The sequence below is a fragment of the Nonomuraea sp. NPDC049486 genome (genome assembly GCF_040676925.1).
Taxonomy (GTDB): Bacteria; Actinomycetota; Actinomycetes; order Streptosporangiales; family Streptosporangiaceae; genus Nonomuraea; species Nonomuraea ferruginea.
The window spans coordinates 284,156-340,562 of record NZ_JBFAPV010000009.1 but is presented as its reverse complement, the minus strand read 5'-3'; the positions used below and the strand labels follow the sequence as shown (position 1 = coordinate 340,562).

51 protein-coding genes (2 of these 51 cut by a window edge) are annotated in these 56,407 nt (G+C 71.8%); 25 read left to right on the top strand and 26 right to left on the bottom strand.

Annotated features, from left to right (window positions below; genetic code table 11):
* Both AB0K05_RS26720 and AB0K05_RS26715 read right to left on the bottom strand, forming a co-directional pair.
* On the bottom strand, positions 1-168 hold the beginning of the coding sequence (locus AB0K05_RS26720; protein WP_364232566.1) for a helix-turn-helix domain-containing protein. The gene continues 1,053 nt to the left of window position 1, outside the view; the window shows 168 of its 1,221 coding nt (coding positions 1-168); its start codon is at positions 166-168; its stop codon lies off the left edge, out of view.
* Positions 165-1,364 carry a hypothetical protein gene (locus tag AB0K05_RS26715; RefSeq protein ID WP_364232564.1) on the bottom strand — a complete coding sequence of 400 codons (1,200 nt, stop codon included), beginning with the start codon at positions 1,362-1,364 and terminating at the stop codon, positions 165-167. The genes AB0K05_RS26720 and AB0K05_RS26715 overlap by 4 nt, the downstream gene beginning before the upstream one ends.
* An 88-nt stretch (positions 1,365-1,452) precedes the next feature.
* Between AB0K05_RS26715 and AB0K05_RS26710 the strand changes: the two genes are divergently transcribed.
* Both AB0K05_RS26710 and AB0K05_RS26705 read left to right on the top strand, forming a co-directional pair.
* Complete coding sequence (locus tag AB0K05_RS26710) at positions 1,453-2,175, top strand: hypothetical protein (RefSeq protein WP_364232561.1); 723 nt, start codon at positions 1,453-1,455, stop codon at positions 2,173-2,175.
* Between the two features lie 222 nt (positions 2,176-2,397).
* Complete coding sequence (locus AB0K05_RS26705; RefSeq protein WP_364232559.1) at positions 2,398-2,829, top strand: PPOX class F420-dependent oxidoreductase; 432 nt, start codon at positions 2,398-2,400, stop codon at positions 2,827-2,829.
* A gap of 9 nt (positions 2,830-2,838) precedes the next feature.
* Here the strand turns inward: AB0K05_RS26705 and AB0K05_RS26700 are convergent, their stop codons facing one another.
* Positions 2,839-3,540: a M50 family metallopeptidase gene (locus AB0K05_RS26700; protein ID WP_364232557.1), complete on the bottom strand. Its 702-nt coding sequence runs from the start codon at positions 3,538-3,540 to the stop codon at positions 2,839-2,841.
* Positions 3,541-3,574: 34 nt separating this feature from the next.
* Between AB0K05_RS26700 and AB0K05_RS26695 the strand changes: the two genes are divergently transcribed.
* From AB0K05_RS26695 to AB0K05_RS26685, 3 genes are read left to right on the top strand one after another with little or no spacing between them, the layout of a single operon-like run.
* A complete protein-coding gene (locus AB0K05_RS26695; RefSeq protein WP_364232554.1) occupies positions 3,575-4,462 on the top strand; it encodes an amidohydrolase family protein in 888 nt (295 codons plus the stop codon).
* 19 nt (positions 4,463-4,481) lie between these two features.
* Entirely contained in the window at positions 4,482-4,937 is a 456-nt protein-coding gene (locus tag AB0K05_RS26690) for a nuclear transport factor 2 family protein (RefSeq protein ID WP_261808437.1), read from the top strand.
* A 45-nt stretch (positions 4,938-4,982) separates the two neighbouring features.
* Entirely contained in the window at positions 4,983-6,101 is a 1,119-nt protein-coding gene (locus tag AB0K05_RS26685; protein WP_364232551.1) for a magnesium and cobalt transport protein CorA, read from the top strand.
* A gap of 12 nt (positions 6,102-6,113) precedes the next feature.
* Here AB0K05_RS26685 and AB0K05_RS26680 read toward each other — a convergent pair whose 3' ends face one another.
* Positions 6,114-8,321: an alpha-ketoacid dehydrogenase subunit alpha/beta gene (locus AB0K05_RS26680; RefSeq protein WP_271279047.1), complete on the bottom strand. Its 2,208-nt coding sequence runs from the start codon at positions 8,319-8,321 to the stop codon at positions 6,114-6,116.
* Positions 8,322-8,531: 210 nt separating this feature from the next.
* Between AB0K05_RS26680 and AB0K05_RS26675 the strand changes: the two genes are divergently transcribed.
* Complete coding sequence (locus AB0K05_RS26675) at positions 8,532-9,866, top strand: hypothetical protein (RefSeq protein WP_271279048.1); 1,335 nt, start codon at positions 8,532-8,534, stop codon at positions 9,864-9,866.
* 51 nt (positions 9,867-9,917) lie between these two features.
* Here the strand turns inward: AB0K05_RS26675 and AB0K05_RS26670 are convergent, their stop codons facing one another.
* The 5 genes from AB0K05_RS26670 to AB0K05_RS26650 form a co-directional block, all read right to left on the bottom strand.
* Positions 9,918-10,307 carry a hypothetical protein gene (locus AB0K05_RS26670; protein WP_364232549.1) on the bottom strand — a complete coding sequence of 130 codons (390 nt, stop codon included), beginning with the start codon at positions 10,305-10,307 and terminating at the stop codon, positions 9,918-9,920.
* Positions 10,308-10,404: 97 nt separating this feature from the next.
* Positions 10,405-11,259 (bottom strand): ABC transporter permease, encoded by an 855-nt coding sequence (locus AB0K05_RS26665; protein ID WP_148030553.1) that lies wholly within the window; start codon positions 11,257-11,259, stop codon positions 10,405-10,407.
* A gap of 3 nt (positions 11,260-11,262) precedes the next feature.
* Positions 11,263-12,240 carry an ATP-binding cassette domain-containing protein gene (locus tag AB0K05_RS26660; RefSeq protein WP_364232545.1) on the bottom strand — a complete coding sequence of 326 codons (978 nt, stop codon included), beginning with the start codon at positions 12,238-12,240 and terminating at the stop codon, positions 11,263-11,265.
* Positions 12,240-12,767 (bottom strand): helix-turn-helix transcriptional regulator, encoded by a 528-nt coding sequence (locus tag AB0K05_RS26655; RefSeq protein ID WP_148030555.1) that lies wholly within the window; start codon positions 12,765-12,767, stop codon positions 12,240-12,242. The genes AB0K05_RS26660 and AB0K05_RS26655 overlap by 1 nt, the downstream gene beginning before the upstream one ends.
* 85 nt (positions 12,768-12,852) lie before the next feature.
* Positions 12,853-13,449 carry a TetR/AcrR family transcriptional regulator gene (locus AB0K05_RS26650; protein ID WP_364232542.1) on the bottom strand — a complete coding sequence of 199 codons (597 nt, stop codon included), beginning with the start codon at positions 13,447-13,449 and terminating at the stop codon, positions 12,853-12,855.
* 66 nt (positions 13,450-13,515) lie between these two features.
* Between AB0K05_RS26650 and AB0K05_RS26645 the strand changes: the two genes are divergently transcribed.
* The 7 genes from AB0K05_RS26645 to AB0K05_RS26615 all read left to right on the top strand — a co-directional run bounded on the left by AB0K05_RS26645 (position 13,516) and on the right by AB0K05_RS26615 (position 23,805).
* Positions 13,516-15,096, top strand: a complete 1,581-nt coding sequence (locus AB0K05_RS26645; protein ID WP_148030557.1) for a carboxyl transferase domain-containing protein — start codon at positions 13,516-13,518, stop codon at positions 15,094-15,096.
* 2 nt (positions 15,097-15,098) lie between these two features.
* Complete coding sequence (locus AB0K05_RS26640) at positions 15,099-17,288, top strand: biotin carboxylase N-terminal domain-containing protein (RefSeq protein WP_364232539.1); 2,190 nt, start codon at positions 15,099-15,101, stop codon at positions 17,286-17,288.
* A complete protein-coding gene (locus AB0K05_RS26635) occupies positions 17,285-18,199 on the top strand; it encodes a hydroxymethylglutaryl-CoA lyase (protein WP_364232536.1) in 915 nt (304 codons plus the stop codon). The genes AB0K05_RS26640 and AB0K05_RS26635 overlap by 4 nt, the downstream gene beginning before the upstream one ends.
* Before the next feature lie 3 nt (positions 18,200-18,202).
* Positions 18,203-19,339 (top strand): acyl-CoA dehydrogenase family protein, encoded by a 1,137-nt coding sequence (locus AB0K05_RS26630; RefSeq protein WP_271279053.1) that lies wholly within the window; start codon positions 18,203-18,205, stop codon positions 19,337-19,339.
* A 232-nt stretch (positions 19,340-19,571) separates the two neighbouring features.
* Positions 19,572-19,718, top strand: coding sequence for a hypothetical protein (locus AB0K05_RS26625; RefSeq protein WP_364232534.1), 147 nt, complete (start codon positions 19,572-19,574; stop codon positions 19,716-19,718).
* 777 nt (positions 19,719-20,495) lie between these two features.
* Positions 20,496-20,900 (top strand): GNAT family N-acetyltransferase, encoded by a 405-nt coding sequence (locus tag AB0K05_RS26620; protein WP_261808438.1) that lies wholly within the window; start codon positions 20,496-20,498, stop codon positions 20,898-20,900.
* A 31-nt stretch (positions 20,901-20,931) separates the two neighbouring features.
* Positions 20,932-23,805 (top strand): AAA family ATPase, encoded by a 2,874-nt coding sequence (locus AB0K05_RS26615; RefSeq protein ID WP_364232530.1) that lies wholly within the window; start codon positions 20,932-20,934, stop codon positions 23,803-23,805.
* A gap of 6 nt (positions 23,806-23,811) precedes the next feature.
* On the opposite strand, the gene AB0K05_RS26610 is transcribed toward AB0K05_RS26615, so the two are convergent.
* The 4 genes from AB0K05_RS26610 to AB0K05_RS26595 form a co-directional block, all read right to left on the bottom strand.
* Positions 23,812-25,983: a hypothetical protein gene (locus AB0K05_RS26610; protein ID WP_364232527.1), complete on the bottom strand. Its 2,172-nt coding sequence runs from the start codon at positions 25,981-25,983 to the stop codon at positions 23,812-23,814.
* A 72-nt stretch (positions 25,984-26,055) separates the two neighbouring features.
* Positions 26,056-26,997 carry a PfkB family carbohydrate kinase gene (locus tag AB0K05_RS26605; RefSeq protein ID WP_364232525.1) on the bottom strand — a complete coding sequence of 314 codons (942 nt, stop codon included), beginning with the start codon at positions 26,995-26,997 and terminating at the stop codon, positions 26,056-26,058.
* The gene (locus tag AB0K05_RS26600) at positions 26,994-27,920 is read right to left on the bottom strand and encodes a pseudouridine-5'-phosphate glycosidase (protein WP_271280260.1); all 927 of its coding nucleotides are present in this window, start codon (positions 27,918-27,920) and stop codon (positions 26,994-26,996) included. Before AB0K05_RS26600 ends, AB0K05_RS26605 begins: the two co-directional genes overlap by 4 nt.
* A 159-nt stretch (positions 27,921-28,079) precedes the next feature.
* Positions 28,080-29,144, bottom strand: a complete 1,065-nt coding sequence (locus AB0K05_RS26595; RefSeq protein ID WP_271280261.1) for a putative sulfate exporter family transporter — start codon at positions 29,142-29,144, stop codon at positions 28,080-28,082.
* Positions 29,145-29,215: 71 nt separating this feature from the next.
* Here AB0K05_RS26595 and AB0K05_RS26590 point away from each other — a divergent pair, with 71 nt between their 5' ends.
* Genes AB0K05_RS26590 through AB0K05_RS26575 form a run of 4 tightly spaced genes read left to right on the top strand, consistent with a single transcriptional unit; the run spans position 29,216 to position 33,791 of the window.
* The gene (locus AB0K05_RS26590; protein WP_219545403.1) at positions 29,216-30,109 is read left to right on the top strand and encodes a LysR family transcriptional regulator; all 894 of its coding nucleotides are present in this window, start codon (positions 29,216-29,218) and stop codon (positions 30,107-30,109) included.
* 59 nt (positions 30,110-30,168) lie between these two features.
* Positions 30,169-31,686 (top strand): NAD(P)/FAD-dependent oxidoreductase, encoded by a 1,518-nt coding sequence (locus AB0K05_RS26585; RefSeq protein WP_364232521.1) that lies wholly within the window; start codon positions 30,169-30,171, stop codon positions 31,684-31,686.
* A 45-nt stretch (positions 31,687-31,731) separates the two neighbouring features.
* Positions 31,732-32,430: a response regulator transcription factor gene (locus AB0K05_RS26580; RefSeq protein WP_364232519.1), complete on the top strand. Its 699-nt coding sequence runs from the start codon at positions 31,732-31,734 to the stop codon at positions 32,428-32,430.
* Entirely contained in the window at positions 32,427-33,791 is a 1,365-nt protein-coding gene (locus AB0K05_RS26575) for a HAMP domain-containing sensor histidine kinase (protein WP_271278315.1), read from the top strand. Before AB0K05_RS26580 ends, AB0K05_RS26575 begins: the two co-directional genes overlap by 4 nt.
* Positions 33,792-33,793: 2 nt before the next feature.
* Here AB0K05_RS26575 and AB0K05_RS26570 read toward each other — a convergent pair whose 3' ends face one another.
* From AB0K05_RS26570 to AB0K05_RS26515, 12 genes are all read right to left on the bottom strand, one after another.
* Positions 33,794-34,060 (bottom strand): hypothetical protein, encoded by a 267-nt coding sequence (locus tag AB0K05_RS26570; RefSeq protein ID WP_148030571.1) that lies wholly within the window; start codon positions 34,058-34,060, stop codon positions 33,794-33,796.
* A 69-nt stretch (positions 34,061-34,129) separates the two neighbouring features.
* Positions 34,130-34,981, bottom strand: coding sequence for a helix-turn-helix transcriptional regulator (locus AB0K05_RS26565; protein ID WP_271278314.1), 852 nt, complete (start codon positions 34,979-34,981; stop codon positions 34,130-34,132).
* Positions 34,982-35,040: 59 nt separating this feature from the next.
* Positions 35,041-35,301, bottom strand: a complete 261-nt coding sequence (locus AB0K05_RS26560) for a hypothetical protein (RefSeq protein ID WP_364232515.1) — start codon at positions 35,299-35,301, stop codon at positions 35,041-35,043.
* A 96-nt stretch (positions 35,302-35,397) separates the two neighbouring features.
* A complete protein-coding gene (locus tag AB0K05_RS26555) occupies positions 35,398-36,420 on the bottom strand; it encodes a phosphotransferase family protein (RefSeq protein ID WP_271278312.1) in 1,023 nt (340 codons plus the stop codon).
* A gap of 55 nt (positions 36,421-36,475) precedes the next feature.
* Positions 36,476-37,282 (bottom strand): GNAT family N-acetyltransferase, encoded by an 807-nt coding sequence (locus tag AB0K05_RS26550; protein WP_271278311.1) that lies wholly within the window; start codon positions 37,280-37,282, stop codon positions 36,476-36,478.
* 42 nt (positions 37,283-37,324) lie between these two features.
* Positions 37,325-39,031 carry an acyclic terpene utilization AtuA family protein gene (locus AB0K05_RS26545; protein ID WP_271278310.1) on the bottom strand — a complete coding sequence of 569 codons (1,707 nt, stop codon included), beginning with the start codon at positions 39,029-39,031 and terminating at the stop codon, positions 37,325-37,327.
* Positions 39,028-39,789 (bottom strand): enoyl-CoA hydratase-related protein, encoded by a 762-nt coding sequence (locus AB0K05_RS26540; protein ID WP_271278309.1) that lies wholly within the window; start codon positions 39,787-39,789, stop codon positions 39,028-39,030. The genes AB0K05_RS26545 and AB0K05_RS26540 overlap by 4 nt, the downstream gene beginning before the upstream one ends.
* Positions 39,761-41,683 (bottom strand): biotin carboxylase N-terminal domain-containing protein, encoded by a 1,923-nt coding sequence (locus AB0K05_RS26535; protein WP_364232511.1) that lies wholly within the window; start codon positions 41,681-41,683, stop codon positions 39,761-39,763. The genes AB0K05_RS26540 and AB0K05_RS26535 overlap by 29 nt, the downstream gene beginning before the upstream one ends.
* Complete coding sequence (locus AB0K05_RS26530; protein WP_364232647.1) at positions 41,680-43,212, bottom strand: carboxyl transferase domain-containing protein; 1,533 nt, start codon at positions 43,210-43,212, stop codon at positions 41,680-41,682. Before AB0K05_RS26530 ends, AB0K05_RS26535 begins: the two co-directional genes overlap by 4 nt.
* Positions 43,213-43,265: 53 nt before the next feature.
* A complete protein-coding gene (locus AB0K05_RS26525) occupies positions 43,266-43,892 on the bottom strand; it encodes a TetR/AcrR family transcriptional regulator (protein WP_187281064.1) in 627 nt (208 codons plus the stop codon).
* A 79-nt stretch (positions 43,893-43,971) separates the two neighbouring features.
* Positions 43,972-46,314, bottom strand: coding sequence for a serine/threonine-protein kinase (locus tag AB0K05_RS26520; RefSeq protein WP_364232508.1), 2,343 nt, complete (start codon positions 46,312-46,314; stop codon positions 43,972-43,974).
* A 173-nt stretch (positions 46,315-46,487) separates the two neighbouring features.
* Positions 46,488-47,846 (bottom strand): FAD-linked oxidase C-terminal domain-containing protein, encoded by a 1,359-nt coding sequence (locus tag AB0K05_RS26515; protein ID WP_364232506.1) that lies wholly within the window; start codon positions 47,844-47,846, stop codon positions 46,488-46,490.
* A 54-nt stretch (positions 47,847-47,900) separates the two neighbouring features.
* On the opposite strand from AB0K05_RS26515, the gene AB0K05_RS26510 reads away from it, so the two are divergent.
* A complete protein-coding gene (locus tag AB0K05_RS26510) occupies positions 47,901-48,479 on the top strand; it encodes a hypothetical protein (RefSeq protein WP_148030579.1) in 579 nt (192 codons plus the stop codon).
* On the opposite strand, the gene AB0K05_RS26505 is transcribed toward AB0K05_RS26510, so the two are convergent.
* Positions 48,480-49,685, bottom strand: coding sequence for an aminotransferase class I/II-fold pyridoxal phosphate-dependent enzyme (locus tag AB0K05_RS26505; RefSeq protein WP_271278305.1), 1,206 nt, complete (start codon positions 49,683-49,685; stop codon positions 48,480-48,482).
* Positions 49,686-49,860: 175 nt separating this feature from the next.
* On the opposite strand from AB0K05_RS26505, the gene ctaD reads away from it, so the two are divergent.
* The 7 genes from ctaD to AB0K05_RS26470 all read left to right on the top strand — a co-directional run.
* Complete coding sequence (ctaD, locus tag AB0K05_RS26500) at positions 49,861-51,549, top strand: cytochrome c oxidase subunit I (RefSeq protein WP_364232502.1); 1,689 nt, start codon at positions 49,861-49,863, stop codon at positions 51,547-51,549.
* Between the two features lie 80 nt (positions 51,550-51,629).
* Entirely contained in the window at positions 51,630-51,863 is a 234-nt protein-coding gene (locus AB0K05_RS26495) for a hypothetical protein (RefSeq protein ID WP_271278303.1), read from the top strand.
* Positions 51,864-51,867: 4 nt separating this feature from the next.
* On the top strand, positions 51,868-53,601 hold the full coding sequence (gene frdA, locus AB0K05_RS26490) for a fumarate reductase (quinol) flavoprotein subunit (protein WP_364232499.1): 1,734 nt from the start codon (positions 51,868-51,870) through the stop codon (positions 53,599-53,601).
* Positions 53,594-54,319, top strand: a complete 726-nt coding sequence (sdhB, locus tag AB0K05_RS26485; RefSeq protein ID WP_148030584.1) for a succinate dehydrogenase iron-sulfur subunit — start codon at positions 53,594-53,596, stop codon at positions 54,317-54,319. The genes frdA and sdhB overlap by 8 nt, the downstream gene beginning before the upstream one ends.
* Complete coding sequence (locus AB0K05_RS26480) at positions 54,316-54,699, top strand: hypothetical protein (protein WP_364232496.1); 384 nt, start codon at positions 54,316-54,318, stop codon at positions 54,697-54,699. Before sdhB ends, AB0K05_RS26480 begins: the two co-directional genes overlap by 4 nt.
* Positions 54,696-55,037, top strand: coding sequence for a hypothetical protein (locus AB0K05_RS26475; protein ID WP_219545417.1), 342 nt, complete (start codon positions 54,696-54,698; stop codon positions 55,035-55,037). The genes AB0K05_RS26480 and AB0K05_RS26475 overlap by 4 nt, the downstream gene beginning before the upstream one ends.
* A gap of 120 nt (positions 55,038-55,157) precedes the next feature.
* Positions 55,158-56,407, top strand: partial view of an immune inhibitor A domain-containing protein gene (locus tag AB0K05_RS26470; protein ID WP_364232494.1) — the beginning only. It continues 1,498 nt past the right edge of the window; only the first 1,250 of its 2,748 coding nucleotides appear in the window; the start codon lies at positions 55,158-55,160; the stop codon falls past the right edge of the window.

Genomic DNA, 56,407 nt, shown 5'->3' with positions numbered 1-56,407 from the left:
CTCCTCCAGCAGCGACGGCGTCACCCCGTCGGGCCACACGGGCAGCGCCACCCCCGAGGAGTCCGGGCCGCTCAGCCTGGTCATGCCCGCGGGGGCCGGCGCGCCGGGCCCGAGCCGCAGCGGGCCCTGCGCGCGCGCCCGCGCGTGCGCGGCCTGATCGGCGGTCACGGCGTACGCTCCAGGTGGCCGTGGGAGAGCCAGGACGGCTCGCGGGACGGGTCGATCGTCAGCCCGTCCGACCAGGTCAGCCGGTAGGGCAGCTCCGGCCGCAGGTCGACGGTCGTCAGGTCGGCGAGCACCCGCCGGGCCGTGGCCCAGTCGGGGCCGAGCACGTCGGCCAGCGCCACCCGCGACTCCCCGCCCAGCAGGGACTCGGCCAGCTCGCGCAGCCGCTCGACGGCCGCCTCCCGCGCGGCGCCGAGCGAGCCGTCGGGGCCCGGGTCGGGCAGCGTGGAGCGCGGCGGCGTGGGCTGGGCGGGCGCCGGCCGCGGCGCCTCGTCGACGGCGCGGGCGATCGCCGCCGGATCGTGCCACGGCGCCGGGGCGTCGAACACGAACCCGTCGAGCACCGCGGCCAGCCGCTCCTTGGTCGCCGTCTGGGCGAACGTGCGCCATGTCTCCGTCGGCAGCAGCGTCAGGTTGCGGGTGGTGCCGGCCGAGTCGGCCAGCCGCCCGGCCGCGCGGCGGGAGGCGTCGCTGTAGGCGTAGATCGCCGCCCGCAGGTCGGTGCAGACCCGGTCGAGCTCGGGCCAGCGGGTCAGGATCGTGCCGTGGACGCTCTGCGCGCGGCGGGCGATCTCCTCGGTGCCCCACAGCTTGGGGGCCTGCTCGCGCAGCTCCTCGATGGTGCCGGTGGTGAGCGTGATCAGCTCCAGCGCCCACAGCCGGAACGCCCGCGCCAGACCGGCCGCGCTCTGCCGGGCCTCCTCCATCGTGGTGCGCGGGTCGGCGACGTTGAGATCTTCGAGGGCGAGCAGCCGGTGCATCTCCGACTGGCCGCCGTCGTCCATCATCCGCCGGATGAACATCAGGCCGACCACGCTGGTGAACGACGCGCGGTAACGGAGCTGGTTGGGCTTGGGGAACACCTCGCGGATCGCGCCCAGCCCCTTGAGCACCCGCAGCCGGTTGTCGAACTGGTCGGCCGGATAGGCCCCGCAGGCCAGGCGCATCTGCTCGTGCGTCAGCCACTCCTCGCCCGCGTCGGCGAACGCGGCGAACAGCGTCTCGGCGATGTCGACCAGCACGGGGTCGTCGACCACCGCGCCGCTGTCGCGGGCCAGCGCCGCGAACATCCGGCGGTAGGTCGACAGCACCGCCTCATCGCTGAGCGCGGCGTCGAGGGTCAAGGGCTGCTCGGGCACGCGCACTAAGGTACGGCCTCCGGCCGACATTCTCCGCCGCGACCGGTCCGCCGCGCGCCGGGGGAGCGGGATGAGAGGGTGTGAGGTCGTGGGGGAACGGAAGAGCTGGGGCGTCGACCAGGTGCGGGCGCTGCTCGACATCGCCGAGGGCAAGGGATCCGACCGCGAGGAGGCCGAGAGCGCGGCCGCGCTGGCGGCCAAGATCCTTTACCGGATGGGGCTGGACGCGGACACCGTGCGCCGCGACGCCGCGAGCCCCGTCGGCACGTGGCGGCTGCCGATCGACACCAGCGGCGGTCACCACGTCGAGCGGGCCGAGGCCGTCTGGCTGGTGATCAGCGCGCTCGGCTGCATGGGCTGCCACGAGGGCGGACGCCGGCGCGACCGGGTGTCGCACGTGCGGCTCGTCGGCCCCGTGGAGGTGCTGAAGTCGCTGAAGATCCTGCTGCCCTCGGTGCTGATCCAGATGGAGCTGCGATTCGGTCTCGCCTGGCGGGCCGAGCGGGCCAGGCACCCCGGCCTGCCCGCGCAGCAGCTGCGCCGCAAGCGGACGCTGTACCAGCGGGGGTTCTACCGCGGCTTCGGCAAGGGACTGGCCGACAAGATGCGGGCCCGGGTGCGGGAGGTCGCCGACGAGGTCTCCGGCGGCGCGGGGGAGCTGGTGCTGGCCGGGCGCGAGGCGGCGGTGCGCGCGGAGTTCGAGCGCTGGGACACCAAGCCAGGCGGGTCCTCCTTCTACGACGAGACCGGGTTCGAGCGCGGCCGGGAGGCGGCCATGACGGCCGACCTCGGCGACAGGTCGATCAGCTGAGCAGGCTGGGCGGGTGCGCGGCGTTGAGGGTCAGCTCCCCCCGGGCTGAGCGCCGGCGACGTCGTGCGGCGTCTCCTGAACCGGTGGTACGGCTCGCGCCCGCGTTCGACGAGCACGCCGGCGCAGTCCTGCTTCATGACCTGAGGGACACGAGGGTGGCCCTGACAGGGCCAGTCCTGACGTGGTCTCCCTCCCCATGAGCGCAGGGCCGAGACTCGGGGCATGAGCATGACGACCAACGAGATCGCCTACCTGAACGGCCAGCTGCTGGGCCGCCTCGCCACCGTGGGCCCCGGCGGGCGGCCGCACCTGGTCACCGTGGGCGTCTTCTACGACCCGGAGTCCGGCTGCGTCGTGATCGGGGGGCACGCCGGCACCGGCATGTCCGAGAGCAAGAAGTTCCGCGACGCGCGGCGGCATCCCGACGTGGCGTTCCTCGTGGACGACCTGGCCTCCGTCGACCCGTGGACGCCGCGCGGCATCGAGATCCGAGGGCTGGCGGAGACGCACACCACCGGCGGCGCCGAGCTGGGCGAGCGCATCGGCGCGAACATGCCGTTCGACCCGGCCTGGATCCGTATCCGTGCGCGCCGCGTCCGCAGCTGGGGGATCGACACCGGGCCGTTCGAGCTGTCCACCCGGGACGTGGTCTGACCGGCTTACTTACGCGAGCGGGTTCATCAGGTAGGCGCCCCCGACCACGGACACCCCCGCCACCAGCAGGAAGAAGAACACGTAGAACCCGCCGGGCAGGAGGGTCAGCCGGGCCAGCTGGTCGGCGTCGGAGTCGCGCGCCTGGCGCCTGCGCCGCTTGCGCTGCAGCTCCAGGATCGGCCGGACGCCGCCGAACAGCAGGAACCACACCACCAGGAAAGCCACGATCTGCTGCACCTCGCCGGGCGCGTACATCGACAGCGCGAACACCGCCCCGCCCGACGCCAGCAGGATGAGCGCGCCGTACAGGTTGCGGATCAGCAGGAGCATGCACACCAGGAAGAGCAGCATCCCCCAGATCAGCAGCGTGATGTGACCCTGGTCGGTCAGCCAGGCGGCGGCCAGCCCGAGCAGCGACGGCGCCAGGTAGCCCGCCAGCGCGGTCAGCACCATGCCGGGCCCGGTGGGCCTGCCCCTGGTCAGCGTCACGCCCGAGGTGTCGGAGTGCAGCCGGATGCCCTCCAGCTTGCGCCGGGTGAGCAACGCCATGACGGCGTGGCCGCCCTCGTGGGCGATCGTGATCAGCCCTCTGGTGAGCTGCCAGGGCACGGTGAAGGTGACGATCGCCAGCGCGACCAGCGCGGAGACGACCACGACCCAGGGGTCGGGGTCAGGTTGCGCCTCGATCAGCTGAGCCCAGAGCTTGTCCATCGATTAGGAACCCTATCCGGGTAAAGTCACGGTCGTGGCCACAGAACTTGATTCTGATGAAGGGGTGCGCGCCTGGTGGGCGGCGCTCGGACTGCCCGGCCTGGTGGACCTGCACGTGCATTTCCTGCCCGAGCGGATGGAGCGCCGGGTCTGGCACCATTTCCACCACGGCGGCCCCCTCATGGGCAGCGGCTGGAAGATCGAGTACGAGTGGCCGGTCGCCGATCGCGTGACCCGGCTGCGGGAGCTGGGGGTGACGGCCTTCCCCGCGCTCGCGTACGCGCACAAGCCCGGCATGGCGGCCGACCTCAACGCCTGGACACTCGGCTTCGCCGGCCGCACGCCCGGCTGCCTGCCCTCGGCCACCTTCTATCCCGAGCCCGCCGCCCCCGCCTACGTCCGGCAGGCCCTCGACCAGGGGGCCAAGATCTTCAAGGTGCACCTCCAGGTGGGCGACTTCGACCCGCGCCTGCCCGAGCTGGACGGCATCTGGGGGCTGCTGGCCGAGGCCGGCGTCCCCGTGGTGGTGCACGCCAGCTCGGTGCCCGTGCCCGGCGGGTACGTCGGCGCCGAGCCGATCGGCGAGGTGCTGCGCGCACATCCCCGGCTGCGCGTGATCATCGCCCATCTCGGCATGCCGGAGTACGATCCGTTCTTCGCGCTGGCCGAGCGCTACGAGCGGGTGGCGCTGGACACCACGATGGCTTTCACCGACTTCGCCGAGCTCGGCATGCCCTTTCCCGCCCGGCTCCGTCCCGCCCTGCGTGAACTCGGGCTGGCGGGGAAGGTGGTCCTCGGCAGTGACTTCCCGACGATCCCCCACCCGTACGCACACCAGCTGCACGCCCTCGACCGGCTCGGCCTCGGCGACGACTGGCTCAGGGCCGTGTGCTGGGACAACGGCCTGACCATGATTCGATAGCAGAGTGAACGATCGGCACGTGGCGCTGATAAGCGCCTTCTACGAGGCACTCGGCCGTGCTGATGCGGCGGCCATGGAGAGCTGTTACCACCCCGAGGTCAGCTTCGGCGATCCCGTCTTCCAGGAGCTGGAGGGCCGCGACAGGGTGATGGCGATGTGGCGGCTCCAGCTCAGCCGGGGCGTCGGCATGAAGGCCGAGTTCCACGGGGCGACGGCCGACGACTTCTCCGGCACCGCCCGCTGGACGGCCCGCTACCGCATGCCCAGCACGGGCCGGCAGGTGGTCAACGAGATAGAGGCGATGTTCCGGTTCGAGGACGACCTGATCATCAGGCACCACGAGGAGTTCGACTTCAAACGCTGGTCCAAGATGGCGCTGGGCCGCCCGCACGGGTTGTTGTTCGGGTGGACGCCGAGATGGCGGCAGATGATCCGCGAGCGCGCCATGGCACAGCTCGACGACTTCGCGACCTAGGAGCGACACGGGGGGCGACACGGGGAGCGACACACAGGAGGTGGCATGACCAGGGCGAGAGGGCGCCGGCGCGGCAGGCTGACACGCGAGCCGGCTCCCGAGAAGTCGATGGACCCCCGGCCCAGCGAGGATCAGCCCTACCGTCCGACGGTCATCAACAACACGATCTACCAGGACGGCCGCGCCGTCGACAACCCCGGTTCGCTGGCCGACGCCTTCCAGTGCCTGAAGGACAAACCTGGCGCGCTCGCCTGGATCGGCCTGTACCGGCCGAAGGAGTGGGAGCTGGTCAAGCTCGCGGAGGAGTTCCAGCTGCACGAGCTGGCCGTCGAGGACGCCATCGTCGGCTCCCAGCGGCCCAAGGCCGACCGCTACGGCGAGACCCTGTTCGTGGTGCTGCGCGCGGCCACCTACCGGGACGAGGTGGAGGAGGTGGCCTTCGGCGAGCTGAACGTGTTCGTCGGCCCCGACTTCGTGCTGACCGTCCGCCACTCCGAGGCGCCCGACCTTCAGGTGGTGCGCAGGCGTATGGAGTCAGAGCCCGACCTGCTGCGCAAGGGCCCGCAGGCGGTGCTGTACGCGATCCTGGACGCGGTGGTCGACGACTACGCGCCGGTCGTGAAAGGGCTGCAGGAGGACATCGAGGAGATCGAGGTCCAGGTGTTCGGCGGCGACCCGGCCGTGTCCCGCCGCGTCTACGAGCTGTCGCGCGAGGTGATCGAGTTCCAGCGGGCCACCGCGCCGCTGGTGCGGCTGATCGACGGGTTCATCGCCGGCGCCGACAAGTACGGCGTCGACGAGGAGCTGCAGAGCTACCTGCGCGACGTGGCCGACCACGCCATCACGGTCAACGAGCGGGTGGCCTCCTTCCGCCAGCAGCTCCAGGACATCCTGGTGGTCAACTCCACCCTGGTCACCCAGGCGCAGAACGCCGAGATGGCCAGGATGACCGAGGTCAGCATCCAGCAGGGCGAGGAGGTCAAGAAGATCTCCGCCTGGGCGGCCATCCTCTTCGCGCCGACCGTGGTGGGCGGCATCTACGGGATGAACTTCGACCACATGCCCGAGTATCACTGGGCCCTGGGCTACCCGTTCGCGATCTCCCTCATGGCGGGGGTGTGCGTCATCCTGTACGTGATCTTCAAACGGCGCGGCTGGCTGTAGCGCAGGGCCAGGTCAGGAGAGCAGCTTGCGGGCGGCCTGCTCGATCTCCTCCTCCGACAGCAGCACGTGGTCGGCCGCCCCGCCCAGCGGGACGAAGCTGTCGGCCGAGGTCACCCGGGCCACCTGACCCTGGTAGCCGGCGTCGAGCAGCTCGGCCATGACGCCCTCGGACACGCCGCCCGAGTGGCGCGTCTCGTCCGCGATCAGCACCTTGCCCGTCAGCTCCGCCGCGCGCAGCAGGTCGGCCACCGGCAGCGGCGCCAGCCAGCGCAGGTCCAGCACCCGGCAGCTGAAGCCCTCCTGGGTGAGCCGCACCGCCGCCCGCAGGCTCATCCGCACCCCGTTGCCGAACGTCACGATCGTCAGGTCGCGCCCGTCGCCGTAGGAGCGGGCGCCGCCGATCGGCACGTGCGTCTCCGCCCAGCGCGACGGCGGGGCGTACGGGGCCAGCCAGCCGCCGTCGCCCTCCTCGAACAGGTCTCTGGTGTGGTAGAGCGCGATCGGCTCCAGGAACACGCACACCGACCCCTGCGTGCGCGCGGCCGCCAGGCACGTGCGGAGCATGGCGGAGGCGTCGTCGGGCCGGGACGGCGAGGCGATGATCAGGCCGGGGATGTCGCGCAGCGCCGCGATCGCGTTGTCGTTGTGGAAGTGCCCGCCGAACCCCTTCTGGTAGGCGTAGCCCGCGATCCGCACCACCATCGGGTTCGGGTAGGCGCCCTGCGAGAAGAACGACAGCGTGGCGGCCTCGCCCCTGATCTGGTCGATCGCGTTGTGCAGGTAGGCCAGATACTGGATCTCCGGCACCGGCAGCAGCCTGGACACCCCCGCGCCCAGGGCCAGCCCGAGGATGGCCTGCTCGTCCAGATGGGTGTCGAACACCCGGGCGGGGCCGAACCTCTTCTGCAGCCCGCGGGTCACCCCGTAGACGCCGCCCTTCTTGGCGACGTCCTCGCCGAAGACCATCATCTCCGGGTAGACCGCGAGCGCGTCGGCGAGCGTGCGGTTGATCGACTGGGAGAGCGTCAGCGGCTTCTCCGACTCCGGCAGCGTCCCGGCGAACGTCCGCTCCCGCACCGCGCTCTCCGCCGCCACGGGGCTGATCTTGGCGACCAGGTCGGCGTCGTGCGGCGCGATCGGCTCCATGACCTCCTTCGCCGAGCGGAGCCGGGGCAGCCGGGTGGTCTCCAGCGCGATGCGCAGCACGTGCTCGCGGGCGAGCTCGTACCGTCTGAGCAGCTCCTCCGGCGTGGTCAGGCCCGCCTCGACGAGCAGCCGCGCGGTGCGCAGCAGCGGGTCGCGCGCCAGGTCGGCGCGGAGCTCGCGCTGGGTGCGGTACGCGGACTCGACGTCGGAGCCGGCGTGCCCCATCAGCCGCACCGTCGACAGGTGCAGGAACGCGGGGGTGCGGTGGGAGCGCACGTGCTCCACCGCCCGCACCGCCGTGTCGTACGCGGAAGCCAGGTCACAGCCGTCGGCCGCGAAGTACTCGATGCCGGGCCGCCTGGCGGACGCCTCCACCCAGCCTCTGGGGGTCCTGACGCTGATGCCGATGCCGTTGTCCTCGCACACGAACAGGATCGGCACCCGCTGCCCCTGGTAGGTGGCGTAGGCGGCGGTGTTGAAGCCCGACAGGGCCGTGGCGTGGTTGACCGAGGCGTCGCCGAAACTGCACACGGCGATCGCGTCGTCGGGCCACAGGCCCGCCGTGTCGAGCGCGCGGGCCCGCTCGATGGCGAACGCCACGCCCACCGCCCTCGGCAGGTGGCTGGCGATCGTGGACGTCTGGGGGATGACGGCCAGCTCGGGATGGCCGAACACCTTGTGCCTGCCGCCCGCGATCGGCTCCTCGGCGGCCGCCGTCAGGCCCATCAGGACGTCCCTGATGCCCTGTTCGGGCAGCCGTCCGGCCTGCTCGGACCTGGTCAGGTAGAACGCGCCGGAGCGGTAGTGGAGCAGCGCGGGGTCGTCCGGGCGCAGCGCGGCGGCCACGGCCGCGTTGCCCTCGTGGCCGGCCGAGCCGATCGTGTAGAAGCCCTCGTCCTGCTCGCGCAGCCAGCGGGCGGCGATGTCGAGCAGCCGGCTGTCGAGCTGGCGCTGGTAGAGCGTCCGGCACTGCTCTCCGGTGAGCGTGGCGCCCTCCCGTACCGGATCGCCGGGACCGCGGGCCGGGCCCGTCTGGAGGGTCTCCACTGCCTGGACGAAATGAGTCTCAACCATGTCGCGCGCCACATGCCGATTATGGCCGCTGAGCACCGTGTTCGTCTGCCAGTCACGGGCGACATGTGTTGGACCGGTCCTTTTGACATAGATCTATAACAGCTTGTCAGAATGGTGAACTTCGCCATTCGCCACCACGTCTACTGGTTTGACACGTGGCGCCCTCAAAGCCGCGTTGAAACCAACTGGGTATCCAGGAAAGGAACCCGAATGTCGTTACAACGCATCCGTACGATCGCCGTCGCGATGGCGGTGGGGGCCGGTGCGCTGGTCCTTACGCCACCCGCGTCAGCGCAGGTCAGCACTGCAGCAGCGCCGGCCGTCACCAAGGTGACGCTCAACCCGGCATCCCCGGTCGTGCTCTTCGAAAGCACCGCCAAGGTGACCTTCACGATCCAGGCGAAGGACGCCGAAAAGGCCACCATGGTCTTCACTCCGCCGGGTGTCAGCACCCAGCCGATCATCGAGGCCAAGAAAGTCGGGACGGACACCTTCCAGGTCGAGCACTCCGTCGGCACGGTGGGCACGTGGAACTACACCGCCACCGCCGTCAAGGGGGACGAGACGGGCCAGCTGAAGGGCACGTTCGACGTCAAGAAGGCGCTCGAGACCAAGATCGTCAGGTTCGACGCCAACCCCGACAGGGTCACGAAGGGCGACCGGGTCCGGCTCTCCGGCCAGCTCAGGGCCGGCGACCAGGGCTACGGCGGCCAGGAGGTCGCGATCAGCTTCCGCTCCCGCGGCTCCGACGACTTCCGCAAGGTCACCACGGACAAGACCAGCCGCAACGGCTGGTTCTCCGCGAGCGTGAAGCCGTGGCGCAGCGGCGAGTGGCGGGCCGAGTTCGCCGGCAACGCCGAGGCCAAGGCGTCGGTCAGCGACAGCGACGGCGTCCGCGTCCGCTCCCGGACCATCGACACCAGGATCGTCGGCTTCGACGCCTACTCGGAGCCCGTCGTCAAGGGCGACAAGCTGCGCTTCAAGGGCACCCTGCAGGCCGACGACCGGCGGGCGCTGCGCGGTGAGCGCGTGACCATCCAGTTCAGGGCCGTGACCTCCCGCCAGTGGACGGACGTCACCGGCGACCGCACCAGCCGGCACGGCCGCTTCCACGCCTCCACCACCGCCGAGCAGAGCGGCTGGTGGCGCGCGGTGTACGCGGGCGACCGCCGGGTCGACGGCTCGGTCAGCGGCCCCGACTTCGTGCGGGTCACCGAGCCGGTCGAGAAGGCCGACACCCGGGTCCTCGGCTTCAACGCCTACCCCGAGCCGGTCAAGCGCGGCCGTGATCTGAAGATCTGGGCCCAGCTCCAGGTCGACGACGACGGCACCTGGAAGGGCTACAAGGGCAAGGTGGACCTGTACTTCAAGTCCAACCGGTCCGACGAGTACAGGCTCGTGAAGTCCGCCTGGTCCAGCGACAGCGGCAGACTGTTCACCGAGGTCCGCGCCTGGACCTCCGGCCGCTGGCGTTTCGTCTACGAGGGCGACGACAGGACGAACGGCGACACCAGCCGCTCCGACTACGTCCGCGTGCGTCGCTGACATCGACGAGGCCCGGGGCGCCGCATCAGCGCCCCGGGCCTCACCATGTCCTCAGTTGACCCGTCGCTCCGGCGCGGTCGCCCCCAGGCTCGCGAGCATGGACATGATGTCGACCATGCCCAGCTTGAGCTCGCCGACGTCCTGCTTGAGCTGGCTCACGTCTTGCTTGAGCAGGTTGACGTCTTGCTGGAGGTCGTCGAGACGCCGCTCGAACCCGTCCATACGTCGCTCGAACCCGTCCATGCGCTGGTCGAACTTGTCCATGCGCTTGTCCAGCTTGTCGATCTTGTTGAGAACGTTGCGCCCGACGTCGTCGACACGGTCGTGCAGGGCGGAGAAGCGCTGTTCGATGCTCAGGTTGGGCACACCGCTCACTGTAGACCGTTCGAGAGCCGAGACCCTGATTTCCAGGTCATCGAATTTCGCCTGCAGATCCAACATGGAGTGATCCTCTCGAGGGGGTGACGTCGCTCCTTGCATCGGAAAGAATACTCTCCGTGAAGGGTGCTTGTGTTCGAACCCGAGAGGGCCGCCCCGGCTAATCGGCCCGCTTGAACTGGGCGATGCCCACCGCCAGCAGCCCCAGCCCCAGCGCCGCCACCAGCCCGAGCTCCACCGGCACGGGCACCTGCCAGCCGAACCACTGCACCCCCGGGTTCAGGGTCGCGTTCACCTCCGGCGGCACGTCCAGGTGGGAGAAGACGGCCTGGCGCATCGGGTCGACCGCGTACGTCATGGGGTTGACCACCGTCAGGGCGTGCAGCCACGACGGCAGGTTGGCCAGCGGGAACATGGCGCCCGACAGGAACATCATCGGCATGATCGCCATCTGCATCAGCCCGAAGAACGACTGCATGTTCTTCATCCGCGCCGCCAGCATCACGCCGAAGGCGGTGATCGTGAAGGCCGCCAGGAACATCTCCGCCAGCAGCGTGAGCATCAGCGTGGGCGAGTACGGCACCCCCACCATCCCCGCCATGGCCAGGATGACGATGCCCTGGCCGGTGGCCACGATCGCGCCGCCGAGACACTTGCCCACCACGATGGCCGTGCGCGACACCGGCGCGACCAGCATCTCGCGCAGGAACCCGAACTCGCGGTCCCACACGATAGACCCCGCCGAGAACATGCCCGTCATGATCACCGTCATGGAGATCATGCCGGGATACATGAAGGTGCGGAAGTCCACGCCCGGGATCGACGCCTGGACCAGCGACCCCAGGCCGGTGCCCATGACGAACAGCCACAGCACCGGCTGCAGCAGCATCGAGAGCATGCGGGTGCGGTCGTTGAGGAAGCGCAGCATCTCACGGTGCAGGACCACCTTGATGGCCCGCAGGTCGTGCGCGGCGCTGCGGGCCGGCACCCGCACGCGGATCGCCTGTGTCGTCATCGTTCACCGCCTCGCCATCGCGCGCATGAAGGCCATCTGGTCGTCTCCGGACTCGGCGTCGCGGATCGTGGAGCCGGTGTAGTTCATGAACACGTCGTCCAGCGACGGCCGTGACACGCTCACCGACGTGATCGGCATGCCGAGCTCGGCGAACAGCCGCGGCACGAACTCCTCGCCCGAGGCCACGGCGAACGTCACCGCCCCCTCGTGCACCGCCGCCTCCAGCCCGAACCGCTCACGCAGCGCCTTGATCGCGGCCTCGTCGTCACGGGTGTGGATCTGCACCCGGTCCTTGCCGACGCTGGCCTTGAGCCGCTCGGGAGAGTCGATCACCACGATCTCGCCGTGGTCGATGATCGCGATCCGGTCGCAGTACTCGGCCTCGTCCATGTAGTGGGTGGTCATGAAGATCGTGATGTCCTCGCTGACCCGCAGCTCGTTGATGTAGCCCCAGATGGCCGACCGGGTCTGCGGGTCGAGCCCGACCGTCGGCTCGTCCAGGAACAGCACCCGCGGCGAGTGGAGCAGGCCGCGGGCGATCTCCAGCCGCCGCTTCATGCCGCCGGAGAACGTCATCACCTTGGCGTCCTTGCGGTCCCAGAGCGCCACCATCTCCATGACGCGCCTGATCCGCTCGTCGACCACGCTCTTGTGCACCCCGTACAGCTCGGCGTGGAAGCGCAGGTTCTGCTCGGCGGTCAGGTAGCCGTCGAGGGTGGGGTCCTGGAAGACCAGGCCGATGTTCCTGCGCACCTCGTCGCGCTCCCTGACCACGTCGTGGCCGGCGACGGAGGCGGTGCCGCCCGTCGGGTTCGCGAGCGTGCAGAGCATGCTGATCGTGGTGGTCTTGCCGGCGCCGTTGGGGCCGAGGAATCCGAAGACCTCGCCCGGTGACACCTCGAAGTCGACGCCCTTGACGGCCTCGACCTTCCCGTACGTCTTGGTCAGCCCTCGTACGACGACGGCCGCGTCCTCGCTCATCAATCCTCCGCCAGAATCTGGAACACGGACTTGCGCGTCTGCCTGAGCAGCTTCTTGGCCTCGGCGACCTGGCGGTCGTTGGCCGTCCTGGTCAGGTGGACGAACGCCTCGCCGAGCTGCCCCCACAGCAGGCGCAGCTCGTGCCGGTCCTCCGGCACGGTGCTCGCCACCTCGTCCCACGGCGCGGGGGCGGCGCTCAGGCGTCCCGCCTCGTCGCGGCCCTCCTCCGTCAGGCGGTAGGTCCGGCTGCCGCCGGCCTCGCCGCCGGTGACCAGGCACTCGTCCTCCAGCTGCTGGAGCGCGGGGTAGACCGAGCCGGGGCTGGGCCGCCACACGCCGCGGCTGCGCGCCTCGATGTCCTGGATCATCTGGTAGCCGTTCTTGGGCTCCTCGCCGAGCAGCAGGAGCAGCGCCGCCCGGACGTCGCCGCGCCGCACCCGCGGCCCCGCCTCCATGCCGGGGGTGCCCGGCGGGGGCGGCGGCATCGGCGGGTGCGGGAATCCGTGTCGTCCATGTGGATCAATCATTACATCTCCCAACTATCGAGATGTTCTGACGATATATCTAGATAGTTGAGGCGGCAATGCCTTTTTCTGGCGACTCTCGCCTGTGTTAGCGCTCGTTAACAGCTGCCCGGAGCGCAGCCCCGGCCATGGCGTGCAGCAGCGGGCGCATCGCCCCGGGCGGGAGCTCGCCCGCGCTGTGCGGCGTCGAGTTCAGCAGGCCGAAGACCGCGTGCGTGGCGGCCCGCAGCCGGGACGCCGGGCACGACGGGTGGAGCTCGGCCAGCACCGCCACCCACTCCTCGACGTAGAGCCGCTGCAGCCGCCGGATCTGGCGCCGCTCCCGCTCCGGGACGTTGCCCAGCTCGCGGTCGTGCACGGTGATCAGCGCCGGCTGCTCGAGCGCGAACGTGATGTGCGCGTCGAGCAGCGCGTCCAGGATCTCGGCCGGGCCGGCGGAGGCCGTGACGACCGCGACCGCCGACTCGCGCAGCCGCGAGCTGATGTCGAGCAGCAGCTCCGCCAGCAGCGCCTCCTTGCCGCTGAAGTGGCGGTAGAGCGCCGGCCCCGAGACGCCCACCGCGCCGCCGATGTCCTCGATCGGCACGCCGTGGAATCCGCGCGCCGCGAACAGCCTCGCGGCGGCGTCGAGGATCTCGGCACGCCTGTTGCCGCGATTGCGGGTAGGTGTCGGGGCAGTCGTCACAGTCACATCATGCTAGACGGTTGAGTTAATGGCCACTAACATCACGACCATGACGAGAGGGCAGAGATGAGCGACTGGCCGATACTCAAGTCGGCCGCCGACCCCGGGAGCGAGGCGTACAGGAGCAACGCCGAGCTCAACGAGCGGCTCGCCGCCGAGCTCCGCGACCGCCTCGCCACCGCCGCGCTCGGCGGGCCAGAACGGTCGCGCAGCCGCCACGTCGAGCGCGGCAAGCTGCTGCCCCGCGAGCGCGTCGACGGCCTGCTCGACCCGGGCTCGCGGTTCCTGGAGCTGTCGCCGCTGGCCGCGAACGGCCTCTACGACGACCAGGCGCCCGCCGCCGGCATCATCACCGGCGTCGGCCGGGTCTCCGGCCGCGAGTGCGTGGTCGTGGCCAACGACGCCACCGTCAAGGGCGGCACCTACTACCCCATGACCGTCAAGAAGCACCTGCGCGCGCAGGAGGTGGCGCTGCACAACCACCTGCCGTGCGTCTACCTCGTCGACTCCGGCGGCGCGTTCCTGCCGAAACAGGACGAGGTGTTCCCGGACCGCGAGCACTTCGGCCGCATCTTCTACAACCAGGCCACGATGTCCGCGCGGGGCATCCCGCAGATCGCCGCCGTGCTCGGCTCCTGCACCGCGGGCGGCGCCTACGTGCCCGCCATGAGCGACGAGGCCGTCATCGTACGGAACCAGGGCACAATCTTCCTGGGCGGCCCGCCGCTGGTGAAGGCGGCCACCGGCGAGGAGGTCACGGCCGAGGAGCTCGGCGGCGGCGACCTGCACGCGCGCGTCAGCGGCGTCACCGACCACCTCGCCGAGGACGACGCGCACGCGCTGGCGATCGTCCGCGACATCGTCTCCACGCTCGCGCCGCGCGCCCCGCGCCCGTGGCCGGTGGCCGCGCCGGAGCCGCCCGCCCACGATCCGCGCGACCTCTACGGGATCGTCCCCGCCGACACGCGCCGGCCGTACGAGGTGCGCGAGGTGATCGCGCGGCTGGTGGACGGGTCGCGGTTCCTGGAGTTCAAGGCCGAGTACGGGCCCACGCTGGTCACCGGGTTCGCCCATGTCCACGGCCACCCGGTGGGCATCCTGGCCAACAACGGCATCCTGTTCGCCGAGTCCGCGCTCAAGGGCGCGCACTTCATCGAGCTGTGCGACCAGCGGCGGATCCCGCTGCTGTTCCTGCAGAACATCAGCGGGTTCATGGTCGGCAAGGCGTACGAGGCGGGCGGCATCGCCAAGCACGGCGCCAAGATGGTCACGGCCGTGTCGTGCGCCCGGGTGCCCAAGTTCACGGTGGTCATCGGCGGCTCGTTCGGAGCGGGCAACTACGCGATGGCCGGGCGGGCGTACGCGCCGCGCTTCCTGTGGATGTGGCCGAACGCCCGCATCTCGGTCATGGGCGGTGAGCAGGCGGCGAACGTGCTCACCACGGTGGGCTCCTCTGCGGGCGGGGCCGACCCCGAGGCGATCCGGGCCCAGTACGAACACCAGGGCAACCCGTACTACTCCACCGCCAGGCTGTGGGACGACGGCGTGATCGACCCCGTCGACACCCGCACCGTGCTCGGCCTGGCCCTGTCCGCGGCGGCCAACGCCCCGCTCGAACCCGCCGGCTACGGCGTCTTCCGGATGTGATCATGACTGATTCCCTGTTCGGCCGGGTGCTGGTCGCCAACCGGGGCGAGATCGCCGTCCGGGTCATCCGCACCCTGCGCGCGCTCGGCATCGGCGCGGTCGCCGTGCACACGGCCGCCGACGCGGGCGCGCGCCACGTGATCGAGGCTGACGAGGCCCACCAGATCCCGAAATATCTGGATATCGAGGCGATCGTGGAGGTGGCCCGGCGCTCCGGCGCGGCGGCCGTCCACCCCGGCTACGGCTTCCTGGCCGAGAACGCCGCCTTCGCCCGCCGCTGCGCGGAGGCCGGGCTGGTGTTCGTCGGGCCGCCGGCGGACGCCATCGAGGCGATGGGCGACAAGATCCGCGCCAAGCGCACCGTGTCGGCCGCCGGCGTGCCGGTGGTGCCGGGCGCGGCCGAACCCGGCGACGAGCTCTCGGCCTGGTCCGCCTTCCCCGCCCTGATCAAGCCGTCGGCGGGCGGCGGCGGCAAGGGCATGGTGCTGGTCAGGTCGGCGGCGGAGCTGCCGGACGCCCTGGAGTCCGCCCGGCGCACGGCCACGGCCGCCTTCGGCGACGGCACCCTCCTGATCGAGCGCTACGTGGAGCGGCCCCGGCACATCGAGATCCAGGTCCTCGCCGACGGCCACGGCACCGTCGTCCACCTGGGCGAACGCGAGTGCAGCCTGCAGCGCAGGCACCAGAAGATCGTCGAGGAGGCCCCGTCGCCCTTCGTCGACGCGGAGACCAGGGCCCGCATGGGCGCCGCCGCCGTGGAGGCCGCCCGCGCGGTCGGCTACGTCGGCGCGGGCACCGTCGAGTTCATCGTCGACGGCGCCACGGGCGCCTACCACTTCATGGAGATGAACACCCGTCTCCAGGTCGAGCACCCCGTCACCGAGCTGGTCACCGGCCTCGACCTGGTGGAGCTGCAGCTCCGGGTGGCGGCCGGCGAGCCTCTCCCGTTCACCCAGGACGAGGTGCGGCTCGACGGCCACGCGGTCGAGGCGCGCGTCTACGCCGAGGATCCGGCGCGCGGCTTCCTGCCCACCGGCGGCCGCGTCCTCGCCCTGCGCGAGCCCTCCGGTCCGGGGGTACGGGTCGACTCCGGGCTGCTGGAGGGCGGAGTGGTCGGCAGCGAGTTCGACCCGATGCTGTCGAAGGTCATCGCCTGGGCCCCGGACCGGGCGGGAGCGCTCCGTGCCCTCGACCGCGCCCTGAGCGAGACCGTGGTGCTCGGGGTCACCACCAACGTGCCGTTCCTGCGGGCCCTGCTCGCCCACGAAACCGTCCGCGCCGGCGACCTGGACACCGGCCTGGTCGAACGAGCCCTCCCAGACCTCCTCACCACCGACCCAACCCGCGCAGAAGCGGCCCGCACGGACCAGACCCGCGAGGACGGGGGTCGTACGGATGCGGCTCGCACGAACGCGGGTGGTGCGGATCAGGCCCGCGAGGACGGGGACCGTACAGATGCGGCCCGCGCGGACCGGGGCCGTACAGATGTGGCTCACGCGGACGTGGCTGGGGCCTCCGTGGCTCGTATGGGGCGCGGGGTGCCCTTGGATGCGCTGGCGGCCGCCGCGCTCGTGTTTCACGATCAGCCGGTGGGGCGTGACCCGTGGGAGGTCATGGACGGCTGGCGGGTCGGGGAGCGGGCCTGGACGACGTGGCGGCTGGAGACGCGTGACGGCGTGCACGCCGTCCACGTGCGCGGCCTGCCCCGGGAAGGCGCCGAGGTCAGAGTGGCGGACGGCCCGCCCGTTCCGGCCGTCCTCCGCACGTACGCGGACGGTCCCGGATCGCCGGGCGGACCTGCCGTCCGGCCGTACGGGGGTGGGGTCGTCGTCACTGTGGACGGTCGTACGACGCACTACGTGTGCGCCCGGGACGGTGAGACGGTCTGGCTCGGCCGGGACGGGCACGCCTGGCCCGTCACCCGCCACCTGATCGGCGACCCGGGCGACCGCGCAGGCGCCGCGGGGAGCGGCGACGGCGTGGTCAGGAGCCCGATGCCCGGCACCGTCCTGGTGGTCAAGGCCCAGGTCGGCGACCAGGTCAAGGAAGGCCAGCCGCTGGTGATCGTGGAGGCGATGAAGATGGAGCACACCGTCACCGCCCCACGGGACGGGCGCGTCGCCGAGCTGCCGGCGCAGGCCGGCCGGCCCGTCGACATGGACGCCGTGCTGGCCGTGGTGGAGGAGGGATGATGGCGCGCGCGTACCCGATGGAGGGCCTGCCGCAGCAGGTCACCGTCTACGAGGTCGGCCCCCGCGACGGGCTGCAGAACGAGGCGGCGATCGTGCCCGTCGAGGTCAAGGCCGAGTTCATCGACCGCCTCGCCGACGCAGGCCACAAGGTCATCGAGGCGACCAGCTTCGTGCACCCGAAGTGGGTGCCCCAGCTCGCGGACGCGGAGCAGCTGCTCGACCGGCTGCACCGCAGGCCCGGCGTCCGCTACCCGGTGCTGGTGCCGAACGAGCGCGGCCTGGACCGGGCGCTGGAGCGGGGCGTCGACGAGATCGCCGTCTTCGCCAGCGCCACCGAGACGTTCGCCGCCAAGAACCTCAACCGGAGCCTGGAGAGCCAGTTCGAGATGTTCGAGCCGGTGGTCGCCCGGGCGCGGGAGAACGGCGTGCGGGTGCGCGCGTACGTGTCGATGTGCTTCGGCGACCCCTGGGAGGGTCCCACGCCCGTCTCCCAGGTGGTCGCGGTCGGTGAGCGGCTGCTCGGGCTGGGCTGCTACGAGCTGTCGCTGGGCGACACGATCGGCGTCGGCACGCCCGGCCACGTCACCGCGCTGATCGAGGCGTTCACCTCGCCGGACAAGCTCGCCGTCCACTTCCACGACACCTACGGGCAGGCGCTCGGCAACACCCTGGCCGCGCTCAGGGCGGGCGTCACCACCGTGGACGCCTCCACCGGAGGCATCGGCGGCTGCCCGTACGCCGAGTCCGCCACCGGCAACCTGGCCACCGAGGACCTCGTCTGGATGCTGCGCGGGCTCGGCATCGAGACCGGCCTCGACCTGGACAAACTCGTGGCCACCAGCACCTGGCTGGCCGCCCGGCTGGGCCGGCCCAGCCCCTCCCGCGTCGTCCAGGCCCTCGCGAAAGGCTGACCCATGCTGACACCCGAACACGAAGAGCTGCGCAAGACCGTCGAGGCCTTCGCCCGCGAGGTGGTCGCCCCCGTCATCGGCGGCTACTACGAGCGCGAGGAGTTCCCGTACGACATCGTCCGCCAGATGGGCGCGATGGGCCTGTTCGGCCTGCCCATCCCCGAGCAGTACGGCGGCATGGGCGGCGACTACTTCGCCCTCTGCCTGGCGCTGGAGGAGCTGGCCAGGGTGGACTCCAGCGTGTCGATCACCCTGGAGGCGGCGGTGTCGCTCGGCGCGATGCCCATCCTCCGGTTCGGCACCGGGGAGCAGCGCGACCACTGGCTGCCGAAGCTGGCCGCGGGGGAGATGCTGGGCGCGTTCGGCCTGACCGAGCCGGGAGGCGGCTCGGACGTGCCCGGCGGCATGCGCACCACCGCCGTGCTCGACGGCGACGAGTGGGTGATCAACGGGACGAAGGCGTTCATCACCAACTCCGGCACCGACATCACCGGCGTCGTCGGCGTCGCCGCGCTGACCGGCGAGCGGGAGATCTCGACCATCCTCGTCCCCGCGGGCACGCCGGGCTTCACCGTGTCGAAGAAGTACTCCAAGGTCGGCTGGAACGCCTCGGACACGCGCGAGCTGTCGTTCTCCGACTGCCGGGTGCCCGCCGCCAACCTGCTCGGCGAGCGCGGCCGCGGCTACGCCCAGTTCCTGCAGACGCTGGACGAGGGCCGCATCGCGATCGCCGCACTCAGCGTCGGCCTGTCGCAGGGCTGCGTGGACGAGTGCCTGAAGTACGTGCGCGAGCGCCGCGCCTTCGGCCACCCGATCGGCCACTACCAGGCCATCCAGTTCAAGATCGCCGACATGGAGGCCCGCGCCCACACCGCCCGCCTGGCCTATTACCACGCGGCCGAGAAGATGCTCGCGGGCGTCCCGTTCAAGAAGGAAGCGGCGATCGCCAAGCTCGTCTCGTCCAACGCGGCCATGGACAACTCCCGCGACGCGACGCAGATCTTCGGCGGGTACGGATTCATGAACGAGTTTCCGGTGGGCCGTTTCTACCGCGACGCGAAGATCCTGGAGATCGGCGAAGGAACGTCCGAGGTGCAGCGCATGCTGATCGCCCGCCAGCTGGGATTGGGTGATCTGTGAATTGGCGGATGTCCTTCGCCGCAGGGCGCTAGGATTCGGCGCATCGCACTCGATCGGCGGAGGGCGGACTCTGGGGTGAGCCCACAAGGAGCACACTGGTCCATCTCCGGCGCGGTGATGACGGACTGCCTCGTTTCCCCTTAACCATGAGGATGAAATGCTGGATCCGTCACAGGATCACCTGCGATGGTGGTTCCTGAAAATCTATATGATCATTCTGTCCGGTTTGATCATGGTCACTGTGCTCGCCGGGGCTTTTCTGGACGAGAAGGCATGGGCCCAGGTCAAGCCGGAGCTCGCGGATATCAGGCTCTGGACCTTCCAGATAGGCATGATCATCGTCGGGAGCTATCTGTTCTCCGACGGTAGGAGGAGTTGAGCGCGCCCCGGTCGCCCGCAATCGGCGGGTGGCCGGGGCGTTCTCGTCGTGCCGGCGGGTTCCACCCGTCACTCTGCTGCTTGTCATAGGGGACATATCACTCGAATGTCGTCAGAGTGGCGACATATGCGAATTTACGGGTAAGTAAGAACAATGCCCGTAGTGTGATTTTATGTACCCGAGTCGTACCTTTTTCTAGCTGACCCCGAAAGTCGCCACTTGTGGTGGCTGGGGCTTTTCTTCTACGCTGGGTTTGACGAAGACGGTCGCCAGGCGCGACTAATGTCGTTCTTGTGAAACCGCCGTCAGCGTCAGGGTATGAGTCCGTACAGCCGTATCCATCGAGTGCAACTGTCTCGGGGTGATCCTCCGAGCCGTACGGTTGTGTGTCTGTTTCAACCCATCCCTCCCGTAGCGAGGGAGGAGGGGCCTCCTGTCGGCCGACGTCGCATTGTGCAGACAGGAGGCCCTTTCTCATGAAAGCTTAGGCGAGGCAGAGGGAATATGAAAGAGTCTAGCTTTTCTTATGTTCTACCTCGGTGGGGCTATGCGTACCGGAGTGGTAAATCCTTGCCACCCCGGCCCGCCCGCGTTCCGTCGAAGGTGTCGCGGCACTTCTTCGTGTATGGTATGAATGTCGTTTTTGTGCCGCGCACCCTGTCGCCACCCCCGGCAGGCCGGGTCCGGGCGATCCGCGACTCATGAGTGTTGGACTCGGGAACGGGGCGCGATCTAGTGTCATACGTCATGACGGCTGACGATCTTCTTATCCGGAGGGTGGAGAAGTCCGACGCGGACGACGTGTTCGCGCTGGCGCGCGAGTTCGGTCTCACCTTCCGGCCCGAGCGCGAGGCCTTCGACGCCGCGCTGCCGCTGCTGCTGAAGGACGAAGACACCCTGCTGCTCGCCGCCGTCGTCGACGGGCGCGTCCACGGCTATCTGCTCGGCTACGTCCATCTGACGCTCTTCGCCAACGGGCCCGTCGCCTGGGTGGAGGAGGCGATGGTGCAGTCGGGGTCGCGCCGGCAGGGCATCGGGCGCGGCCTGCTCGTGGAGTTCGAGAAGTGGGCGCGCGACCGCGGCGCCCGCTATGTGGCGATGGCGACCCGGCGCGCGCCGGAGTTCTACCACGCGCTCGGTTACGAGGCTTCTGCCACTTTCTACCGTAAGGTGCTGCGCTGACCTTGTCGTAGGGGGATGGCATGCTTGGTGCGTGACCATCCACCAGGTGAGCCCCCTGTTCGTCGGCCGTGCCGGCGAGCTCGACCTGCTCCTGGGTGTGCTGGGTGAGACGCGCGGCGGCGCCGCGGCCACCGTGCTGGTCGGCGGCGAGGCCGGGGTGGGCAAGACCCGGCTCATGGGGGAGTTCACCGACCGGGCCGGCGACGCGCTGGTGCTCGTCGGCGGCTGCCTGGAGCTCGGCACCGAGGGCCTGCCGTTCGCCCCGTTCACCGCCGTGCTGCGCTCCCTGGTGCGCACGCTCGGCCGCGACCGGGTCGCGGAGCTGGTGCCCGGCGGCACGACCCGAGGACTGGCGCGGCTGCTGCCCGAGTTCGGCGAGCCCGACCGCGACGGCGCCGAGGCCAGGGCGCGGCTGTTCGAGCAGCTGCTCGGCCTGCTGGAGCGGCTGGCCGAGGACCGGCCGGTCATCCTGGTCGTGGAGGACGCCCACTGGGCCGACCGCTCCACCCGCGACCTGCTCTCCTTCCTGGTGCGCTACCAGCGCGGCACCGGCCGCCTGATGATCGTCGTCACCTACCGTTCCGACGAGCTCCACCGCGCCCACCCGCTGCGCCCGCTCCTCGCCGAGCTGTCCAGGGTCGCGTGGGTGACCCGGGTGGAGCTGAGCCGGCTCAGCCGCCGCGAGGTCGCCGCCCAGGCGGCGGGCATCCTCGCCCGCGAGCCGTCGCCCGCCGACATCGAGCGGGTCTACTCGCGCAGCGAGGGCAACCCGCTGTTCGTCGAGGCGCTGCTGAGCGAGGACGGCTCCGGCGGCCTGCTCCCGGAGTCACTGCGCGACCTGCTGCTCGCGAGCGTGGAGCGGCTGCCCGACGAGACGCAGGAGCTGCTGCGCATGGCCAGCGCCGGCGGCCAGCGCATCGAGCACGACCTCCTGGCCGCCGTCACCGGGTTCGACGAGGCGGCGCTCGCCGCCCGGCTGCGCCCCGCCGTGGCGGGCAACGTGCTCGCCGTCGACGGCGAGGGCTACGCCTTCCGCCACGCGCTGATCCGCGAGGCGCTCCACGACGACCTGCTGCCCGGCGAGCACACCCGGCTCCACACCCGCTTCGCCGAGGCGCTGGAGCGCGACCTGTCGGTCCTGCCCGCGCCGCGCGGCGCGATCGAGCTGGCCCACCACTGGCACGCCGCCCGCGACACCACCTGGGCGCTCACCAGCGCCTGGCACGCCGCCGCAGCGGCCCGTCGCTCCACCGCCTACGACGAGCAGCTGCGCATGCTCTCGCGGGTGCTGGAGCTGTGGGACCACGTGCCCGACGCGGCGGAGCGCACCGGCCGCGGCCACGCCGACGTGCTGCGCCAGACGGCCGTCGTGGCCCACCTCGCGGGCGAGTACGACCGCGCCGCCGCGCTCGCCTCGGCCGCGCTCGGCGAGATCGACCGCGCCGCCGACCCGGTGGCGGCCGCCCGCGTGCTGCGGCTGCGCGGCCTCATCCGCTACGACCTGAGCCGCCCCGGCCACATCGACGACCTGTACGAGGCGGCCGCCCTGGTCCCCGCCGAGCCGCCGAGCAGGCTGCGCGGCCAGGTGCTGGAGTCGCTGGCCCGCATGCTCCACCGGCCCGACCGGCGCGCGGAGCGGATCGCCACGGCGGAGCAGGCCATCGAGATCGGCCGCCGGGCCGGCGACGACACCGTCCAGGCGCAGGCCCTGATCAGCCTCACCTGGACCCGGTGCCTGCGCTTCGCCGAGATCGACGAGCACCGCGGCGGCTACGCCGAGGCGCGCCGGCTGGCGGTCCGCGCCGACGCCTACAACGCGCTCATGCGCGTGGCCATCTCCGAGTCCGACAGCCTGGAGGGCGCCGGACGCCACGAGGAGGCGGCCCAGGTCGCCCGCGACGGCATCGCGCTGGCCGAGCGCTACGGGCTGGCCCGCACGTCCGGCACCTTCCTGTCGATCAACCTGGCCGAGCCGCTGATGTCGCTCGGCCGCTGGGACGAGGCGCTGGAGGTGATCGAGCACGCCCTGGAGCTGGTGCCGCCCCCGCCCCACCAGACCGGGCTGCGCGGCTTCGCCACCGACATCGCGCTGGCCCGCGGCCGGCTCGACCAGGCCGCGGAACTGCTGGCGGCCATCGAGCGCATCGTGGCGCGCGGCTCGTTCCGCGAGCAGACCGTGCTGCCCCACGGCCGCCGCGAGGCGGAGCTCCTGCTGGCCCGCGGCCGGGTCGACGAGGCGCGCGAGGCGGGCCTGCGCCTGCTGCGCTCCCACGACCTGGGGGCCGAGCCGCGCTACTCGTGGGGGCTGCTGGCGTCCCTGGCCGAGCTGGGTGGACCGGTGGTGGCCGAGGTCCGCGCGCTCGCCGAGCGGCTGCCCGCCGACGGCGACCTGCAGCAGGCCCAGCGGCTCACCGTCACCGCCATGACCGTGACGGAGGACGACCCCGAGGCCCGGCTCAAGGCCTGGGACGCGGCCGTGGCCGCCTGGGAGGCGCTGCGCAACCCGTACGCGCGAGCCCGGGTGTGCGAGGGGGCCGCGCACGCCGCGCTGGCGTGCGGCGACCGCGAGCACGCGGCGGCGCGGCTGGCCACGGCGGACGAGCTGGCGCGGCGGCTCGGCGCGCGGCCGCTGCTGGCGCGGGTCGACGCGCTGGCCAGGCGGGCCGGGATCGCCCTGGCGGACCAGTCCGCGCCCGGCGGGCCGCCGCTCGGCCTGACCGCCCGCGAGCTGGAGGTGCTGCGCCACGTCGCCAGGGGCCGGAGCAACCGCGAGATCGCCGCCGAGCTGTTCATCGCCGTCAAGACGGTCAGCGTGCACGTGTCCAACATCCTCGCCAAGCTCGGCGTCGCCTCCCGGGGCGAGGCCGCAGCCAAGGCCCACGCGCTGCGCCTGTTCGGCGAGTGAGCGGCCTCAGCCCGTGAGCTGGGCCTCCAGGCGGTAGCCGTCGACCGTCACGTACACCTGGTCGCCGGGGCGGGCGTTGAGCCTCATCAGCACCGGCTGGAGAGAGTCGAACACCGGCTGCTGACCCTGCCACACCAGCACGATCGCGTTGTCGCCCGGGCCGGTGACCGACAGCAGCGTGCCGGGGCGCATGCCGAGCTGGGCCGCGTAGTTCTGCGGCACCGGCACCGGGCCGCCGCGCAGGTGCTCGGGCTTGACCTCGATGCGCTGCCAGCGGCGCGGATCCGACGACGGGCTCGGAGGCGGCGGCGGGGGAGTGGCCGGGGTGCCGGCCAGGTGGCCCTGGAGCATCGGCGAGCGGCCGTTGGAGAGGGCCGACAGCGTCGCGAGCGCGGCCGACGGGTCGATGGAGTTGGCCGCGGCGGCGGGGATCGGCTGGCCGCCCCTGTGGTGGTGCCCGTTGGCGCCGGGGGTGCGGCGCGGCAGCGGCTGCGGCGGGCCCTCGGACGCGGCGACCGGGTCGTGGACCTGCTCGGGCGGCAGCGCGTCCAGCCACGCCTTGGCCGAGTGGGCGCGGATGCCCAGTTCCGCCATCAGCTCCACCATGTCCGCGTCCGGCTGGGCCGAGGCCAGCAGCCTGCGGGTACGGGCCTGCAGTCCCTGGATGTCGCCGACGACCAGCCAGCCGTCCTGGAGGCGGCGGTCCGGCATCAGCGTGACCAGCACCCGCCACAGCGGGGTGCGCAGGGACGGCACGGTCGCGGGATGGGCGGGGTCCGCGCCGATCAGCTGATCCTCGGTCGCGGCGGCGCCCAGCCACTCGGTGAGCCGGAACATGTGCCCGGTGATCGGGGCCGACTCCGACGAGCGCAGCCAGGTGAGCACCCGCTCCTCGGCGGTGCGCTGCGCCTGGGAGAGGATCTCGCGCTCGACGAGCATCTTGTGCGCGAGCGTGCGCAGGCTGACCGGGTCCTCGGCGAACAGGCGGTGCTCGGCCACGGCCAGCTCCAGCTTGTTCAGGCCGCGGAACAGGCTGTCGACCACTCTGACCATCGCGTGGTCGGTGTCGGACGGCACAGGGGCGGGCTGGGAGCCGTACGAGGCGGACCCGCCGGGGAGGCTCGGCAGGGAGCCGGTGTGCGGGCCGGAGGAGTCGGCCGCGGCGGGGCGCTGCGGCAGCGGGCTCTGGCCCCCGCCCACGGCGGGGAAGGAACCGGTGGACCGCTGGTCCCGGCCGACGGCGGGAAAAGAGCCCGTGGAGCGCTGGTCGCGGCCGACGGCGGGGAAGGATCCGGTGGAGCGCCGGCCCTCGTCCGGGGACGAGCTCTGCGACCGCTGGGGGTCGCCGGGGAACGAGCCGGGAGCGCGCCGGCTGTCGCCGGGGAAGGACCCGGGGGACCGCTGTTCCTCGGGTGGAAAGGAGGCCGCCGGACGCCGGGGTTCGCCGCCCGGCCGCGCGTCGTCGCCCACCCTGGGGAAGGAGCCGGTGTTCCGGCGCTCGTCGGCGGGGGCGGGGAAGGAGCCGGTGTTGCGGCGCTCGTCGGCGGGGGCGGGGAAGGCTCCGGTGTTGCGGCGCTCGTCGGCGCGCTGCGGCAGCGGCTCGCCCTTGGCGGGGCCGCCGTTCGGGCCGGCGAAGGCGCCGGTGCCCTCGAACGCGGCCGCCGGACGCTCGCCCGCGGCGGGGAAGGAACCGGCGCCGGACGCGCCGCGCTGGACCGGCCTGGTGACCTCGGGATGCCCGGCCACGGCTTCCGGCCGGGCCGCCAGCCTGCCGAGCACCTCGCGGAAGACCGTACCCATCACCGTCTCGGGGGTGGACCCCGGCGCCTTCAGGTCGGCCGGCGTCAGGCGGCGCAGGCGGTGCCAGCCGCCCAGGCCCACGATCGCCGTCCGGGCGGGCTCGGGATAGCCCGGCAGCGTCGGATCGATCGGATGCAGCGCCATGGCCGGCAGCACGTCGCCCAGCGGCAGATGATCCCAGCGCGAGGAGGCGAGGAGCGCGAGCCGCTCGCACACCCAGTCGAGACCGGTCGCGGCGAAGGCCCTCTGCAGCGGCATCGACGACCACCACGCGGACGGCAGGCGCGGATCGGACAGCGCCTCCGCGACCTGTTGCGGCCGACTCCAGCGCAGGGCAGGGACCAGGTCGCTCAGGCAGATCGATGACTCGACGTCCATCGGCGGGACCTTATCCTCCCCAGTGTGCCGCGATACGCATGTGACTGATGGTGCAGCCTACGCGGCAAGCTATCAATCGGTGTGAATAGGGTAAAGACGCTTCATGTCCAAACCGTACCGTGGACGACCCCCTACGAGGGCCACACACTCGGCACCCGCACGGCAACCTGACTCCAGAGCCTCCCTCTCGCCCGCCCCCGACAGGGCGGCGGCGAGGTAGCCGGCGGCGAACGCGTCACCGGCTCCCGTGGAGTCCACGGCCTCCGCGGGCACCGCGTCCGCCTTCGCCACGACCTGCCCGCCTACCGCCACGAGACCGCCCTGGGGCCCCAGCTTCACGACCGCTGTCCCGTAATGCTCGCTGAGCGTCTCGGCCGCCCGCTCGGGCGTGGCGGCGCCGCTGAGAAGGAGAGCTTCGTCACGATTGGGAAAGATCAATCCGGCGAGCGCCGTCTCGCCGAGGAACCGCGTCACGCCGAACCCGGCGAGCGGGCCCGTCGAGGCCGGGTCGACGCTGATCGAGGCCCCCGCGCCGGTCGCCTTCGCCATGGCCAGCCTGCTCAGGGCCAGGCCGGGCTCGCTGAACAGGGTGTAACCGGAGACGTGCAGGTGCGTCACGCCGTCGAGGAGCGCGTCGTCCCAGTCGAGGGGGGAGATCAGCTCGCCGGCCCCCCGGTTCGTCAGCATGGAGCGCTCGCCGGTGCTGTCGACCATCGAGATGACCACGGCGGTCGGGTTGGCGGCGTCGATCCGGATGTGCGGGCGCACCCCGGTCTTGGTCAGCTCGGTGATGTGCCACTCGCTGCTGTCGTATCCGCAGCGGGCCAGCAGGCTCGCGTCGGCGCCCAGGAAGGCCGCCCACGCGGCGGTGTTCGCGCCGGAGCCGCCGGGGCGCAGCGCGATGTCGGCGGCGATGTCAGAAGGGATGTCGGGGCCCGACATGACCGGGGCGCCGTGCATGGCCACCACGTCGGTGACCACGTCGCCGATGACCAGCAGGCCCTGGCCGTTCACGATCGTGACCAGGCCAGCGCGACACGGGCCGCGAGCGCGACGTTGCCGCGGACCGCGGCCAGGTTGGCCTCCAGGGAGGCCCCGCCGGTGCCGCGCACCAGGTAGCCCAGCAGGAACGGGGTGATCGCCTGGCCGGTGACGCCCTCGCGCTCGGCGGTGGCCAGGGCCTCGGCGAGCACGCGGTCGTGCAGCGCCGGGTCGAGCTGCTGGTCCTCCGGGATCGGGTTGGCCACGATCAGCGCCGTCTCCTGGCCGCCGAACGCGTCCTGGCCGCGCATGACCGCGGCCGCCTCCTCGGGCGTCTCGATCCGCCACTCCACGGGACGGCCGGAGGAACGCAGGTAGAAGCCGGGGAACTCGTCGGTCCGATAGCCGGCCACGGTCACGCCGCGCGTCTCCAGGCGCTGCAGCGTGGCGGGCACGTCCAGGATGGACTTGACGCCCGCGCACACCACGGTGACGCGGGTCCTGGACAGGGTGTCCAGGTCGGCGGACTCGTCCTGGTCGTCCGTCCAGCCGCGGTGCACGCCGCCCAGGCCGCCGGTGGCGAACAGGCGGATGCCCGCCCGGGCCGCCAGGAACGACGTCGCCGCCACCGTGGTCGCGCCGCTCACCTTCAGCGCGGCGGCGAGCGGGAGGTCGCGCTGGCTCAGCTTGCGCAGCCCCGGCTCCATCGCGACGCGCTCCAGCGAGGCCTCGTCCAGGCCGATCCTGGCCACTCCGTCCAGCACCGCGATCGTGGCGGGGACCGCGCCCTCGCGCCGTACGATCTCCTCCAGCTCGCGCGCGACCTCGAGGTTGCGGGGCCGGGGCAGGCCGTGCGAGATGATCGTGGACTCCAGCGCGACGACCGGTGCGCCCGAGTCGAGAGCCTCGGCGACCTCGTCGGACGGCTGGAGAAGGGAGTCGGTGGTGCGGCGCATGTGTGTTTCGTACTCCTTGAGTGGTCTTGTGGCGCATTGTCGGAACGGAGTGTTTCGAGGAAATTGTTCCGAACCGAGCAGCATACGGGGGGACCGCGTCCGCGTCCACCCGTGCTCACCCGGACGGCGACACCCCCGCGCCGCCGTCCGCCCGGGGGATCACACGAGCAGCAGCACACCCGCGAGCGACACCCCGCCGACGAGCCCGGTGGCGATCCCGCCGAGCAGCACGGTCCGCCCCCCGCGCAGCAGTCTCCGCACGTCGATCCCGGTGCCGAGGCCGAACATCGCGGCAGCCAACAGGATATTCGCCGCCTGCCCCGCCACCGCGACGACCCCGTCCGGCACCATCCCCGTGCCGCGCACGCATGCCATGACGACGAACCCGGCCACGAACAGCGGCACCCCCGCCACCCGCCCCGCCTTCCCGCGCGGTGCCCGTGCGGGACGAACCGGTGGACCCGCGGGCAGGCCCACCCGTCCGGCATGCGCGTCCTGGAGCCGCCTCCCGGGCGTGGCGTGAGACCCCGTGTACGAGACGAGGGCGACCAGGGGAGCCAGGAGGAGGACCCGGCCGAGCTTGACCGTCACGGCCGTCGTCAGGACGCCCGTGGCGGCCCCGATGGCCGCCACCTGAGCCACCTCGTGAACCGCCGCGCCCGTCCAGACGGCGAGCTGCGAGGGGGAGAGACCGAGCCAGGAGGCGGCGAGGGGGATCGCGAGCAGGGCGCCCGTGCCGTACAGGACCACCACCGCCAGCGCGGCGGCCGCCTCGTCGTCCTCGGTGCCCGCGCTGTCGTGCATGGCCGCGATCGCCGCCGCCCCGCAGACGGCCACCCCCGTCGCCACCAGCAGCGAGGCGCCCGGCGGGACGCCGAGCCTGCGGCCGGCCACCGGCGTCACCGCGAACGTCACCCCGGTGGCCACCACCACGACCACCACCGTCTGCCAGCCCAGCCCCAGGATCTGCGGCACCGAGACCTGCAGCCCGAGCAGCACCACCGCCGCCCGCAGCACCGGCCTCGACACGAACCGCAGCCCCGGCAGCAGCCGCCGGCCGGCACCCCCGAAGCCCGCCAGCGCCGCCCCCAGCACCACCGCGACCACCGCCGCGCTCACCGCGGGCACCGCCGCGTTCACCGCCAGCGCGACCCCCAGCGCGGCAGCCGACACGAGCACCCCGGGCAGCAGGGCGGGCAGGGACCGGAGAGCAGGCAGGGGCACGGCATCCAGTCTTCGGCGGGACCGGGAACGCCGGTAGCCGCTCGCCGGATGGCAGGCCATAGCCTGGGGCTATGAGTGAATTGCCCGATCTCGTCTCGCTCAAGCTGCTGGTCGACGTCGGCGAGCTGGGCAGCCTCGGGCAGGCGGCCAGGGCGGCCGGGATCGCGCAGCCGTCGGCCAGCAAGCGCATCGCCCGGCTCGAACGCCGCCTCGGCCTGCCCCTGCTGGAGCGCACCCCGCGCGGGTCGGCGCTCACCGGCGAAGGGAAGATCGTGGCCGGCTGGGCCGCGCAGGTCGTCGGCGCCGCCCAGGAGCTCGTGCGCGCCGCCGAGGCCGTCCGGCGCGGCGGGGCCGGGCACCTCAGGGTCGCGGCGAGCATGACCGTGGCCGAGTACCTGCTGCCGCGCTGGCTGGGCGAGCTGCAGAGCCGGGAGCCGGACGTCGAGGCCGGGCTGGACGTGATGAACTCCGCCGACGTGGCGGCCCGGGTGCTGGCCGGGGAGGTGGAACTCGGGTTCGTGGAAGGGCCGGCCGTGCCTGACGGGCTGGCCGAGCGGGTGGTGGGCGGCGACCGGCTGGTGGTCGTGGTCGCGCCCGGCCATCCGTGGGCGCGCCGCCGCACCCTCCTGCGAGGTCCCGAGCTGGCTGCCACCCCGCTGGTGGTACGGGAGCGCGGGTCGGGCACCAGGGAGACGCTGGACGTGGTGTTCAGCGCGCTGCACCGGGCCAGGCCGAGGCTGGAGCTGGGGTCCAACGCGGCGGTCAAGGGCGCCGCCCAGGCGGGGGTGGCCCCCGCCGTGCTCAGCGCCTACGCGGTGGAGGCGGAGCTGACCACCGGGCGGCTGGTCGAAGTGCCGCTCTACGGGCTGGACCTGGCGCGCACCCTGCGGGCCGTCTGGCGCAGGGGCCGCCCCCTCACCGGCTCCGCCGCCACCCTCCTCTCCATCGCCGCCCGCCCGGCCTGACGGAAGAGAGGCCCGGGTCCGATGGCGGGGCCGGGATCGGAGGTCCTAGAGTGCGGAGAATGGGGACTTTCGACGTGGTCATCGCCGGAGGCGGGCACAACGGGCTGGTCGCCGCCGCCTATCTCGCCCGGGCCGGGCGGCGGGTGCTGGTGCTGGAGCGGCAGGACCACACGGGCGGCCTGGCGATCTCGGCCCGGCCGTTCCCGGGCGTGGACGTGCGGCTGTCACGCTACTCCTACCTGGTCAGCCTGCTGCCGACGAAGATCGTCAAGGATCTGGGCCTGAAGCTGGAGCTGCGCCGCCGCCGCTACTCCTCGTACACGCCCGTCGGCGACACCGGGCTGCTCGTCGACGGCGAGGACGCGGACCGCACCAGGGCCTCGTTCCGGGCCGTCACCGGCGGCGAGGCCGACCACGCCGCCTGGGAGGCGTTCTACGGCATGACCGCGACGGCCGCGCGGGCGCTGGCGCCGACGCTGCTGGAGCCGCTGCGGCCGGCGGCGGAGGTCGAGAAGCTGGTCGGCGCCGAGGCGTGGCGCGACCTGTTCGCCCGCCCCATCGGCGAGGCGGTGGACGAGCGGTTCGCCGACGACGTCGTGCGCGGCGTGGTGCTCACCGACGCGCTGATCGGCACGTTCGCCGACCCGGCCACCGACCTGCGGGCCAACCGCTGCTTCCTCTACCACGTGATCGGCGACGGCACCGGCGAGTGGAACGTCCCGGTGGGCGGCATGGGCGCCGTCTCCGGCGCGCTGGAGACCGCCGCCCGCGCGGCCGGCGCGGAGATCAGGACCGGCGCCGAGATCGTCGGCATCGCGCCGTCCGGCGAGGTGACGTTCCGCACGGACGACGGCGAGCACACGGTCACCGGCGGGCACGTGCTGGTCAACCTGCCCCCCGCAGTGCTCGACCGGGTGCTCGACCGGGTGCTCGACCGCACGCCGGGCCTGCCCGAGGGGGCGCAGCTCAAGGTCAACATGGTGCTCTCCCGGCTGCCCAGGCTCAAGGACGCCGGCGTGGACCCGAAGGCGGCCTTCAGCGGGACGTTCCACATCAACGAGAGCGGCGGCCAGCTCGCCCGCGCCCACGCCCAGGCGGCCGGGGGCGACATCCCGGACCTGCCGCCCGCCGAGGTCTACTGCCACTCGCTCACCGACCCGTCCATCCTCGGCCCCGGCCTGCGCGGCAAGGCCGAGACGATGACGCTGTTCGGCCTGCACATGCCCGCCCGCCTGTTCCGCCAGGACCCGGACGGGGCCAGGGAGCGCGCGCTGCGCGCCACCCTCGCCTCGATCGACTCGGTGCTGGCCGAGCCGATCGAGGACTGCCTGCTGCGCGCCCCCGACGGCACCCCGTGCATCGAGGCCAAGTCCCCCGTCGACCTGGAGAACGAGGCCGGCCTGCCGGGCGGTCACATCTTCCACCGGGACCTGAGCTGGCCGTACGGAGAGGAAGGCGGCTGGGGCGTCGAGACCGAGCACGAGCGCATCCTGCTGTGCGGGGCCGGCGCCCGGCGCGGCGGCGGGGTGAGCGGCATCCCCGGCCACAACGCGGCCATGGCGGTCCTGGGGCGCTGACCTGCCTTCATCGGGTTCTCAGAATGTTCCTCTAGCGTGGTGCGCATGAACGAGGCTGCCCGGTTGCTGGTGGTGGACGACGAGCCCGCCTTGCGCGAGGCGTTGCAGTCGAGCCTGGAGTTCGAGGGCTACAAGGTCACCACCGCCGACGACGGGCAGGAGGCCCTGGACGAGCTGGCCGGCAGCCCGTACGACGCCGTGCTGCTCGACGTCATGATGCCCCGGCTCGACGGGCTGACCGCCTGCCGCCGCCTGCGGGCCGGCGGCAACCACATCCCCGTGCTCATGCTCACCGCCCGCGACGCCGTCGGCGACCGCGTGTCCGGACTGGACGCGGGCGCCGACGACTACCTGGTCAAGCCGTTCGAGCTGGACGAGCTGCTGGCCCGGGTGCGCGCGCTGCTCCGGCGCGGCGCGCTCAGCGGCCCGAACGCGCCCGAGGACGCGCTGTCCTTCGCCGACCTGCGGATGGACCCGGTGACCCGCGAGGTCACCAGGGGCACGCGGCGGCTCGACCTGACCAGGACCGAGTACCTGCTGATGGAGCTGTTCCTGACGCACCCGCGCCAGGTGCTGACCCGCGACCAGATCCTGGCCGAGGTGTGGGGGTTCGACTTCGAGCCCACCTCCAACTCGCTCGACGTGTACGTGATGTACCTGCGGCGCAAGACCGAGGCCGGCGGCGAGCCGCGCGTCATCCAGACCGTGCGCGGCGTCGGCTACGTGCTCAGAGGCTCGCCATGAGGAAACGCAGTCTTCGCTCGCGGCTGACGCTCCTGGTCGCCGCGGCGGTGGCGATAGCCGTCGCGGTCTCCGCCGTGGGCTGCTGGTACTTCGTCCGGCGGGAGCTGTCCTGGCAGCTCAACCAGTCGCTGCGGGACATCGCCGTGCCGGTCAAGGCCATGCAGGGGGCGGTGCGCAACTGCTCTTCCGAGCCGGCGGCCGCGCTCGACGGGCACCCGGCGTTCACCGAGCCGATGCAGATCGTCTTCCCCGGCGGCGAGCGCTGCGTCATGGGCAACACCGCGATCAAGGTCACCCCCCACGAGAGGCGGATCGCGGCCGGCTACTACGGCCAGTGGGAGTTCTACGACGGCCGCGCCGACGACGGCACCCCGCTGCGCGTCTACGTCAGGAACGTGGACGAGAACGCCGCGTTCGTCGTCGGCAGGCCGGTGGAGGAGATCAACGACACCCTGCGCAGGGTGACGGTCCTGCTGGCCGGCGTCGCCGCGCTCGGCGTGCTGGTCGCCGCCTCGGTCGGGCTGCTCGTCTCCCGCGCCGCGCTGCGCCCTGTCGGCCGCCTGACCAGGGCCGTCGAGCACATCGCGCAGACCGAGGACCTCGACACCCGGATCCCGGTCGAGGGCGGCGACGAGATCGCCCGCCTGAGCGCCTCCTTCAACGCGATGACGGCCGCGCTGGCCGGCTCCCGCGACCGGCAGCGGCAGCTCGTCGCCGACGCCGGCCACGAGCTGCGCACCCCGCTCACCACCCTGCGCACCAACATCGACCTGCTGCTGCGCAGCGAGCAGACCGGCCGCAGCCTCGACCCCGGCGCCAAGGAGCGGCTGCTGGTCAACGTCAAGGCGCAGTTCGCCGAGCTGACCACGCTGGTCGGCGACCTGCTACAGCTCGCCCGCGGCGACACCGACCACGAGCCGCACGCCGAGCTCGCCTTCCAGCAGGTGGTCACCGCCGCGGTGGAGCGGGCGCGGCTGCGCGGCGCCGAGATCGCCGCCGACCTGGAGCCGTGGTACGTGGTCGGCGGGGCCGCCTCGCTGGAGCGGGCGGTGCTCAACCTGCTCGACAACGCCGCCAAGTTCAGCCCTGACAGCGAGGTGGAGGTCACCCTCCGGGACGGCGAGCTGACCGTACGGGACCACGGGCCGGGCATTCCTGAGGAGGAGCTGCCGCACGTGTTCGACCGGTTCTGGCGCTCGCCCTCGGCCCGGTCGCTGCCGGGCTCCGGGCTGGGCCTGGCCATCGTCCACCAGGCCGTCAAGGAGGTGGGAGGAGAGATCAGGCTCCACAATGCGGCCGACGGCGGCGTGGTCGCGACGATGACCCTGCCGGGCACGCCTGCCCCCGGCGCGCGGGCGTGAGCTCAGGCGGGCAGCGCGGCCAGGAGGAAGGCGAGGCGGGCAGCGGCGGCCTCCACGTCGTCGGCGGTGCCGAGACGGTAACCCCACGAGGTGATGAAACTTCCATCCTCGGAACAGGTGACGCTCTCGGCGAGCGTGGCCGAGAAGCGGTTGCGCACCGAGACGTAGGCGGGGTCGCTGGCCAGCGAGACATGCTGAACCGACAGGTCAGCGTGACGACCCGCATGCCAAGCGAATTGCTCGAGGCAGAGCGCGGAATCCAGCATCATGCATCACCTCCGCAACGTCTCGGGCAAAGAATTGCACGATCTTGATAGGAGGGCAAGCAATTGCGCCGGTTAATGTGATGAATGTTTTCGATACTGGTCAAGAACCTTGATGATGATGTCACGGCCAGGTTCGTCGAATTGCGCCGCCTCGGCGAAGTCCTCGAAGGCGTTGGTGTAGAAGGCGACGTCGTCCGGATCGCGGAAGAGCAGGTCCTTCGTCAGGGTGCCGACGGTGACCAGGGCCTCGTTGAAGATCCAGAAACCGTGCACCGGATTGGCCGGCAGCTCCCGGGTGAACGGGACGACGCCGAACTCGACGTTGGGCAGCGTGCTGACGGCGAGCAGCCGGTCGAGCTGGCCGCGCATGACGTCGGCCGGGGCGAGCCGGGTGTGCAGGGCGGCCTCCAGCATGACGAAGCGGAACGTGCGTGAGCGGTCGTAGAGGATCTCCTGGCGCTGCATGCGCACCCGCACCGCCGCGTCGATCTGGTCGGGCGCGCTGTAGAGGCGCTTGACCTTGCTGAACACGTGGCGCGCGTACTCGGCCGTCTGCAGCAGGCCGACCAGGATGCCCGGCTCGAAGGCGCGGAACAGCTTGGTGCGCGCCTCCAGGTCGCGCAGGTCCTCCTGGATGGCGGCCAGGCCGCTGCGGTGGCGCTGCTTCCAGCCGTCGTGCCGCTCCAGCAGCGCGATGGCCTGCGTGATGAGCTCGTCGGTGGTCTCCGGAGAGGCGGACACCGCCTGGGCCCACACCACCACGTCGTCCTCCGTCGCCGTCTGGCGGGCGTTCTCCAGGCGGGAGACCTTGGACGGCTGCCAGCGCAGCCGCTCGGCCAGCTCCTTGCCGGACAGGTGCGCCGACTCGCGCAACTGGCGGAGCTGGCTGCCGAGGTCGATGCGCGCCTGCTGAAACGAGCTCACGTCGCTAGAGGCTAGACCTGTGATCCCGGATCATGCCAGGCCTGTTCGCGCAATTGTGATCAGCCGGTCGCTGGTCGTGCGGAGGCACTGCCCTGGAAAGCGGTTGCCGTGATTTCGGGCAGGACCCGGGCCGCGATTTCGGTGAGCAGCTCGCGCGGCACCTCGACCGCCGTCTCGCCGTCGAGCACGTCACGCAGGTCCGCGAGCGCCTCGGGGTCCGAGACCTGAAGTCCCTGGACGACGATCGTGCCGCGATCCGTCTCGTAGAGGGTGGGGCAGGCGCCCGCCTCCGACGTGGACCCAAGGAACCGCATCCGCATGACGACCCTTCCCCGAACTACGCGGCAATTGCGCGCAATTGTACGGTCCATGGGCTGCCCTGTGATCGTTTTTCGGGAAAATCAGGATATTGGATGTTATGTGGGTGATTCGAGAGAGTTGCGCATGATGTGCCCTGCACGGGCGAAGAGGTCGAGTGTGGCGGCGTGCAGCAGGTCACCGATGTCCTTGGGGGCTTTCCCGGCGAATGCCCTCGCATGGGTGCCTTCGAGCACGATGCCCAGCTTGAAGCACGCCATGACCGCGTACCAGTCGATGGCGGACAGATCGCGGTCGGACAGCGCCGCGTAGCAGTCGACGATCTCGCGCGGCGAGGCCAGTCCGGGGACGTAGCCGTCGGCCATCGGCCACATCGCCACCAGCCACCCGAGGTCGAGCAGCGGATCGCCGATCGTGCACATCTCCCAGTCGACGATGGCCGCCACGCGCGGGCCGTCGGGCGCGAACATCAGGTTCGCGAAGTGGAAGTCGCCGTGCATGATCCCCGGCCGGAACGAGGCGGGCCGGTTGCTCTCAAGCCAGCGCGCCGTCTCCTCCAGGCCGGGGATGTCCGGCCCCGGATAGCCGGCGAGCTCGCCGTAGGAGTCGAGCTCGCGCATCCAGCGCGGCACCTGGCGCTCCAGGAACCCTTCAGGCCGGCCGAAGCCCGGCAGCAGGCCCGGGTCCACCCGGCCCAGCTCGGCCAGCGCCGAGGCCGCCTCCAGCGCCATCCGGTGGCGGATGGCGGCGTCGCTCGCGTGCGGCTCCGGCAGCCCGGTCGAGGGGTTGAACCCGTCGACCGGCTCCATCAGGTAGAAGACCGGCTCCCGCACGGTCTGCGCGGCCACCAGCCGGGGCGCCGCGACCGGCGTGTCGCGCAGCGCGGCCAGCACGCGGGCCTCGCGCCGCAGCACCTCGTTGCTCTTGGCCCGCGCGTGCTGCGGCGGCCTGCGCAGGATGTACGGGACCCCGCCGCGCTCGAAGCGGACCATCACGTTCTGGGTGCCGCCGGAGACCGGCGCGACCGCCGTGATCGGGCCTCCGGGCAGGCCCTGCTCGTCCATCCAGGCGCCGAGCTCATCGAGGTCGACGGCGCTGACGTCGATATGGGTGGAGGACATGGCCGCCTTTCGACCCGAATCACATTCTGGAACGCCTCATCCTAACGCTGCGGAGTCAGCCGAGCGCTTGCATGAACGGCAGGAACTGCCGCGACCGGTCGCCGGGCAGGTCGCCGCCCCGCACCATCAGCGACACCTCCCACGGAGCGCCGACGCCGTGCTCGCCGGCCCACCGCGTCAGGCCGTCCTGTGCCAGGTCGAGGTCCATCCGCACCTCGCCGCCCGCGTCCAGGGCCAGGTCGCCGATCAGGGCGCGGGCGGTCTCCTCGTCGCGGGCCACGACCGGGCCGATCACCACGTTGTCGTCGTTGCGCCAGCAGTGGCCGAACCCGCCCTCGGCCACCCGGACCCGCTCCCCGAACCCGTCCATGCGGCGCAGCAGCGCCGACCGGTCCGTGCCGAACACCTCCGCGTCCAGCGCCAGGATCGCGCCGAGATCCGCCTCCGTGGCGACCCGGGTGCGGCCCGAGGGCGCGCCGCGGAAGACGCCGGTGCGCTTGGCCACCCGGCCGGCCGTGCGGAACCCTAGGCTCTCGTACAGCGGTCTGCCGTACTCGGTGGCGTGCAGCGACACGACGCGGTCGCCCGCCCGCGCGAGCACGTGCTCCATCAGCCCGCGGGCCATCCCCTTGCGGGCGTACCTGGCGGCGGTGAGCACCATGCTGACGACCGCGTGGCCGTCGCCGTAACGGGTCAGGACGGTCGTGGAGGCCAGGCCGTCGCCGTCGGGCGCGTCGATCCCGTACACCTCGCCGACCTCGAACAGCAGCGTCCACTTGTGCCGCTCCGGCAGCCAGCCGCGGTCCTCGGCCAACCGGCCGCAGTCGTCCAGGTCGTCGAGGGTCAATCGGCGCATCGGCATGCCGGTCATCCTCGTGTACGGGGACATACCGGCTCAAATGGTTTACACGAGGCGCGCGGGCACCTCCACCGGGCAGGCACGCAGCTCCTCGCCGAGCGCCTTGGCCTGGGGGTCCATGCGCGGGCTGGCGGCCACGCCGCGGCCGAGCAGCCCGTGGATCACGAAGTTCAGCGCGTTGAGGTTGGGCAGCGCGTGGCGGTCGACTCGGTACGGGGCCAGCTCGGGCAGCAGGGACTTCAGGCGCTCGGTGGTGAGCTGGGCGGCCAGCCAGGCGTAGCGCTCGGGAGTGGTGGTCCACACGCCCAGGTTGGCGTTGCCGCCCTTGTCACCCGACCGCGCCCCGGCGATCCGCCCCAGCGGCATCCGCACACTCGCCCCGCCTTCCAGACGTTCGGGCGTCTCCGGCTCCCGGGGTGGCGGCGGCGCGTCCGTGGGCTCGCCGACGTCCTCGGGGGCGTCCAGCGGGACCCGCTCGCCGTCCACGTACACCTCCGGGCGGACCTCCGACGCCGGCACCAGGACCGGCCAGTAGACGCCGTACGGGGACGCCGGGCCTGGAGGGGTGAGACCGTAGAAGCCGGGGTAGCCGGCGAGCCCCGTCTCCACCACGGCGGAGGAGAACGCCCGGCCCGCCTTGCGCTGGTCGGCGTCCATGACCGTGATCCTGAGCAGGCCGTGGCCGGTGAGCGTGACGTCCACCTGGTCGAAGGAGTCCTTCGGGATCCGCGCCCAGATCGTCTCCTCCGCCACCCGGGCCTTGTCCTCGATGTCGAGCCCGGTGAGCACGAGGGTCATCGTGTTGCGGTAACCGGCCAGGTAGTTGACCGCGACCTTGAGCGTGTCAGGCGGCGGCTCGCCGCGGGCGCCCGTGACGCGGACCCGGTCGGGGCCGTCGGACGACAGGGCGACGGTGTCGAACCGGGCCACCACGTCGGGGCCGGGGTAGCGCGGGCCCGCGATCTCGTACAGCAGCTGCGCCGTGACCGTGCCCACCGAGACCAGCCCGCCCGTGCCGGGGTGCTTGGTGATCACGCACGAGCCGTCGGCGTGCAGCTCGGCGATCGGGAAGCCGCAGCGGGCCAGGTCAGGGACGTCCTGGAAGAACGCGTAGTTGCCGCCCGTCGCCTGGCAGCCGCACTCGATGATGTGGCCGGCGACCACCGATCCCGCCAGCGGGTCGAGATCGGCGGGCCCCCACCCGTACCGCCAGATGCCCGGACCCGTCACCAGGGCCGCGTCCGTGACGCGGCCGGTCACCACGACGTCGGCGCCCGCCGACAGGGCGGCGGCGATCGGCCGGCCGCCCAGGTAGGCGTTGGCCGTGAGCGGGGTGGCCGTCAGCCGCTCGCCGGTGTCGGCGTTGACCAGGTCCAGGTCGCGGCCGGTGAGATCGTCGCCGGTGACGTGCGCGACCCTGGGGGAGAGGCCGAGCCTGGCGGCGAGCTCGCGCACGGCGTCGGCGCAGCCCGCCGGGTCGAGGCCGCCCGCGTTGGACACGATCTTGATGCCGCGCTTCAGGCAGGTGCCGAGGACGTCCTCCAGCTGACGCAGGAACGTCGGCGCGTAGCCGGGCCGGCCCTTGAGCCGGTTGCCGGCCAGGATGAGCATGGTCAGCTCGGCCAGCCAGTCGCCGGTGAGCACGTCGATCGGGCCGCCCTCGACCATCTCGCGGGCCGCCGACAGCCGGTCGCCGTAGAAGCCGCTGCAGTTGGCCACCCGGAGCACGGCGCGGTCCACCGGGTGACTCACGGGACCCAGCGGGGCGGGCGCTTGTCCATGAAGGCGGCGATGCCCTCCTGCCCCTCCTCGGAGGTGAACCGCTCGGCCGACAGGGCGGCCATCCGGCGCACGCCCTCCTCGAACGACACCCCCGGCAGCTCGCAGAGCAGCATCTTGGTGATCGCCAGAGACTCGGGACCGCCCTTGACCAGCATGCCGGTGTAGTGGCGCACGGTCGCGTCCAGCTCCGCCTCGGGCACCGCCCGGTTGAGCAGGCCGATCTCCACGGCCCTGGCCGCGTCGAACACCTCGCCGGTCAAGAGGTACTCCGACGCCGCCCGCGGGTTCACCTTGCGCAGCACCGGCACCGCGATCATGGCGGGCACCACGCCGAGCCGCACCTCCGAGAACGCGAACGACGCCGTGTCGGGCGCGATCGCGACGTCGCACGCCGTCACCAGGCCGATGCCGCCCGCGCGGGCGGTGCCGTTGAGGCGGCAGACCACCGGCTTCGGGCTGTGCCAGATCATGGTCAGGATGTCCGGCAGCGACGTGGTCACCGGCGCGGCGGCCGGGTCGCGCTGCTCCTTCAGGTCCGCGCCCGAGCAGAACACCGGACCCGTGCCCGTCAGCACGATCACCCGCGCCGCGTCGTCGGCGATCGCCTGCTTCAGGTGGGACTCCAGGTCGCCCAGCAGCCTGGTGGACAACGCGTTGCGGTTCTTCGGCGAGTCCAGGGTCACGGTCGCGACCCCGTGCTCAAGGTCGCTGTGCACCAGCTCCGTCATCGTCACTCTCCCTGATCACCGCCAGCACGGCGCCCGCGTCGACCTGCCGGCCCTTCTCCACGTGCACGGTCGCGACCACGCCCGCCGCGGGGGCGGTGACCGCGTGTTCCATTTTCATCGCTTCGAGCACCAGGATCGGGGCGCCCTTCGCCACCCGGTCACCCGGCTCCACCTCCACCCGCAGCACGCTGCCCGGCATCGGGGCCAGCAGCGAGCCCGGGGCGACGTGCTCCACCGGCTCCGGCAGGCGTGGCACGGGCGTCAGCACGGCGGCGCCCTCCGGCCCGTCGGCGTACACCTTCCCGTCCCCGTACCAGCACACCTCGAACGCCCGCCGCACCCCGTCCGTCTCCAGGACCACTCGATACGCCCCGCCGTCGGAGCCGGTCCGGACAGCGGGCAGAGGGCTCACCGCGACCACGGCGGTGCCGGGCGGGAGGGGGTCGTAGGTGGCCTCGGTCTCCTCGAAGCGGGCCGTACGAGGCTGCGAGCGGACGTTGCGCCAGCCGGAGGGAAGGCTGCGCAGGACCGGGGCGCGGTCGCGGCCGGCGCGGGCCATGGCCAGGGCGGCGGCCAGCGCCTCCCGGGCGCCGGGAGGCGGGGGAGGCACGGGCGGATGCTCGTCGAGGAAGCCGGTGTGGGTGTCGCCTCGCTCGAAAGCAGGATTTTTCAGGATTTGGAGGAGCATGTCCCGGTTGGTGGTGACCCCGTGGAGGCGGGCGCCCCGCAGGGCGGAGGCCAGCTTGCGCACCGCCTCGCCGCGCGTCGCCCCGTACCCGACGATCTTGGCCAGCATGGGGTCGTAGTGCGGGGACACCACCGACCCGCTCTCCACCCCCGCGTCCACCCGCACCGCGCCGGTCACCTCGAACCGGTGCAGCACCCCCGACTGCGGCAGGTACGCGAGGTCCTCGGCGTACAGCCGGGCCTCCACCGCGTGCCCGCGCGGCTCGGGCGGCGCCTCCGGCAGGCGGGCGCCCTCGGCCACCTCCAGTTGCAGGCGGACCAGATCGACCCCGTAGACCAGCTCGGTCACCGGATGCTCGACCTGCAGCCGGGTGTTCACCTCCAGGAACGCCACCCGCTCGCCCGCGACCAGGAACTCGACCGTCCCCGCCCCGGTGTACCCGATGGCGCGGGCGGCGCGCACGGCCGCGTCCGCCAGCCGGGCCCGCAGCTCCGGCGTCACCGCCGGCGACGGGCACTCCTCGACGACCTTCTGGTGCCTGCGCTGGACGCTGCACTCCCGTTCGCCCAGCGCCCACACGGTGCCGTGGCCGTCGGCCAGCACCTGCACCTCGACGTGCCTGGCCCGCTCCAGCAGCGGCTCGACGAAGACGCCGCCGTCGCCGAACGCCGCCTCCGCCTCCCGCCGCGCCGACTCCACCTGCCGAGCCAGGTCCGCGGGGTCGCGCACCACCCGCATGCCGCGCCCGCCGCCGCCCGCCGACGCCTTCACCAGCACCGGGAACTCCCCGGGCGCGGCCGGGTCGAGCGTCGGCAGCACCGGCACCCCGGCCTCCGCCATCAGCCGCTTGGCCCCGGTCTTCGAGCCCATCGCCGCGATGGCGTCCGGCGGCGGCCCGACCCAGGTCAGGCCCGCGTCCAGCACGGCACGGGCGAAGGCCGCGTTCTCCGACAGGAATCCGTAGCCGGGATGGACCGCGTCCGCCCCCGACGCCCGGCACGCCTCGATCACCCGGTCGATCGCCAGATACGTCCCGGCGGGCTTCACCCCGCTCAGCCGCACCGCGAGATCGGCCTCCGCCACGTGCGGCGCGTCCGCGTCCGCGTCGGAGTAGAGAGCCACGGTCTCGACGCCCAGCTCACGGCAGGTACGGAAGACGCGGCGGGCGATCTCGCCCCGGTTCGCCACCAGCAGACGCCTGATCATGGCCGGAACACCCCGAACCCGGCCGGCTCCGGCACCGGCGCGCTGTTGACCGCCGACAGGCACAGGCCGAGGACCGTCCGGGTGTCGCGCGGGTCGATCACCCCGTCGTCGTAGAGCCTGCCCGACAGGAAGAACGGCAGCGACTCCGCCTCCACCTGCGCCTCCACCATCGCCCGCATCGCCGCGTCGGCCTCCTCGTCGTACACCTGGCCGCGCGCCCCGGCCGCGGCGCGGCCGACGATCGACAGCACCCCGGCGAGCTGCGCCGGCCCCATCACCGCCGACTTCGCGCTCGGCCAGCTGAACAGGAACCTGGGCCCGTACGCGCGACCGCACATGCCGTAGTTGCCCGCCCCGTACGAGGCGCCCATGACCACGGTCAGGTGCGGCACGGTCGAGTTGGACACCGCGTTGATCATCATCGCGCCGTGCTTGATGATGCCGCCCTGCTCGTACTCCTTGCCGACCATGTAGCCGGTGGTGTTCTGCAGGAAGACCAGCGGGGTGCGGGTCTGGTTGGCGAGCTGGATGAACTGGGTGGCCTTCTGCGCCTCCTCGCTGAACAGCACCCCGCGGGCGTTGGCCAGAATGCCCACCGGATAGCCGTGCAGCCGGGCCCAGCCCGTCACCAGCGACGCCCCGTACAGCGGCTTGAACTCCTCGAACGCGCTGCCGTCGACCACCCGGGCGATCACCTCGCGCGGGTCGAACGGCACCTTCAGGTCCTCCGGCACGATCCCCAGCAGCTCCTCCGCCGGGTACGCGGGCTCCCGCACCGGGTACGGTTCGGCGCCCTGCTTGCGCCAGTGGAGCGAGCCGACGACGCGGCGGCCGATGCGCAGCGCGTCGTGCTCGTCGGCGGCGAGGTAGTCGGCCAGGCCGCTCACCCGGGCGTGCATCTCGGCCCCGCCCAGCGACTCGTCGTCGGACTCCTCGCCGGTCGCCATCTTCACCAGCGGCGGCCCGCCCAGGAACACCTTGGCCCGCTCGCGCACCATCACCGTGTAGTCGCTCATCCCCGGGACGTACGCGCCGCCGGCCGTGGAGTTGCCGAACACCAGCGCGATCGTCGGGATCCCGGCGGCCGACAGCCGCGTCAGGTCGCGGAAGATCCGGCCGCCCGGGATGAAGATCTCCTTCTGGGTCGGCAGGTCGGCGCCGCCGCTCTCCACGAGGTTCACGTACGGCAGGCGGTTCTCGAAGGCGATGTCGGCGGCCCGCAGCGTCTTGCGCAGCGTCCACGGGTTGGACGCGCCGCCCCTGACCGTCGGGTCGTTCGCGCTGATCAGGCACTCGACGCCCTCGATCACCCCGATGCCGGTCACCACGCTCGCCCCCACCGGGAAGTCGCTGCCCCAGGCGGCCAGCGGCGACAGCTCAAGGAACGGCGAGTCGGGGTCGACGAGCAGCTCGATCCGCTCGCGGGCGAGCAGCTTGCCGCGCCGGCGGTGGCGCTCGACGTACTTGGCGCCGCCGCCCGCGACCGCCTTGGCGTGCTCGGCGTCCAGCTCAGCCAGCTTGGCGAGCATCGCCTCGCGGCGGCGCGCGTAGTCGTCCGCGCCGGGGTCGAGCCTGCTGATGATCACGCTTCCTCCCCGGAACCTGACGGCGGCGTCAGCCCGATGGCCCGCGCCCACAGCCGCGTGAGATGGTCCACGGCGGCCTCCTCGCTCGCCCGCTCGCCGAGGTCCAGCCACACGTGCGCGAACTGCTCCACCATGCCGCCCAGCATGATCGCCGTCAGCCTGGGGTCGAGCGACGCGTCGGCCAGGCCCTGCTGCTGCAGCCGCCGCAGCCCCTCCTCGCCGCGCCGCACGAACACCTCGCGCAGTTCCAGCAGCAGGCCGCCGAACCGGTCGTCGACGGTGGCCGCGTGCTCCAGCATCCGCACCAGGCGCGAGTTCGCCGACCAGGCCCGCAGGTAGAGCCGGTTCGCGGCGGCTATCCGCGCGTACGGGTCGGCGGGCGCGGACGGGCCGACCACGTTCGCCGCGAACATCTCGCCCACCACCGCCTCCGCGACCTCGGCGAACAGCGCCTCCTTGGAGTCGAAGTACGTGTAGAACGTGCCATGGGAGACCCCGGCCCGCGCGCACACGTCGTCGACCCGTACCCCGTCGTACCCGCACTCCTCGAACGCGTCCCGCCCCGCCGTCAGGAGAGCGGCGCGGGTCCGCTTCCCCCGCTGGGTCAGAGACTTGACGATCACGTCAGGAACGGTAGCGCCATCCTGCCCGCATGAGAAGGGCCGCACCCCCGGAGGGAGCGCGGCCCGTGAGGCTCGCGGCTCAGCCGCAGTGGCTCCAGCCGGACTTCCAGCTCACGCCCTCGAAGGTGCCGCCCCAGATGACGCACTTCTTCTTGGCGGCCAGCCGGATCGGGCCGGCGTGCCGGGTGAAGCGGCCCGGGTCGTCGGCCTGCGCGCCGCCCTTGACCTGGAGGTGGGCGCTCATCGCGACCTTGTCGGTGTGCACGTAGAGCGACTTGGTCACCACGCAGTTCTTGCCCTGGCCGGTGTGGTAGAGCAGGTAGATCATGGCGGTGTCCCGGCCGGACTTGTCGGAGAGCTTGCGCTGGTTGATCACCTTGTAGCCGGTGCCGCAGAGGGCGACCACGTTCGTGGTGTTCTTGACCAGCGGCTTGGGTCGCGGCTTGGTCGGCAGGTCCGTCTGCTCGCCGCCGCTCGTGGGCTGCGTCGTCGGCTCCAGGTCCGGCTCGACGAGGGTGTTCCGCTTCTTCTTCTTTTTCGTCGGCGACGGCGACGATGACGGCTTGGTGGTCGTCGGGCGGGTGGTGGGGACCGTGATCGTGTCGGGCCTGGCGGTGGCCTCGTCGGTCTTCTTCTTCCGGGTCTTGGTCGGCTTCGGCTCCTCCAGGTCCGGGGTGGGGACCGGGGAGTACGTGTCCGGGGTCGGCGGGGGCTGGGACGCGGGGGCCGTGGAGGCGGTGGCGTTGTCCACGTTCATCACGGGCGTGGACTTGGCGTTGGCCTGCACCACGACGGCGCCGACCACCACGAGCAGCGCCGCGGCCGCGGCTCCGGAGAGCGCGAACGTGAGCGACCGCCGCTGCTTGGACATCGGCTCACGCGGCGCCCGCCCAGGACCTTGCTGCCCGGGACCTTGCTGCCCGGGACCTTGCTGCCCGGGACCTTGCTGACCGGGACCTTGCTGACCGGGGCCGAAAGGCCCGCCCTGCCCCGGTCCGCCTTGGCCCGCGGATCCCGGGTGCCCCGGTCCGCCCTGGCCCGCGGATCCCGGTCCGCCTTGCGCGACAGGACCGGCACCGGCGTGTCCAGGGCCGCCCTGGCCGTGGGCGGCGGGTCCCGCCTGGCCGGGATGCTGCGCGCCCGGGAACGGAGGCTGGGCGCCCATGCCGGGCGACCCGTGCATCGCCGGGTGCCCGCCGGGAGCGCCGCCGCCGGTGGTCTCGGGCGCGCCTCCGGGCGGGCCGTACGCGCCCGTGTGCGGCATGGCGTCGGCCGCGGCCCCAGGCATCCACGGATTCTGCGGACCGCCAGGTCCGGGCTGCACGCCCGGCTGGCCTGTCCCAGGCTGGCCGGCCGGGTACTCCGTGCCAGGCTGAGCGCCCCCCTGGCCAGCGCCAGGTTGGCCCGGTCCGGGATGGTTCGTGCCGGGATGGGCGGCCAGGTGGGCTGCTGCCGCGTGGCCTGGGTGGGCGGGGGTCTGCCGCGTTCCAAGGCCCTCGGAGGGGCCCGCGCCGAAGGGGGTGGCTCCTTCGGGGGAGGGGTACGGGGCGGGCTCGTAGGGGCGCTGGGCCTGGGGGCCCGAGACCGGTTCGATGGCCGCGTTGGGCGCCGGCTGGCCCGTCAGCTCGACGATCAGCCGGTCGGCCGACGGCCGCTGGCCGGGGTCCTTCGACAGGCAGAGCGCCACCAGTTCGGCCAGCCGCCCCTCCATGCCGCCGAGCTGCGGCTCCTGGTGGAGGATGCGGTTCATCACCACGGGGATCGAGTCGGCGCCGAAGGCCGGCTTGCCGGTGGCGGCGTACACCATGGTGACGCCCCACGCGAACACGTCCGCCGCCTCCGACACCGGCGCGGTGCCGGTGAGCTGCTCGGGCGCGAGATAGGACGGGGTGCCCATGGCCATGCCGGTCGCGGTCGCGCCGGGCGCGTCGAGGGCGCGGGCGATGCCGAAGTCGATCACCACGGGCCCTTCGGGACCCATGAGCACGTTGGCGGGCTTGAAGTCGCGGTGCAGGATGCCCGCCCGGTGGATGGCCGCCAGGGCGGTCGCGGTGCTGATCGCGAGCCGTTCGAGCGCCGCCCCCCGGCGCGGGCCCTCGTTGATCACCAGCTCACGCAGCGACGGCCCCTGCACGAACTCGCTGACGATGTACGGCCGGCTGCCCTCCAGGTCGGCGTGGAGCACCGGCGCGGTGCAGAACCGGGCGACCCGCTGGGCCACCGCCACCTCGCGCAGGAAGCGGCTCCTGGCTTCCGGGTCGGCCGCCAGGGCATTGTGCAGAAGCTTGACGGCGACCTGCTCGCCGGACGCCGTCCGGCCAAGGTAGACCACCCCCTGGCCACCCTCGCCTAGCCGGGCGACGATCTCGAACGCGCCCAGCCGTTGCGGGTCGTCCGCCATCAACGGCTGGAACTGACTCACCCCGGACCCCCATACAGAACGATCGCTGGGGCAAAACGCTACCAGCGTGACTATTGGTATGAGTCGCTACCTGGAATATCTTCTCTGTCTGACGCTCGCGTGTCAGCGTTTTCACGCAGGTCGTTACGGGATTCGCGGCCGAGGTCACGTCTTGGTGAACAACCGGCCACCGGTCAGATCGCCTTGCCCGGGTTGAGGATGTTCAGCGGGTCGAAGACGGCCTTGATGCCGTGCTGCACCTCCCGCGCCACCGGCCCCGTCTCCAACGCCAGCCAGCGCCGCTTGAGCACGCCGACCCCGTGCTCGCCGGTGAGCGTGCCGCCCAGCTCCAGGGCCCGCGTGAACACCTCGTCCGCCGCGGCCCACACCTCGGGCGGCGGCTCGCTCGTACCGTGCTCGAAGACGAACACCGGGTGCAGGTTGCCGTCGCCGGCGTGCGCGACGGTGCAGATGCGCACGCCGTGCCGGGCGGCGGCGGCCTCGATCGCGCCGATCATGTCGGGCAGCACCGAGCGGGGCACGCACACGTCCTCGACCAGGCACGCGCCGAGCCGCTCCTTGGCCTGGTAGGCCATCCGGCGCAGCCCGATCAGTTCCTCGGTCTCCTGCGGGCTGGAGGAGACGGCCACGAACGTGGCGCCGTTGTCGAGGCAGAGCCGCTCCATGCGGGCGGCGGCGGCCTGGCCGTCGGAGGCGTCGGACTGGCCGATGAGCATGGCCATCGTGCCCGCCTCCAGGCCGATGTTGCGCCAGTCGTCGATGGCCTCCAGCGTGGCCCGGTCGAGCAGCTCCATCAGCGACGGCTGGCACCCCGCCGCCATGATCGCCGACACCGCCGCGCCCGCGTCGCGCAGCGAGCCGAACTCGGCCGCGAACGTCGCCGGAGCCGCCGGGACCGGCCGCAGCCGCACGGTGGCGGCGGTGATCACGCCCAGCGTGCCCTCGGAGCCGACGAACAGGCCGGTCAGGTCGTAGCCGGTGACGCCCTTCATGGTGCGCCGCCCGGTGTTCAGGATCCGCCCGTCGGCCAGCACCACCTCCAGCCCGAGCGCCGAGTCGCGGGTGACGCCGTACTTGACGCAGCGCAGCCCGCCCGCGTTCGTCGCCAGGTTGCCGCCGATCGTGGAGATCTCGTACGAGGAAGGGTCCGGCGCGTACATCAGCCCGTGCTGCCTGGCGGCCCGGTCGAGGTCGGCGGTGATCACGCCGGGCTCGGCCACGGCGATCTCGTCGGCGGGAGCGAGCTCCCTGATCTGGTCCATCCTGGCCAGGGAGAGGATGACCGCGCCGTCGCCCGCAGTCGCGCCGCCGGCGAGCCCGGTGCCCGCGCCGCGCGGCACGACCGGCACCCGGTGCTCGCTCGCCCAGCGCAGCGTGGCCACCACGTCGTCGCGCGAGCCGGCCAGCACCGCGGCGAGCGGTTTGCCGGGCTCCACGAACGTGCGGTCGCGGGCGTAGGAGTCGATCACGTCGGGGTCGGTCACGACCCGGCCGTCGGGCAGGGAACTCACCAGGGCGTCAATGGGTCTCACATGAAGAACCTTACGGTTTGCATGGAGTGTCGTTTTACGGAGAGACTGCGGCGGGTGGAAGTGAAGTGTCCGGCATGCGGGCTGGTAGATCAGGTCATCGCGGTGCCGGGGGTCGTGGCGGCGGGCACGACGTATCGGATCGGGCGGGTCAGGCTGCCCGGCGATCGTGAGGTCGCCGACCTGCCCTCGCGAGCCGCGCTGGGCGCGTCCAAACACCAGATGAGCCGTACGCAGCTCGCGGTCTGGTTGTCGTTCCCCAGCCGCCACTACACGCCCTGGACCAGGAACCAGGGGTACGTCCTGCTCGGCGTGGCGGCCCTGCTGCACCTGGTCGTGTCGCTGGTGATCGCGATGGGCAAGTTCTCCGGCTGGGCGGAGGTGCTGCTCGCGCCGTTCTGCCTGACCGGCGTGTTCTGGGGGGTCGGGCTGCTGCTCGTGCTCGGCGCGTACGGGGCGCGCAAGCGCGACGAGGCCGAGGGGCCCGCCCGGGAGAAGGCGTACGCCGTCTGGGAGAGCCTCTGCTACTGCTCCCGCGACAACGTCGCCTTCGAGCCCGGGGTCGACGTCACCTTCCACCCGCACGAGACGCGTCAGTACATCTTCGGCTTCCGGCCCCCCGCCGGGAAGCTCTGATCAGGCGCGCTCTTCCGCCACCAGCCGCACGCACACGGTCAGGCCGAGGATGGCCTGCTCCAGCTCGTCCAGCTCGGGGTAGGTGGGGGCGATCCGGATCACGCGGTCGTCCGGGTCCTCGCCGTACGGGTGGGTGGCCCCGGCGGGCGTGAGCGCGATGCCCGCCGCCTTGGCCCTGGCCACCACCTCGGCGGCGTGCGGCACCTCCAGGCTGATGAAGTAGCCGCCCCGCGGGCTGGTCCAGGTGGCGAGGCCGCCGAGCTCCTTGGTCAGCACCCGGTCGACCAGCTCGAACTTGGGCGCGATCAGCTCGGCGTGGCGGCGCATGTGGGCGGCCACCCCGTCGGCGTCGCGCAGGAACTCGACGTGGCGCAGCTGGTTGAGCTTGTCGGGCCCGATGGACTGCTTGCGGGTGTTGGCCAGGAACCACTCCACGTTCGCCGGGGACGAGCCGAAGAACGACACGCCCGCGCCGGCCAGCGTCACCTTGGAGGTGGAGCCGTACACGAGGGCCCGGTCGGGGTTGCCGTGGGCGGCGCAGAGCGCGAGCAGGTCGGCCAGCTCGGCCGGGGTGTCGGTGAGGTGGTGGACGGCGTAGGCGTTGTCCCAGAAGATCCGGAAGTCGGGGGCGGCCGCCGGCATGGCGGCGAGCCGGCGCACGGTCTCGTCGCTGTAGACGACGCCGGACGGGTTGCTGTACTTGGGCACGCACCACATGCCCTTGACCTTCGGGTCGCTCGCCACGAGCCGCTCGACGACGTCCATGTCGGGGCCGTCAGGGCCCATCGGGACGGCCACCATCGTGATGCCGAGCCGCTCGCAGATCGTGAAGTGGCGGTCGTAGCCGGGCACCGGGCACAGGAAGGTGATCTCCGGCTCCTCCACCCACCGCCGCTCGGCGCCCGGCACCTTGCCGAGCAGCGCGTGCACGACCGTGTCGTGCATGAGCGCGAGGCTGGCGTTGCCGCCCACCACGACCTGCGCCGGCGGCACCTGCAGCAGCGGGCCGAACAGCTCGCGCAGCTCGGGCAGGCCCTGCAGGTCGCCGTAGTTGCGGGCGTCGGTGCCGTCGGCCGCGTGGTAGGACTCCGGCAGCCTCAGCATGTCGTTGGAGAGGTCGAGCTGACGCGGCGACGGCTTCCCCCTGGTGAGGTCGAGCGAGAGCCCACGCTGGGCGAGGGCGGCGTAGTCACGCGAAGCGGTCACGAAATCTCTCCTCCGATCGGGTTGACACGAAGGATAGAAGATCCTGGGGCCGGTCCTGGCCCGCGTCCGCCATCCGAGAAGGGGACATATCGGCAATCTTCGAAAAACTCCTTCACGCACGTCGATCGTTGGCGTGGAATGGGTAGGCACGCCACCTCTACTGGAGGGAGCAGCCGTGACCACCGTTCGCGAGACCTCGATCGAACAGGTCAGGCGACGGCGCACCGGGACGGTCATCGCGTCCTGGCTGTCGACCACCGATCACAAGGTGATCGGCTACCTGTATCTGATCTCCTCGTTCGGGTTCTTCCTGATCGGCGGGGTCATGGCGATGATCATCCGGGCCGAGCTGGCGGCGCCGGGACTGCAGGTCGTCGACGCCGAGACCTACAACCAGATGTTCACCATGCACGGCACGATCATGCTGCTGCTGTTCGCCACCCCGCTGTTCGCCGGGTTCGCCAACGCGGTCATGCCGTTGCAGATCGGCGCGCCCGACGTGGCCTTCCCGCGGCTCAACGCGGTCAGCTTCTGGCTGTTCCTGTTCGGCGGCCTGATCGCGGTGGCCGGCTTCTTCACCCCGGGCGGGGCGGCGAGCTTCGGCTGGTTCGCCTACACGCCGCTGTCGTCGGCCACCTACTCGCCCGGCGTCGGCGGCGACCTGTGGATCATGGGGCTGGCCCTCGCCGGACTCGGCACGATCCTCGGCGCGGTCAACTTCATCACCACGATCATCGGCATGCGGGCGCCCGGCATGACCATGTTCCGGATGCCGATCTTCACCTGGAACGTGCTGCTGACCAGCATGCTCGTGCTGATGGCGTTCCCCGTGCTGGCCGCCGCGCTGCTGGTGCTGGAGTCGGACCGGCGGCTGGGCACCCAGGTGTTCGACCCGTCCAACGGCGGGCCGATCCTCTACCAGCACCTCTTCTGGTTCTTCGGGCACCCCGAGGTCTACATCATCGCGCTGCCGTTCTTCGGCATCATCACCGAGGTCATCCCGGTCTTCTCGCGCAAGCCGATCTTCGGCTACATCGGGCTGGTCGGCGCGACCATCGCCATCGCCGGGCTGTCCATGACCGTCTGGGCGCACCACATGTTCCCCACCGGGCAGGTGCTGCTGCCGTTCTTCTCGTTCATGACCTTCTTGATCGCCGTGCCGACCGGGGTGAAGTTCTTCAACTGGATCGGCACCATGTGGCGGGGACACCTGAGCTTCGAGGCGCCGATGATGTTCGCCATCGGGTTCCTCGTCACCTTCCTGCTCGGCGGGCTCACCGGCGTCATCCTGGGCTCGCCGCCGCTCGACTTCCAGGTCACCGACTCCTACTTCGTGGTGGCCCACTTCCACTACGTGGTGTTCGGCACGGTCGTGTTCGCCATGTTCGCCGGGTTCTACTTCTGGTGGCCGAAGATGACCGGCCGGATGCTCGACGACCGGCTCGGCCAGCTCCACTTCTGGACGCTGTTCATCGGCTTCCACACCACCTTCCTGGTGCAGCACTGGCTGGGCATGCTCGGGTTCCCGCGCCGCTACGCCGACTACTCGCCCGGCGACGGGTTCACCCTGCTCAACGAGATCTCCTCGGCGGGGGCGTTCCTGCTCGGCGCCTCGACGCTGCCGTTCCTCTACAACGTCTGGAGGACAGCCAGACGGGCGCCCAAGGTCACCGTCGACGACCCGTGGGGGTTCGCCGGCTCGCTGGAGTGGGCCACGAGCTGCCCGCCGCCCCGGCACAACTTCACCTTCATGCCGCCGATCCGCTCCGAACGGCCCGCCTTCGACCTGCACTACCCGCCCGACGACAAGCCGGAGCTGAAGGAGGCCCAGCAGGCCGCGCTCAAGCGCCGCGAAACAAAGTGAGACCTTTCCCTCGAGAGGTCGCGGTGCTTCTGTTGATGTGACGATCCGCCCATTCAGTCGCCTGTCTAAGGAGATCGGCGATGACCGGCACCAAGATCCCCTTCACCCCCGAGACGGCCCCCTGCGGGAGGAAGTCGGGAGGCGAACGCCTCGTCGACGACGACGGCTACGGCCTCGTCATCCGCGACCAGTTCTTCGACTGCGGCTGCCGCCGGATCCGGCACGAGTACCACGACGGCAGCATCCACCTGTCCGCCGTCCGCCACGACGGCAGGCGGGTGAAGGACCCGATCCAGCCCGACCGCGGGAGCTGATCGCATGATCGACGTGCTCATCGTCGGGGGCGGCGGGGCCGGCCTGCGCGCCGCGCTCGCGGTCGCCGAGACCGACCCGTCCCTGACCGTGGCCGTGCTGTCCAAGGTGTATCCGATGCGCAGCCACACGGTCTCCGCCGAGGGCGGCGCCGCCGCGGTGATCGGCGCCGGCGACAGCCTGGACGAGCACTGCTACGACACGATCTCCGGCGGCGACTGGCTGTGCGACCAGGACGCGGTGGAGGCGTTCGTGGCCGAGGCGCCCCGCGAGCTCATCCAGCTGGAACACTGGGGCTGCCCGTGGAGCAGGGAGCCCGACGGGCGGGTCGCGGTGCGCCCGTTCGGCGGCATGAAACGGCAGCGCACCTGGTACGCGGCCGACAAGACGGGCTTCCACCTGCTGCACACGCTCTTCCAGACCACCCTGAAATATCCCGACATCGTGCGATACGACGAGTGGTACGTCACCCAGCTCATCGTCGACGACGGCCGGGTGCACGGCGTGGTCGCCGTCGAGATGAGGACCGGCCGCGTCGAGGCGATCCCCGCCAGGACCGTGATCCTGGCCACCGGCGGCTGCGGCCGGGCCTTCCCGTTCACCACCAACGCGACCATCAAGACCGGCGACGGCATGGCGCTGGCCTACCGGGCGGGCGCGCCGCTGAAGGACATGGAGTTCGTCCAGTACCACCCCACCGGGCTGCCGTTCACCGGCATCCTCATCACCGAGGCGGCCAGGGCCGAGGGCGGCTGGCTGATCAACAAGGACGGCTACCGCTACCTGCAGGACTACGACCTGGGCCGGCCCACCCCCGCCCCGAAGCTGCGCAGCATGGAGCTGGGCCCGCGCGACCGGCTCTCCCAGGCGTTCGTCCACGAGCAGCGCAAAGGGCGCACGGCCGACACCCCGTACGGGCCCGTCGTCTACCTAGACCTGCGCCACCTCGGCGAGGACAAGATCGACGCCCGCATCCCGTTCGTGCGCGAGCTCTGCCGCAGCTACCAGAACCTCGACCCGGCCACCGACCTCATCCCGGTCCGTCCCGTCGTGCACTACATGATGGGCGGCGTGCACACCGACCTCGACGGGGCCACCCCGGTCGCGGGGTTGTACGCGGCGGGGGAGACGGCCTGCGTGAGCATCAACGGCGCCAACCGGCTCGGCTCCAACTCGCTGCCGGAGATCCTCGTCTTCGGCAGGCGGGCCGGGATCGCCGCCGCCGAGTTCGCCCGTACCCACCGCGAGGGCGAGCCGCCCGCGGTGCGCAGCCAGGGCGACGACGAGCGGCGGCGGCTGACCCGCGCCCGCGAGGGCCGCGCGAACGGCGAGCGCGTCGCCGTCCTGCGCGAGGAGATGCAGCACACGCTGGAGGGCGCGGCCGGCATCTACCGCGGCGGCGACGTGCTGGCCAAGGCCGCCGACACCCTCGCCGAGCTGTGCGAGCGGGCCCTGGAGGCGCGGGCCGACGACACCAGCGCCGTCTTCAACACCGAGATGATCAACCTGCTGGAGCTGCGGGCCATGCTCGACGTCGCGCGGACCATCGTGGCCTGCGCGCTGAACCGGCAGGAGTCGCGCGGGGCCCACCAGCGCACCGACTTCCCCGTCAGGGACGACGGCGCCTTCCTGGCGCACTCGCTGGTCCACCGCGCCCCCGACGGCACCCCCTCGGTGGGGCTGCTGCCCGTCACCATCACCCGCTGGCCCCCAGGGGAAAGGGTCTATGGCCGTGACTGAGTCGATCCGGCTGGAGGTCGCCCGGTACCGCCCCGGGCAGGACGCCGAGCCCGTGTTCGCGTCGTACGAGGTGCCGCTCATGCCCGACTGGGCGGTGCTCGACGGGCTCACCTACGTCAAGGACCGGCTGGACGGCACGCTGTCGTTCCGCTGGTCGTGCCGGATGGGCATCTGCGGGTCGTGCGGCATGACCGTCAACGGCGAACCCCGGCTGACCTGCGGGACCTTCCTCACCGAGTACGGCGACGGACCGGTCAGGATCGAGCCGCTCAAGGGGTTCCCGGTCATCAGGGACCTGGTGGTGGACATCGAGGACTTCCTGGCCAAGCTGTCGTCGGTGCGGCCGTGGCTGGTCAGGGAGGGAGAGGAACTGCCGCTGACCGCCGAGTACGCGCAGACCCCGGCACAGCTCGACGCCTACAAGCAGTACAGCATGTGCATCAACTGCATGCTCTGCTACTCGGCCTGCCCGGTGTACGTGCTCGACCCGGACTTCCTCGGGCCCGCGGCGATCGCGCTGGCGCAGCGCTACAACCTGGACTCGCGCGACATGGACGACCGGTTCGACGTGCTCAGCCAGGAGGACGCCGTCTGGGGGTGCACGTTCGTCGGCGAGTGCACGAACGCCTGCCCCAAGCACGTCGACCCGGCCGAGGCCATCCAGCGCTACAAGCTGACCGCCGCGCTCCGCTCGGTGCTGCCGTGGAGCCGTCGATGACCGCGCCCTACGTACGCGGCCGCGACCGGCTCTGGTTCGCCCGCTCGCGGCGCTACACGATCTTCGTGCTCCGGGAGCTGACCAGCGTGTTCGTGGCCTGGACGGTCGCGTACCTGCTGCTGATGATCGCCGCCCTGACCGGCGGCGGGTACGCGGGCTTCGTGGCGCTCGCCGGGCGGCCGTGGATGATCGTGGTCAACGTGGTGGCGCTGGCCGCGACCTGCTTCCACGCGATCACCTTCCTCAACCTCGCGCCCAAGGCCACGGTGGTGCGGCTGGACGGCTGGCGGGTGCCCGCCTGGATGATCCAGGGCGGCAACCACTCGGCCTGGCTGCTGGTCTCCGCGGTCGTCGCGTACGTCGTGCTGAGGTCGCCATGAGACGCGTGCTGGAACCGTACCTGTGGCTGCTCTTCAGCGGCGGAGGCGTGGTCGCCGCGCTGCTGCTGCCGGTGCTCGTGCTGCTGTTCGGCGTGCTCATGCCGCTGGGCGTGCTCGACTGGCCGTCCGCCGCGCACCTCGCGGGCGCGCTCGAACCTCTGCCGGTGCGGGTGGCGCTGGTGGCGGTCGTGGCGCTCTGCCTCTTCCACGCCGCGCACCGGATCCGCCACACCAGCGAGGAACTGCTGGGCCTGGCCCGGTTCGATCTGCCGATCGCCGTGGTGTGTTACGGCGGGGCACTGGGGGGTGCCGCCGTCGCGGCATGGCTGCTGTGGTGAATGTCCTGGTTTCGTGATATTTCGACCCGCGACTTTACGCCGAGTTTATCCGGGGTCTACCGTCCGGCTTGCGAAACCCTCCGGCCATCGCCCGGCGACCCCGGGCAGAAGGGGTACTCGGTGTCCCGAAAGACGCGCCTCTTAGCCACGATCTCGGCAGTAGTCCTGCTGGGCGCCACCCTCACGGCGCCCACCGCGCAAGCGTCCTCCGTGGCGCGCTACGAGCCCGGTCCGTCCGACTTCTACATCAACTACGCCCCGCCCAGGGACGAGGCCACGCCCGAGGAGCCGGGCGCGCCGGGCGGTGACAAGCGCTCACGGTCGCGGGCACGGGAGATCGACCAGAAGCACAGCCTGGGCAACCCGGCGGCCGCCCGGGTGCTCGCCGCCCGCGAGCAGGAGGCCCTGAGGACCGGCCGCAACCCCGCCGACTTCATCTTCAAGAAGACCAAGCAGACCAGGACCGCCAAGCTGCTGACGCTGCTGGTCGAGTTCAACGAGAACGCCGACGACGACTTCTCCGGTTACAACCGGCTGCGAACCGTCGACAGCGCCCCCGACGACTGCCTCGTCGAGCCGGCCGGCACGCTCAAGAACGGCCCCCTGCACAACAACATCCCGGACCCGGCCACGCTGCCGCAGAAGGACAACAACTCCTTCTGGGTCAAGGACTTCAGCCCCGAGCACTTCAACAAGATGCTCTACACCGACAAGGGCATCACCGAGCGCGTCCGCAAGGACCTGAAGGACCCCCGCGACGGCAGGCCGGGCATCGACATCTCCGGCTTCACGCTGAAGAAGATGTACGAGGAGATGTCCAAGGGCGCCTACTCCGTCACCGGCTCCGCCGTCGGCTGGATCAAGGCCCCGCACTCCGAGGCCTGGTACGGCGCCGCGGCCTGCGGCGGCAACCCGCAGGACATGTCCGGCCACCCGGACAACCCGCTCGGCGCCGGCCAGCTCGCCATCGACGCCGTCGACGTGCTGGCCCAGACCCAGCCGGACTTCCCGTGGGCCGACTACGACCTCGAGGACGTCTCCGACGCCGACGGCGACGGGAACTTCGCCGAGCCCGACGGCGTGATCGACCACCTCGTGCTGGTCCACGCCGGCAAGGACAAGTCCTCCGACGGCGGCGCCGAGGGCACCTACGCCATCTGGGCCCACTCCAGCGCGGTCGCCGGCGGCTACCAGGTGCCCGGCACCGACATGAAGATCTCCAACTACATCGTGCAGCCCGAGGACTCCGGCGTCGGCGTCTTCGCCCACGAGTACGGCCACGACCTCGGCCTGCCCGACCTGTACGACACCTCCGGCGCGGGCAGCTCCGCGGTGGACTTCTGGGACCTGATGTCCAGTGGCTCCCACTC

What these genes read in the sequence shown, in the direction of transcription:
- AB0K05_RS26705 (WP_364232559.1), top strand. Translation starts at nt 2,398, where the DNA reads ATGAGCATGACGACCAACGAGATCGCCTACCTGAACGGCCAGCTGCTG.
- AB0K05_RS26700 (WP_364232557.1), bottom strand. Translation starts at nt 3,540, where the DNA reads ATGGACAAGCTCTGGGCTCAGCTGATCGAGGCGCAACCTGACCCCGAC.
- AB0K05_RS26685 (WP_364232551.1), top strand. Translation starts at nt 4,983, where the DNA reads ATGACCAGGGCGAGAGGGCGCCGGCGCGGCAGGCTGACACGCGAGCCG.
- AB0K05_RS26680 (WP_271279047.1), bottom strand. Translation starts at nt 8,321, where the DNA reads ATGGTTGAGACTCATTTCGTCCAGGCAGTGGAGACCCTCCAGACGGGC.
- AB0K05_RS26675 (WP_271279048.1), top strand. Translation starts at nt 8,532, where the DNA reads ATGTCGTTACAACGCATCCGTACGATCGCCGTCGCGATGGCGGTGGGG.
- AB0K05_RS26670 (WP_364232549.1), bottom strand. Translation starts at nt 10,307, where the DNA reads ATGTTGGATCTGCAGGCGAAATTCGATGACCTGGAAATCAGGGTCTCG.
- AB0K05_RS26665 (WP_148030553.1), bottom strand. Translation starts at nt 11,259, where the DNA reads ATGACGACACAGGCGATCCGCGTGCGGGTGCCGGCCCGCAGCGCCGCG.
- AB0K05_RS26660 (WP_364232545.1), bottom strand. Translation starts at nt 12,240, where the DNA reads ATGAGCGAGGACGCGGCCGTCGTCGTACGAGGGCTGACCAAGACGTAC.
- AB0K05_RS26655 (WP_148030555.1), bottom strand. Translation starts at nt 12,767, where the DNA reads ATGATTGATCCACATGGACGACACGGATTCCCGCACCCGCCGATGCCG.
- AB0K05_RS26645 (WP_148030557.1), top strand. Translation starts at nt 13,516, where the DNA reads ATGAGCGACTGGCCGATACTCAAGTCGGCCGCCGACCCCGGGAGCGAG.
- AB0K05_RS26640 (WP_364232539.1), top strand. Translation starts at nt 15,099, where the DNA reads ATGACTGATTCCCTGTTCGGCCGGGTGCTGGTCGCCAACCGGGGCGAG.
- AB0K05_RS26635 (WP_364232536.1), top strand. Translation starts at nt 17,285, where the DNA reads ATGATGGCGCGCGCGTACCCGATGGAGGGCCTGCCGCAGCAGGTCACC.
- AB0K05_RS26630 (WP_271279053.1), top strand. Translation starts at nt 18,203, where the DNA reads ATGCTGACACCCGAACACGAAGAGCTGCGCAAGACCGTCGAGGCCTTC.
- AB0K05_RS26625 (WP_364232534.1), top strand. Translation starts at nt 19,572, where the DNA reads ATGGTCACTGTGCTCGCCGGGGCTTTTCTGGACGAGAAGGCATGGGCC.
- AB0K05_RS26610 (WP_364232527.1), bottom strand. Translation starts at nt 25,983, where the DNA reads ATGGACGTCGAGTCATCGATCTGCCTGAGCGACCTGGTCCCTGCCCTG.
- AB0K05_RS26600 (WP_271280260.1), bottom strand. Translation starts at nt 27,920, where the DNA reads ATGCGCCGCACCACCGACTCCCTTCTCCAGCCGTCCGACGAGGTCGCC.
- AB0K05_RS26590 (WP_219545403.1), top strand. Translation starts at nt 29,216, where the DNA reads ATGAGTGAATTGCCCGATCTCGTCTCGCTCAAGCTGCTGGTCGACGTC.
- AB0K05_RS26585 (WP_364232521.1), top strand. Translation starts at nt 30,169, where the DNA reads ATGGGGACTTTCGACGTGGTCATCGCCGGAGGCGGGCACAACGGGCTG.
- AB0K05_RS26580 (WP_364232519.1), top strand. Translation starts at nt 31,732, where the DNA reads ATGAACGAGGCTGCCCGGTTGCTGGTGGTGGACGACGAGCCCGCCTTG.
- AB0K05_RS26575 (WP_271278315.1), top strand. Translation starts at nt 32,427, where the DNA reads ATGAGGAAACGCAGTCTTCGCTCGCGGCTGACGCTCCTGGTCGCCGCG.
- AB0K05_RS26570 (WP_148030571.1), bottom strand. Translation starts at nt 34,060, where the DNA reads ATGATGCTGGATTCCGCGCTCTGCCTCGAGCAATTCGCTTGGCATGCG.
- AB0K05_RS26560 (WP_364232515.1), bottom strand. Translation starts at nt 35,301, where the DNA reads ATGCGGATGCGGTTCCTTGGGTCCACGTCGGAGGCGGGCGCCTGCCCC.
- AB0K05_RS26555 (WP_271278312.1), bottom strand. Translation starts at nt 36,420, where the DNA reads ATGTCCTCCACCCATATCGACGTCAGCGCCGTCGACCTCGATGAGCTC.
- AB0K05_RS26550 (WP_271278311.1), bottom strand. Translation starts at nt 37,282, where the DNA reads ATGCCGATGCGCCGATTGACCCTCGACGACCTGGACGACTGCGGCCGG.
- AB0K05_RS26540 (WP_271278309.1), bottom strand. Translation starts at nt 39,789, where the DNA reads ATGACGGAGCTGGTGCACAGCGACCTTGAGCACGGGGTCGCGACCGTG.
- AB0K05_RS26535 (WP_364232511.1), bottom strand. Translation starts at nt 41,683, where the DNA reads ATGATCAGGCGTCTGCTGGTGGCGAACCGGGGCGAGATCGCCCGCCGC.
- AB0K05_RS26530 (WP_364232647.1), bottom strand. Translation starts at nt 43,212, where the DNA reads ATGCTCGCCAAGCTGGCTGAGCTGGACGCCGAGCACGCCAAGGCGGTC.
- AB0K05_RS26495 (WP_271278303.1), top strand. Translation starts at nt 51,630, where the DNA reads ATGACCGGCACCAAGATCCCCTTCACCCCCGAGACGGCCCCCTGCGGG.
- frdA (WP_364232499.1), top strand. Translation starts at nt 51,868, where the DNA reads ATGATCGACGTGCTCATCGTCGGGGGCGGCGGGGCCGGCCTGCGCGCC.
- AB0K05_RS26480 (WP_364232496.1), top strand. Translation starts at nt 54,316, where the DNA reads ATGACCGCGCCCTACGTACGCGGCCGCGACCGGCTCTGGTTCGCCCGC.
- AB0K05_RS26475 (WP_219545417.1), top strand. Translation starts at nt 54,696, where the DNA reads ATGAGACGCGTGCTGGAACCGTACCTGTGGCTGCTCTTCAGCGGCGGA.